Annotated in this window: 54 protein-coding genes and 1 tRNA gene (2 of these 55 running past the window's edge); 19 read left to right on the forward strand and 36 right to left on the reverse strand. The window is 36.1% G+C overall.

Annotated elements, in window-relative coordinates; genetic code table 11:
• From AWV75_RS04070 to bioB, 4 genes are all read right to left on the reverse strand, one after another.
• Positions 1–735 carry the 5' portion of a sensor histidine kinase gene (locus AWV75_RS04070; protein WP_060873158.1) on the reverse strand. 396 nt of this gene lie to the left of the window's left edge, so only the first 735 of its 1,131 coding nucleotides appear in the window; the start codon lies at positions 733–735; its stop codon lies off the left edge, out of view.
• Positions 736–910: 175 nt separating this feature from the next.
• Positions 911–1,558 (reverse strand): RDD family protein, encoded by a 648-nt coding sequence (locus tag AWV75_RS04075; RefSeq protein ID WP_060873159.1) that lies wholly within the window; start codon positions 1,556–1,558, stop codon positions 911–913.
• Between the two features lie 64 nt (positions 1,559–1,622).
• The gene (locus AWV75_RS04080) at positions 1,623–2,069 is read right to left on the reverse strand and encodes a hypothetical protein (RefSeq protein WP_060873160.1); all 447 of its coding nucleotides are present in this window, start codon (positions 2,067–2,069) and stop codon (positions 1,623–1,625) included.
• 612 nt (positions 2,070–2,681) lie between these two features.
• Positions 2,682–3,665 (reverse strand): biotin synthase BioB, encoded by a 984-nt coding sequence (gene bioB / locus AWV75_RS04085; protein WP_060873161.1) that lies wholly within the window; start codon positions 3,663–3,665, stop codon positions 2,682–2,684.
• A 1,242-nt stretch (positions 3,666–4,907) separates the two neighbouring features.
• Between bioB and AWV75_RS04090 the strand changes: the two genes are divergently transcribed.
• Entirely contained in the window at positions 4,908–5,480 is a 573-nt protein-coding gene (locus tag AWV75_RS04090) for a Crp/Fnr family transcriptional regulator (protein WP_060873162.1), read from the forward strand.
• 71 nt (positions 5,481–5,551) lie between these two features.
• On the opposite strand, the gene AWV75_RS04095 is transcribed toward AWV75_RS04090, so the two are convergent.
• The 5 genes from AWV75_RS04095 to AWV75_RS04115 all read right to left on the reverse strand — a co-directional run bounded on the left by AWV75_RS04095 (position 5,552) and on the right by AWV75_RS04115 (position 12,240).
• Entirely contained in the window at positions 5,552–7,030 is a 1,479-nt protein-coding gene (locus AWV75_RS04095; protein WP_060873163.1) for a catalase, read from the reverse strand.
• A gap of 761 nt (positions 7,031–7,791) precedes the next feature.
• Positions 7,792–9,288, reverse strand: a complete 1,497-nt coding sequence (locus AWV75_RS04100) for a malate:quinone oxidoreductase (protein WP_060873164.1) — start codon at positions 9,286–9,288, stop codon at positions 7,792–7,794.
• A gap of 87 nt (positions 9,289–9,375) precedes the next feature.
• Positions 9,376–9,792: a Holliday junction resolvase RuvX gene (gene ruvX / locus AWV75_RS04105; RefSeq protein ID WP_002991189.1), complete on the reverse strand. Its 417-nt coding sequence runs from the start codon at positions 9,790–9,792 to the stop codon at positions 9,376–9,378.
• Between the two features lies 1 nt (position 9,793).
• Positions 9,794–10,966, reverse strand: a complete 1,173-nt coding sequence (locus AWV75_RS04110) for an AIR synthase related protein (RefSeq protein WP_060873165.1) — start codon at positions 10,964–10,966, stop codon at positions 9,794–9,796.
• 149 nt (positions 10,967–11,115) lie between these two features.
• On the reverse strand, positions 11,116–12,240 hold the full coding sequence (locus tag AWV75_RS04115) for a cysteine desulfurase family protein (RefSeq protein ID WP_060873166.1): 1,125 nt from the start codon (positions 12,238–12,240) through the stop codon (positions 11,116–11,118).
• Between the two features lie 202 nt (positions 12,241–12,442).
• Between AWV75_RS04115 and AWV75_RS04120 the strand changes: the two genes are divergently transcribed.
• Together AWV75_RS04120 and AWV75_RS04125 are read left to right on the forward strand one after the other, a co-directional pair.
• Positions 12,443–12,979, forward strand: a complete 537-nt coding sequence (locus AWV75_RS04120) for a Crp/Fnr family transcriptional regulator (RefSeq protein WP_060873167.1) — start codon at positions 12,443–12,445, stop codon at positions 12,977–12,979.
• Between the two features lie 52 nt (positions 12,980–13,031).
• Positions 13,032–13,589 carry a DinB family protein gene (locus tag AWV75_RS04125; protein WP_060873168.1) on the forward strand — a complete coding sequence of 186 codons (558 nt, stop codon included), beginning with the start codon at positions 13,032–13,034 and terminating at the stop codon, positions 13,587–13,589.
• A 24-nt stretch (positions 13,590–13,613) separates the two neighbouring features.
• Here AWV75_RS04125 and AWV75_RS04130 read toward each other — a convergent pair whose 3' ends face one another.
• Positions 13,614–15,008 (reverse strand): phosphatase PAP2 family protein, encoded by a 1,395-nt coding sequence (locus tag AWV75_RS04130; protein WP_082711027.1) that lies wholly within the window; start codon positions 15,006–15,008, stop codon positions 13,614–13,616.
• Positions 15,009–15,246: 238 nt separating this feature from the next.
• On the opposite strand from AWV75_RS04130, the gene AWV75_RS04135 reads away from it, so the two are divergent.
• The gene (locus tag AWV75_RS04135; RefSeq protein WP_060873170.1) at positions 15,247–15,966 is read left to right on the forward strand and encodes an SDR family NAD(P)-dependent oxidoreductase; all 720 of its coding nucleotides are present in this window, start codon (positions 15,247–15,249) and stop codon (positions 15,964–15,966) included.
• Between the two features lie 289 nt (positions 15,967–16,255).
• Here the strand turns inward: AWV75_RS04135 and AWV75_RS04140 are convergent, their stop codons facing one another.
• The gene (locus tag AWV75_RS04140; protein ID WP_060873171.1) at positions 16,256–18,010 is read right to left on the reverse strand and encodes an MFS transporter; all 1,755 of its coding nucleotides are present in this window, start codon (positions 18,008–18,010) and stop codon (positions 16,256–16,258) included.
• Between the two features lie 132 nt (positions 18,011–18,142).
• On the opposite strand from AWV75_RS04140, the gene AWV75_RS04145 reads away from it, so the two are divergent.
• From AWV75_RS04145 to AWV75_RS04155, 3 genes are all read left to right on the forward strand, one after another.
• Positions 18,143–19,156 carry a hypothetical protein gene (locus AWV75_RS04145; RefSeq protein ID WP_060873172.1) on the forward strand — a complete coding sequence of 338 codons (1,014 nt, stop codon included), beginning with the start codon at positions 18,143–18,145 and terminating at the stop codon, positions 19,154–19,156.
• Positions 19,157–19,259: 103 nt separating this feature from the next.
• Positions 19,260–19,634, forward strand: a complete 375-nt coding sequence (locus AWV75_RS04150; RefSeq protein ID WP_060873173.1) for a hypothetical protein — start codon at positions 19,260–19,262, stop codon at positions 19,632–19,634.
• A gap of 13 nt (positions 19,635–19,647) precedes the next feature.
• Positions 19,648–20,304: a hypothetical protein gene (locus tag AWV75_RS04155; RefSeq protein ID WP_060873174.1), complete on the forward strand. Its 657-nt coding sequence runs from the start codon at positions 19,648–19,650 to the stop codon at positions 20,302–20,304.
• 34 nt (positions 20,305–20,338) lie between these two features.
• On the opposite strand, the gene AWV75_RS04160 is transcribed toward AWV75_RS04155, so the two are convergent.
• From AWV75_RS04160 to pyrR, 7 genes are all read right to left on the reverse strand, one after another.
• Positions 20,339–20,899, reverse strand: a complete 561-nt coding sequence (locus AWV75_RS04160) for a hypothetical protein (RefSeq protein ID WP_060873175.1) — start codon at positions 20,897–20,899, stop codon at positions 20,339–20,341.
• An 11-nt stretch (positions 20,900–20,910) separates the two neighbouring features.
• Positions 20,911–21,171 carry a hypothetical protein gene (locus AWV75_RS04165; protein ID WP_231737991.1) on the reverse strand — a complete coding sequence of 87 codons (261 nt, stop codon included), beginning with the start codon at positions 21,169–21,171 and terminating at the stop codon, positions 20,911–20,913.
• 15 nt (positions 21,172–21,186) lie between these two features.
• Positions 21,187–21,834 carry a pyridoxamine 5'-phosphate oxidase gene (pdxH, locus tag AWV75_RS04170; RefSeq protein ID WP_060873176.1) on the reverse strand — a complete coding sequence of 216 codons (648 nt, stop codon included), beginning with the start codon at positions 21,832–21,834 and terminating at the stop codon, positions 21,187–21,189.
• 9 nt (positions 21,835–21,843) lie between these two features.
• Positions 21,844–22,758: a ribonuclease Z gene (locus AWV75_RS04175; RefSeq protein WP_060873177.1), complete on the reverse strand. Its 915-nt coding sequence runs from the start codon at positions 22,756–22,758 to the stop codon at positions 21,844–21,846.
• A 95-nt stretch (positions 22,759–22,853) separates the two neighbouring features.
• Positions 22,854–23,195: a hypothetical protein gene (locus AWV75_RS04180; RefSeq protein WP_060873178.1), complete on the reverse strand. Its 342-nt coding sequence runs from the start codon at positions 23,193–23,195 to the stop codon at positions 22,854–22,856.
• A gap of 30 nt (positions 23,196–23,225) precedes the next feature.
• A complete protein-coding gene (locus AWV75_RS04185) occupies positions 23,226–24,152 on the reverse strand; it encodes an aspartate carbamoyltransferase catalytic subunit (protein ID WP_060873179.1) in 927 nt (308 codons plus the stop codon).
• A 21-nt stretch (positions 24,153–24,173) separates the two neighbouring features.
• Positions 24,174–24,722, reverse strand: coding sequence for a bifunctional pyr operon transcriptional regulator/uracil phosphoribosyltransferase PyrR (gene pyrR, locus AWV75_RS04190; RefSeq protein WP_002991161.1), 549 nt, complete (start codon positions 24,720–24,722; stop codon positions 24,174–24,176).
• 216 nt (positions 24,723–24,938) lie between these two features.
• Between pyrR and AWV75_RS04195 the strand changes: the two genes are divergently transcribed.
• The 3 genes from AWV75_RS04195 (at position 24,939) to AWV75_RS04205 (ending at position 26,452) form a co-directional block, all read left to right on the forward strand.
• Positions 24,939–25,736: an META domain-containing protein gene (locus AWV75_RS04195; RefSeq protein ID WP_060873180.1), complete on the forward strand. Its 798-nt coding sequence runs from the start codon at positions 24,939–24,941 to the stop codon at positions 25,734–25,736.
• Positions 25,737–25,821: 85 nt separating this feature from the next.
• Positions 25,822–26,364, forward strand: coding sequence for an NADPH-dependent FMN reductase (locus AWV75_RS04200; protein WP_060873181.1), 543 nt, complete (start codon positions 25,822–25,824; stop codon positions 26,362–26,364).
• 14 nt (positions 26,365–26,378) lie between these two features.
• A tRNA-Ala gene (locus AWV75_RS04205) sits at positions 26,379–26,452 on the forward strand.
• A 75-nt stretch (positions 26,453–26,527) separates the two neighbouring features.
• On the opposite strand, the gene AWV75_RS04210 is transcribed toward AWV75_RS04205, so the two are convergent.
• On the reverse strand, positions 26,528–27,376 hold the full coding sequence (locus tag AWV75_RS04210; RefSeq protein WP_060873182.1) for a hypothetical protein: 849 nt from the start codon (positions 27,374–27,376) through the stop codon (positions 26,528–26,530).
• A 529-nt stretch (positions 27,377–27,905) separates the two neighbouring features.
• On the opposite strand from AWV75_RS04210, the gene AWV75_RS04215 reads away from it, so the two are divergent.
• The 3 genes from AWV75_RS04215 (at position 27,906) to AWV75_RS04225 (ending at position 30,649) form a co-directional block, all read left to right on the forward strand.
• Positions 27,906–28,556: a hypothetical protein gene (locus tag AWV75_RS04215; protein ID WP_060873183.1), complete on the forward strand. Its 651-nt coding sequence runs from the start codon at positions 27,906–27,908 to the stop codon at positions 28,554–28,556.
• 6 nt (positions 28,557–28,562) lie between these two features.
• Entirely contained in the window at positions 28,563–29,168 is a 606-nt protein-coding gene (locus AWV75_RS04220) for an outer membrane beta-barrel protein (RefSeq protein WP_231737993.1), read from the forward strand.
• Between the two features lie 143 nt (positions 29,169–29,311).
• Complete coding sequence (locus AWV75_RS04225; RefSeq protein WP_060873184.1) at positions 29,312–30,649, forward strand: serine hydrolase domain-containing protein; 1,338 nt, start codon at positions 29,312–29,314, stop codon at positions 30,647–30,649.
• Positions 30,650–30,673: 24 nt separating this feature from the next.
• Here AWV75_RS04225 and AWV75_RS04230 read toward each other — a convergent pair whose 3' ends face one another.
• The gene (locus tag AWV75_RS04230) at positions 30,674–32,593 is read right to left on the reverse strand and encodes an OmpA family protein (protein ID WP_060873185.1); all 1,920 of its coding nucleotides are present in this window, start codon (positions 32,591–32,593) and stop codon (positions 30,674–30,676) included.
• 406 nt (positions 32,594–32,999) lie between these two features.
• On the opposite strand from AWV75_RS04230, the gene AWV75_RS04235 reads away from it, so the two are divergent.
• From AWV75_RS04235 to AWV75_RS04245, 3 genes are all read left to right on the forward strand, one after another.
• Entirely contained in the window at positions 33,000–33,590 is a 591-nt protein-coding gene (locus AWV75_RS04235) for a glutathione peroxidase (RefSeq protein ID WP_060873186.1), read from the forward strand.
• A gap of 57 nt (positions 33,591–33,647) precedes the next feature.
• The gene (menD, locus tag AWV75_RS04240) at positions 33,648–35,300 is read left to right on the forward strand and encodes a 2-succinyl-5-enolpyruvyl-6-hydroxy-3-cyclohexene-1-carboxylic-acid synthase (RefSeq protein WP_060873187.1); all 1,653 of its coding nucleotides are present in this window, start codon (positions 33,648–33,650) and stop codon (positions 35,298–35,300) included.
• Positions 35,301–35,361: 61 nt separating this feature from the next.
• A complete protein-coding gene (locus AWV75_RS04245; RefSeq protein ID WP_002991138.1) occupies positions 35,362–35,706 on the forward strand; it encodes a DUF2853 family protein in 345 nt (114 codons plus the stop codon).
• Positions 35,707–35,788: 82 nt separating this feature from the next.
• Here the strand turns inward: AWV75_RS04245 and AWV75_RS04250 are convergent, their stop codons facing one another.
• The 10 genes from AWV75_RS04250 to AWV75_RS04295 all read right to left on the reverse strand — a co-directional run bounded on the left by AWV75_RS04250 (position 35,789) and on the right by AWV75_RS04295 (position 48,265).
• Positions 35,789–37,126: an amidohydrolase gene (locus AWV75_RS04250; protein ID WP_060873188.1), complete on the reverse strand. Its 1,338-nt coding sequence runs from the start codon at positions 37,124–37,126 to the stop codon at positions 35,789–35,791.
• A gap of 10 nt (positions 37,127–37,136) precedes the next feature.
• Entirely contained in the window at positions 37,137–37,853 is a 717-nt protein-coding gene (locus AWV75_RS04255) for an ankyrin repeat domain-containing protein (protein WP_060873189.1), read from the reverse strand.
• Positions 37,854–37,921: 68 nt separating this feature from the next.
• The gene (locus tag AWV75_RS04260) at positions 37,922–38,794 is read right to left on the reverse strand and encodes an AraC family transcriptional regulator (RefSeq protein ID WP_060873190.1); all 873 of its coding nucleotides are present in this window, start codon (positions 38,792–38,794) and stop codon (positions 37,922–37,924) included.
• A 97-nt stretch (positions 38,795–38,891) separates the two neighbouring features.
• Entirely contained in the window at positions 38,892–40,028 is a 1,137-nt protein-coding gene (gene bshA / locus AWV75_RS04265; protein WP_060873191.1) for an N-acetyl-alpha-D-glucosaminyl L-malate synthase BshA, read from the reverse strand.
• A 108-nt stretch (positions 40,029–40,136) separates the two neighbouring features.
• On the reverse strand, positions 40,137–43,031 hold the full coding sequence (locus AWV75_RS04270) for a glycoside hydrolase family 3 N-terminal domain-containing protein (protein WP_060873192.1): 2,895 nt from the start codon (positions 43,029–43,031) through the stop codon (positions 40,137–40,139).
• Between the two features lie 377 nt (positions 43,032–43,408).
• Positions 43,409–43,894, reverse strand: coding sequence for a hypothetical protein (locus tag AWV75_RS04275; protein WP_060873193.1), 486 nt, complete (start codon positions 43,892–43,894; stop codon positions 43,409–43,411).
• A 2-nt stretch (positions 43,895–43,896) separates the two neighbouring features.
• Complete coding sequence (locus AWV75_RS04280; protein ID WP_060873194.1) at positions 43,897–44,688, reverse strand: (Fe-S)-binding protein; 792 nt, start codon at positions 44,686–44,688, stop codon at positions 43,897–43,899.
• A gap of 57 nt (positions 44,689–44,745) precedes the next feature.
• On the reverse strand, positions 44,746–46,071 hold the full coding sequence (locus AWV75_RS04285; RefSeq protein ID WP_060873195.1) for a (Fe-S)-binding protein: 1,326 nt from the start codon (positions 46,069–46,071) through the stop codon (positions 44,746–44,748).
• A gap of 64 nt (positions 46,072–46,135) precedes the next feature.
• The gene (locus AWV75_RS04290) at positions 46,136–47,065 is read right to left on the reverse strand and encodes an MlaD family protein (protein WP_060873196.1); all 930 of its coding nucleotides are present in this window, start codon (positions 47,063–47,065) and stop codon (positions 46,136–46,138) included.
• Positions 47,066–47,125: 60 nt separating this feature from the next.
• Entirely contained in the window at positions 47,126–48,265 is a 1,140-nt protein-coding gene (locus AWV75_RS04295; protein ID WP_060873197.1) for an N-acetylmuramoyl-L-alanine amidase, read from the reverse strand.
• A gap of 123 nt (positions 48,266–48,388) precedes the next feature.
• Here AWV75_RS04295 and AWV75_RS04300 point away from each other — a divergent pair, with 123 nt between their 5' ends.
• Both AWV75_RS04300 and AWV75_RS04305 read left to right on the forward strand, forming a co-directional pair.
• Positions 48,389–51,082 carry a putative LPS assembly protein LptD gene (locus tag AWV75_RS04300; protein WP_060873198.1) on the forward strand — a complete coding sequence of 898 codons (2,694 nt, stop codon included), beginning with the start codon at positions 48,389–48,391 and terminating at the stop codon, positions 51,080–51,082.
• Between the two features lie 12 nt (positions 51,083–51,094).
• Positions 51,095–51,481, forward strand: coding sequence for a Rid family detoxifying hydrolase (locus AWV75_RS04305; protein ID WP_060873199.1), 387 nt, complete (start codon positions 51,095–51,097; stop codon positions 51,479–51,481).
• Between the two features lie 73 nt (positions 51,482–51,554).
• On the opposite strand, the gene AWV75_RS04310 is transcribed toward AWV75_RS04305, so the two are convergent.
• The 4 genes from AWV75_RS04310 to pfkA are packed head-to-tail and all read right to left on the reverse strand — an operon-like array spanning position 51,555 to position 54,804.
• Complete coding sequence (locus tag AWV75_RS04310; protein ID WP_060873200.1) at positions 51,555–51,923, reverse strand: methylglyoxal synthase; 369 nt, start codon at positions 51,921–51,923, stop codon at positions 51,555–51,557.
• 7 nt (positions 51,924–51,930) lie between these two features.
• Complete coding sequence (locus AWV75_RS04315; protein WP_060873201.1) at positions 51,931–52,776, reverse strand: BadF/BadG/BcrA/BcrD ATPase family protein; 846 nt, start codon at positions 52,774–52,776, stop codon at positions 51,931–51,933.
• Between the two features lie 13 nt (positions 52,777–52,789).
• On the reverse strand, positions 52,790–53,791 hold the full coding sequence (gene gap / locus AWV75_RS04320) for a type I glyceraldehyde-3-phosphate dehydrogenase (RefSeq protein ID WP_060873202.1): 1,002 nt from the start codon (positions 53,789–53,791) through the stop codon (positions 52,790–52,792).
• 26 nt (positions 53,792–53,817) lie between these two features.
• Positions 53,818–54,804, reverse strand: coding sequence for a 6-phosphofructokinase (pfkA, locus tag AWV75_RS04325; protein ID WP_060873203.1), 987 nt, complete (start codon positions 54,802–54,804; stop codon positions 53,818–53,820).
• A gap of 423 nt (positions 54,805–55,227) precedes the next feature.
• On the opposite strand from pfkA, the gene rlmD reads away from it, so the two are divergent.
• Positions 55,228–56,640 (forward strand): 23S rRNA (uracil(1939)-C(5))-methyltransferase RlmD, encoded by a 1,413-nt coding sequence (gene rlmD, locus AWV75_RS04330; protein ID WP_060873204.1) that lies wholly within the window; start codon positions 55,228–55,230, stop codon positions 56,638–56,640.
• 73 nt (positions 56,641–56,713) lie between these two features.
• Here the strand turns inward: rlmD and AWV75_RS04335 are convergent, their stop codons facing one another.
• Both AWV75_RS04335 and uvrA read right to left on the reverse strand, forming a co-directional pair.
• Positions 56,714–57,436, reverse strand: a complete 723-nt coding sequence (locus AWV75_RS04335) for a TIGR00730 family Rossman fold protein (RefSeq protein ID WP_002991103.1) — start codon at positions 57,434–57,436, stop codon at positions 56,714–56,716.
• Positions 57,437–57,443: 7 nt separating this feature from the next.
• Positions 57,444–57,671: the final stretch of an excinuclease ABC subunit UvrA gene (gene uvrA, locus AWV75_RS04340; RefSeq protein WP_060873205.1), read on the reverse strand. 2,607 nt of this gene lie beyond the right edge of the window; 228 of the gene's 2,835 nt are visible here — the last part of the coding sequence; the start codon falls outside the window, past its right edge; its stop codon occupies positions 57,444–57,446.

Consider the following 57,671-nt stretch of genomic DNA (forward strand, 5'->3'; position numbering starts at 1 on the left):
CTCTTTTAAGCTAATGCTATTTTTTCTTACATTCGAAAGCATATAACGATAGACCAAAGCCAAATGATCAATAAACTTTACCGCTACCTGCTGATCTTCAATGACTAATTCTGACAGCGTGCTAAAATTATTAAATAGAAAATGAGGATCTAATTGCATTTTCAGCGTTTCCAATTCCGCTTGACTCGCAATGCGTTCTAACTGTTCTGCTTTAAGCTTTAATTCAGCTGCATCCATCATAGAGTTTTTCCAGTTTTTAATTAAAAAATAGCCGGTGTGAATCACACTAATAAAAATTCCAGTATTGATACTAATCAATAAAGACTGCCAGATATCAATTTTAGCTTCTAAATCTAAAATCTCTCCTGGTGCATATGGTATCCATACCAAATAAGCAATATTGAGGATACAATAAACAAGGAAAATAAAGAGAATCAACAACACGAGTTGAACAACAACACGCCAGGTTGCATACTTGGTCCAAGGTAAAACTTTATTCAAAGCATGACTCAATCGCAAACTGATTTCACTAATGAGTGTACAATAGACTAAAATCATAATGCCCGACTGCCAAAAACTATCTGTATCTATGCTTGTATACCATTCAGGATCGTACGGATTCAATAAGAAATGAGAAAATAAATACAATACAAAAACAGCAGGAATAACAACTAGCCGATAATGCTTTGTAAATAGCGATTGATCTATATTATTTTTTTCTACCTTTCTTTCCATATTTGTTAGCAAAAGTAAGTGACTTTTTACCGAATCGTTGAGATAAATAACTCAACAGGAATAATTATACGTTGAATCGTACAAATGTACTACTGTATCTTGACTTTCCTTACCAAAGTACGCAAAAGGCATAAAAAAAGCTAGCGGATTTCGCTAGCTTGTATTTTTTTCTGTTCTAGAAATTATAGTTTTTTCGTCCTATCTCCTTCACAACTACTGTTTTAGCAACGCTATCGTGCAAGGTTTGCTTTTTGTCATTTCCAAAGTACAAAAGATATCCAATACAGAACATCATACTAGAAACAATCGACATAAAGAAACGTCCTGTTGCTTGTCCGAAATCGATGGCATTACCTTCCATACTCAAGCATCGAATATTCATTACTCGTTGTCCAAGGGTTGCTTGCTCTTTACTTGAATGTAGAATCGCGTAATACAACCAAGGCCCAACAACGGGAATGATACTAGCAAATAAACAAATCAAACGATCCAATAGCAATGCAACAAATCGATCGCCAAAATTAGCATACTCCAAGTAAATTTCACCTTGAGGTGTAAAAAGCGTAACGTGCATTTTATCTGCGTGATAGACAACATTACCTATTCTTTCTTCATAAACTTGGGGCTTATTTTCTCCTTGTACGTGCATGGGTTTATATTGAAAGATATCTTGTAAATCTTCGATATAACGTGCTTCTGTCCAATTTGCTAAACCTTCATACCACAGTAACGTTTGAGCAGTAATACCAATTTCGACCAATTCGCTCTTTGTATAAGGTCCTTGTTTTTCACTGTTGCGAACGATAAAATATTTTGTATCCATAGCGTTATTTCTTTATGTAAACATACAAAAGCATTTGATATCCTCACAACACTTTTTTACAATTTTATTTGTCAAAAGAGACTAATTCAATTTCTTTTAAATCCTCGTGATTCAGCACCTCAACAATCAATTCGTTATTTTTCAATTCTTTGATTTTAAACTGAAAATTTTCACCCAAACTTGTACTAGACATTCGAATTAAATTACCTTCTAATACCCAAGAACCCTGATCCTCACCCAAGCTATACTTATCTACAGCTGTAAACTTATTGTCTTTGAGTGTAATATGCACAGATGAAAGTTGATAAGCTAACTTCTTTGCTCCTTTACATGACTCATCAAAAACAAAATGAGCGGCAATCCAATTCTTTTCTAAATTATCCTCCTTCACTAATTTAATCGACTTTGTATCGATGTCATTACTACCATCTTCTTTGCTACAACTAATTAATAGCGATCCAAGACTAGCTGCAATCATGACAGCCATTGTCCATTTTAAAACTTTTTTCATAACATAGTCTATTAAGGGGTTAAACAACAGTTATTTTTAATTTTTTGTTTTAAACTACTTTTTTACATCGTATCTAATTTACTAAAAAAAGTTTAAAAAAACATTTTTTTATTAATATTTATAATTATAATCATACTTTAACCTAATTAAGCAAGTATGTTTAAGAATAATAGTTAAAACAATAAATTAAATTTTAAAAAGACGTCTTTATTACTTATTAACTAGTCACAAAAGTATTGGATAAATGAAGGGGTAAAAATGACAAATATCATCAGTATTTACAATACTTTCCCGATATTTAGAGTGAGGCATTTACTGAAAATCTCAGCAGACTTAAAATCAAATATTTACCCCTTCCCTATCCCATAAAAAGCTAAATATTATCATTATATTAACATACTGTATCTTTTTTAGTTCTTTTATTTTTATAGCAGTCACCAGATAAATATTTCCTAATCTTAGGCTAATCTTACCTTAATTCCTTTAAATCAATCTAAATAATGTTTAGAATTTTTTACTAAAAAATACCAATTTCATGGAAAACGAAAAAGTTCCTATTTTTTTAAAAAAACAAGAACTTTTTTTATAATTGTGTACTTATACTTTTTTCTTCTACTTTTTTTCAGCCAAAACCATCGGTTTTAGTCCTAATTTTTGAAATAATTGTTGGTCGTCACTCAACGATGGATTAGGCGTAACGAGCAAGGTTTCTTCTTCTCCTGCAAAAATGGAGTTTGCTCCAGCTAAAAAACACCAACCTTGTTCTGCTTCATTCATTTCTAAACGTCCTGCACTTAAGCGAACCATTGTCGTTGGTATGACAATACGCGTTGTAGCAATCATTCGCACCATTTCCCAAATATCCGTTTTTGGCATATCCTCCATAGGAGTTCCTTTTACGCGTGCGAGTGCATTAATAGGAACAGATTCAGGATGTTTATCCATTGTTGCCAAAGTTAATAGCATAGAGATTCGATCTTGATCCGTTTCTCCAAGTCCAATAATTCCTCCAGAACATACAGTGATTCCCGCTTTACGCACTGAATTAATCGTATTTAGGCGTTGATCGAATGTTCGAGTAGATATAATATCCTTATAATGACTTTCAGACGTATCGATATTGTGATTATATGCATATAAACCCGCTTCTTGTAAGCGTTTTGCTTGGTGATCAGTCAGCATCCCCAACGTACAACAAACCTCCATATCTAATGCATTCACCCCTTTAACCATATCAATAACTTTATCAAAGTCTCGATTATCGCGAACCTCACGCCAAGCTGCAGCCATACAAAATCGAGAAGACCCATTGGCTTTAGCTTTCTTAGCATGAGCTAAAACAGTTTCTACAGGCAATAATCGCTGTACTTTAATATCCGTATGATAACGAGCCGCTTGTCCACAATACGAGCAATCTTCTGGGCATCCTCCTGTTTTTATAGAAAGTAAAGTACTGACTTGTACCTCAAGTGGATTGTGATATTGTCTGTGTACAGTTGCTGCCTGATACACTAACTTCATAATTGGTAAATCATAGATTTCTTGTATTTCTTCAGCCGTCCAATTATTTCGGATTGGTGCTTTACCGTCTTTCATCGTCTTATTTGTTTTATTAGTTAAGCGCCAAAAATAGTATGGATAAGACTGTTGAAGGGCATCCGGTTTTTAAAAAAGAACTAGACCAGTTTTTTTGTGCTTTGTGAGGTTTGCTCTTCGTGAGGCGGTAAGGTAGTGAGGTGGTGAGGCGGTGAGTTTGTGAAGGTGTTGGATTTAATCAATTATAGAGGATTGTTACAAAAAAGCTTGTTGCAAAAAGCGAAAAAAAAAGCAATACTCTAATCAGTTGCTCCGCTCTGTATGTCCCCCTGACGAAGGAAGGGTCGCATCCGTTATTCAACTGTGCTTTGTGTGGATTGTTTTTGTGAGGCGGTGAGACGGTGAGTTTGTGAAGGTGTTGGATTTAATCAATTATAGAGGATTGTTACAAAAAAGATTGTAGCAAAAAGCGAAAAAAAAGCAATACTCTAATCAGTTGCTCCGCTCTGTATGTCCCCCTGACGAAGGAAGGGTCGCATCCGTTATTCAACTGTGCTTTGTGTGGATTGTTTTTGTGACGTGGTGAGTTTGTGAAGTTTGTACTTTGTAAGGTGGTGAGACGGTGAGGCGGTGAGTTTGTGAAAATGTTGGATTTATCAATTATAGAGGATTGTTACAAAAAAGCTTGTTGCAAAAAGCGAAAAAAAGCAATATTCTAATCAGTTGCTCCGCTCCGTATGTCTCCCTGACAAAGGAAGGGTCGCATCCGTTATTCAACTGTGCTTTGTGTGGATTGTTTTTGTGAGACGGTGAGGCGGTGAGTTTGTGAAAATGTTGGATTTATCAATTATAGAGGATTGTTACGAAAAAGCTTGTAGCAAAAAGCGAAAAAAAAGCAAAAAACAAAAAAGCATCCCACAAACCTCACAAAGAGCAAAAAACAAACTTCACAAAAAACAAAAAAGAAGCCCCTGAAAAAAGGACTTCTTTTTTATAATCTAACCACACTTTTTACTTTTCAAATTAAAATTTGAAAATCAACACAAAGTTATGAGTATACCAAGGTACACATCAACACGAATATTTTATACGTTAAAAACAGAAGATTTTTTTTATCACTTACACACACTTCTTCTGTTTTTAAATAACTTGTATTTTTGCTAGCTTGTTTTGCGTTCTATATATTTAAATCTATCTTAACACAACACATCGCTAAGATTAAATTCTTTACATTTGAACAAAACAAAAGTCCATATTAATTTGAATCTATTATAGGACATTTGTCCTCCTAATGATAAAAATATGTTAAGAATAAATCTTGATTTTTTATCCTATATTGAATCGATTGCACACAAAGACATTATAGCAGATAAAATACAATTACTACAATACAGCCCGAAAGATATACTACTTACTCAAGGAGAACAGATCACTAAAATTATTGTGATTCGAGAGGGTATAACAAAGTGTTATATTACAGAAGAGAATGGAAAAGAATATATTCCGGAGTTTTTGAGTCGTGGGGAAATCATGGGGGAAATTGAATATCTAGGCAAAATGCCTTGTTTATGTTCCGTAGAAGCCATTTCGTATGTAGAGGCTTATGTTATTCCTTTATCTATTTTTGATCATTTGCTGAAAACGGATATTACCTTCAATAATGTATTACTCGCAGTGGAAGCTTTACGCGTATACCACACCAGTGAACGAGCTTCTTTTCAACAATTATATACTGTTGAACACGCTTTGGAAAAACTATTGCACCTACAAGAGAAAAATCAAGTGGCGATTTCCAAAGAGGATATGGCTTCTTATTTAGGTATTACAACAAGAACGCTGAATCGTGCATTGAAAAAAATACAAGGAGAAGAATAAACTTCATCCTGATATAATACAAAAAAAGCCTCACGTGTGAGGCTTTTTTGATTATGATGATAATTCATGCATTATTGCATAAACTTACTTACATCTACTTGTAATCCTTTGGCAATTCGCATACCTAAATCAGCATCGGCTCTAAACCAATGGCACAATTGACGGAAGATAATCTCTTCGCGTTTTGGTCCATCAATTCCGCTCATAGCTCCTACAATATTATGTACGGTATTCGTTTTTGCTTCTTCAGTCATGATGCGGTATAAGTTACCTGGTTGTGTAAAGTGATCGTCTTCTCCTACCCCATTTCGATCATAGTGATCCGCTACTACGTGTTCTCCTAAATCCAATGCAGGTTCTTTGTAACTTTGATCTACCACCATAGAATCAAAACTATTTGGGTAATAGTTTGGTTCACTTCCTCCATTTCCATCAATGCGCATTGCACCATCTCTTTGGTAGTTATTTGTAGCAAAAGGACAACGGTTTACTGGAATTTGCTCATAATTTGCACCTAAACGGTAACGTTGTGCATCTGGATAAGATAAAATACGTCCTTGTAACATACGGTCTGGAGAGAAGCCAATTCCATCTACGATATGTGTAGGTGCAAAAGCTGCTTGCTCAACATCTTGGAAGTAATTCTGAGGATTTTCATTTAACTCCAATACACCAACATCAAGTAAAGGGTAATCTTTATGTGGCCAAACTTTCGTCACATCAAATGGATTCACCTTTGCTACGCGGCTTTCTGCTTCTGTCATCACTTGAATTTTCAAATTCCATTTTGGGAAATCTCCTTTTTCAATGTGCTCAAATAAATCACGTTGGGCGTAATCCATATCTGTTGCACGCATTTTATCGGCTTCTGGTCCAGTTAAATTCTTAATTCCCTGTGCTGTTTTGAAGTGGAATTTTACATACACACGTTCATTCTCAGCATTAATCATCGAGAAAGTATGGCTTCCATATCCATTCATATGTCTATAGCCGAAAGGTGTACCACGATCCGACATCAAGATTAATACTTGGTGTAAACTTTCTGGGTTTAACGACCAGAAATCCCACATCATGGTTGCCGATTTTAAGTTGGTCTGTGGGTGGCGTTTTTGCGTGTGAATAAAGTCGCTAAACTTTTTCGCATCCTTAATAAAGAATACTGGGGTATTATTTCCTACCAAATCCCAGTTTCCATCCTCTGTATAGAATCGCAAGGCAAATCCACGTGGATCACGCTCTGAATCTGCAGATCCCTTTTCACCTCCTACTGTTGAGAAACGCAAAAACACTTTCGTTTGTTTACCAACTTCACTAAATAATTTTGCTTTGGTGTACGGAGTAATATCATTCGTTACAGTAAACGTTCCATAAGCCCCAGAACCTTTCGCATGTACTACACGCTCTGGAATTCTTTCTCTGTTGAAGTGAGCCATTTTCTCATGCAAAATATAATCTTGCAACAATACAGGTCCTCTTTCTCCTGCTGTCATCGAATTTTCATGTTCTACATAAGGTCTTCCCGAAGCGGTTGTCAGTTTTTTGTTTTCCATAGTCTTGTACTTTATTTCGTTAATTTGTATTTCAAATATACTAATTATCAAACCTTTGTAAACATGTTTACTATACCATTAGGTTATATCTAAATAAATTAAATCTATAGTGTTTTCAAAAACGATAAATAAAAATGATGGACAGAAGGTGAGTTGGTGAGGCGGTGAGGTTGGTGAGGTTGGTGAGGTTGGTGAGGTTGGTGAGGTGGTGAAATCGGAACATAGTGAAGATTCATCGAACACCAAAACAAATATAAAATAGGTGAGATAGATGGTGAGGCGGTGAGATTGGTGAGAGGGTGGGTTCCTTTCGTCTTCAGAATATGCAAATCGCACACCCTCCCACCGCCTCACCGCCTCACCTCAAAAAAAGCACAGAACTAAGTTGGTCGCCATAACAGCTGTTGAATGACGGATGCGATGCTTCCATCGTCTGCAGGACATGCAAATCGCACACCCTCCCACCGCCTCACCTCAAAAAAAGCACAGAACTAAGTGGTCTCCATAACAGCTGTTGAATGACGGATGCGATGCTTCCTCCGTCAGAAGGGCATGCAAATCGCACACCCTCCCACCGCCTCAACCTCTCACCGCCACACCCCAAAAGTGGTCTCCATAACAGCTGTTGAATGACGGATGCGATGCTTTCTTCGTCTGCAGGACATGTAAATCGCCCCCCTCCCACCGCCACACCGTCTCCAAAAAAAAAAAAAGCACCTTTACCAAGTAAAGATGCTTTTATATATCGATTTTGATGTTTTTTAGTTGTTAGGGAAAATTCTCAAAACTTTCGAGCAATTCTCTCTAATTTCAGCAACCATTTCAGGATGTTCATTCAATTTAAGACCATAAGAAGGAATCATCTCTTTGAATTTACTATTCCATTCTGGTGAATTAAATTCTGTAGGGAAACAATTAGCCAATAATTTCAACATAATTGCTGTTGCTGTTGAAGCTCCTGGAGAAGCTCCTAATAAAGCGGCAATTGAACCATCTGCTGAATTCACCACTTCTGTTCCGAATTGCAAAATTCCCTTTCCGTCTTTATCTCTCTTGATTACTTGTACACGTTGACCAGCATGTTCAACTTTCCAATCTTCATCTTGTGCATCTGGGAAATATTCTCTCAATGATTCATATCTTGATTTATCTGATTGCAACACTTGTCCAATCAAATACTTCGTCAAATCTAAGTTACGCATTCCTGCACCTAACATCGGACCGATATTATTTAATTCTAACGATTTAAATAAATCTAAATTCGATCCTCTTTTCAAGAATTTTGTTGAGAAACCTGCGTAAGGACCAAATAATAGCGAATGTCTTCCATCAATAAAGCGCGTATCTAAGTGAGGTACTGACATCGGAGGTGCTCCTACAGATGCTTTTCCATATACCTTAGCCATGTGTTTTTGAACAATCTTTGGATTGTTACACACCAACCACTCTCCTCCTACAGGGAAACCACCGTATCCTTTACTTTCAGGAATATCAGCTTTTTGTAACAACAAGATTGCTCCACCACCTGCACCAACAAAAACAAATTTCGCTTTTACTTTTCTTTGCTCTCCTGTTTTTTCATCTTTTGCAGAAACGCTCCATCTGTCGCCTTTTCGCTTAATGTCTGTTACTTGATTATTGAAGTGAACATTTACACCATCTTCTGTTGTCAAGTGATCAAAAATCTCTCTTGTTAATTCTCCAAAGTTCACATCTGTTCCGATTGGCATATACGTTGCTGCATATACATCGTCCAGCTTTCTTTCTTCCATTAACAAAGGAGCCCACGTTTTGATTTGATCCACCTCTTTTGAAAACTCCATCCCGTGAAATAACGGGTATTTTTGAAGTTCATTATATCTTTTCTCTAAAAAGCTTACGTTGTCTTTTCCCCATACGAAACTCATATGTGGTACAGAATTAATAAACTTACGAGGGTCTTTTAATACATTCTTTTTTACCAAGTATGACCAAAACTGCCTTGATACTTCAAATTGCTCAACAATGCTAATTGCTTTTGTTGCATCAACGCTACCATCAGCTTTTTCTGGTGTATAGTTTAATTCACAAAATGCAGAGTGTCCTGTACCCGCATTATTCATTGCGTCTGAACTCTCAGCTGCAGCGCGATCTAAACGTTCTAAGATTTCAATTTTTAGGTTAGGATTTAATTCTTTTAGTAAGATTCCAAGAGTAGCACTCATGATTCCGGCTCCTACCAAAACAACATCAACCTCAGATTTTTGTATACTTGACATTATATCGAATATTTATTTATGTGCAAAATTAATTTTTATCTACAGGAAAAACAGTTTTTTTCTGCTAAAATTTTAAAAAAGAATGGATTAAAACGTATTCCGTCCCATGTAATCTTGTAAAATTATGGTTGCGGCAATCTCATCAATCAATGCTTTATTTTGTCTTTGTTTTTTCTTCAATCCACTATCAATCATGGTTTGGAAGGCCATTTTAGAGGTAAAACGCTCATCTATTCGTTCCACTGGCATTGTAGGAAATGTTTTTTTAAATGTATCAATAAACGCATTTAAAATAGGAGTAACTTCCGAAGGCTCATTATTCAAACGCTTGGGTTCACCTATTACCACTTTTTCCACCTTTTCTTTTTGAAAGTAGTCTTTTAAAAAAGACATAAGCTCTTTTGTATCGACAGTTGTTAAACCCGATGCAATAATTTGCAATTCATCGGTTACTGCGATACCCGTTCTTTTCTGACCAAAATCAATAGCTAATAAACGTCCCATTCTAATAGTTAAATGTCCCGTATGTTGATTGAATCGTTAATTTCTTTTCTGCGGAAGCTTCTACTCTACCCACAATTTGTGCTCTTACGTTGAATGATGCAGCAATTGCTATAATATCTTCTGCAACAGCAGGGTTTACGTATAATTCCATACGATGTCCACAATTGAATACTTGGTACATTTCTTTCCAATCGGTCTTAGATTGTTCCTGTATCAATTGAAACAAGGGTGGTACTTCAAATAAATTATCTTTAATAATATGTAGCTGATCGACAAAGTGCAAGATTTTTGTTTGTGCTCCACCACTACAGTGAATCATACCGTGTACATCGTCTGCTTTATATTGATCTAAAATCGCTTTAATGATTGGCGCATAAGTTCTCGTTGGAGATAATACTAGTTTTCCTGCATCAATAGGAGAATTCGCTACAGCGTCTGTCAACTGTACTTTTCCAGAATACACTAATTCCTCTGGAACAGATGAATCATAGCTTTCAGGATATTTAGCTGCTAAGGAATGATCAAATACATCATGACGAGCAGATGTCAGTCCATTGCTTCCCATTCCACCATTGTATCCTTTCTCATATGTTGCTTGACCAAACGATTCCAATCCAACAATAACATCTCCAGCTTGGATATTCGCATTGTCAATAACATCGCTGCGTTTCATTCTCGCTGTAACCGTAGAATCAACAATAATCGTGCGAACTAAGTCTCCCACATCAGCTGTTTCTCCTCCAGTTGAGTGAATCGTAACACCGAATGATTTTAGCTCTTCGATTAATTCTTCCGTTCCGTTGATGATAGCAGAAATTACTTCACCTGGAACTAAATTTTTATTACGTCCAATTGTGCTTGACAACAAAATATTATCCGTTGCACCTACACACAATAAATCATCAATATTCATTATTAAGGCATCTTGAGCAATACCTTTCCAAACAGAAATATCTCCTGTTTCTTTCCAATACATATAAGCTAATGATGATTTTGTTCCTGCTCCATCGGCATGCATAATCAAACAATAGTTTTCATCCCCAGTTAAGTAATCAGGAATAATTTTACAGAATGCTTTAGGAAACAATCCTTTATCTATGTTCTTTATTGCATTGTGAACATCTTCTTTCTCAGCAGAAACTCCGCGAAGCGCGTATCTATTACTTGAACTCATAAATAGTGTGTTGTTTGTGCAAATTTAATGCGAATGTTATTGTAAAACAAAGCTTTTTACATTAACATTTTTTTACCTCTTTTTTATTTATTTTTTGAATATTTGAAAAACAAAAAAATCTACTAATTCAACTTAGTAGATTTTTTTTCTTAAATTTCTTGAAGAAGTTCAATCAATCTATCGATCTCTTCTTTTGTATTTTCATGACTAAATGACAATCTTAGGCTCGGCTTCTTCAAATCTTCCTCGTTTAAGAACTGAGCTAAAACGTGCGAAGGCTTTTGGCTTCCCGATTGACAAGCACTTCCTCTTGACACCGCGATTCCTTTCATATCCAATTGGAATAACATCATTGCTGCTTTTTCTTGTGTCATGGGCAACAACACATTGAGAATATTGTAAAACCCAGTGCTATTTCCGTTGAATTTCACTTGTGGATATACTTCTATTAAACGCTGTTGGCAGTACGATTTAATATCAGCAATGTAAGCACGCTCTTCTTCTAGCAAGTCATAAGCCATTTCTAGCGCTTTTGCCATTCCTACCACTTGGTGTACTCCTTCTGTTCCTGCGCGTAATCCCTTTTCTTGTTCTCCACCATGGATTGCAGGTTTCAATACGTTTTTCTTGCGGATAAAAGCAAATCCAATACCCTTAGGTCCGTGAAATTTATGTGCACTTGCTACGATAAAATCAATAGGCAACACACTTAAATCCAATCTTTTCTTTCCGACAGATTGTACTGTATCACAGTGAAAAAGAGCTCCATGTTCCACACATAAATGCGCTACTTTCTCTAAGTCTAATTCTGTACCAACTTCATTATTCACATGCATCAAACTCACCAATGTTTTAGTCTCTTCTTTCAAGAGATTTTCCAATTGAGCATAATCAATTTCACTGTTGGGATTAATGGTTAGAAATACAACTTCAATTCCATACACCTGAGCTAAATGCTTTACTGTATTTAAAACAGCGTGGTGTTCCAATTGGGTTGTAATAATTCGTTTCACTCCTAAATCGCGTACAGCAGAAAGCAAAATCCAGTTGTTTGCCTCTGTTCCACAAGAAGTAAAAATGATCTCTGAAGAACTGACATTAAATTGTTTGGCAATTGTTTTTCTTGCCCCTTCAATTAATGCTTTCGCATGCCGTCCGATTGAGTATGTCGATGAAGGGTTACCAAAATCATTTCTCAATACTTTCACCATCTCTTCAATTACTTCTGGGCGTACAGAAGTAGTTGCGGCATTATCCAGATATATTTGTTTCATTATTTAATTAGTTGAATGAGATTCGTCACTTCATTTACAGGAAATAACGTCTTTCTAAGTCATTTATTTTATTCGAATACAAATGTAATAAAAACAAAAAAGATAATGCTAAAAATCACTTCCATATTATTGTCTCTTCCAACATATCTTTTTATTTTTAATTCTTTTACACGTATATTTTCCTCTTGTAAACCTTTTCTCTATGGACATCATTTCCGCTTTGTATAACAGCTTAGAGCAAGCAAATTATTGGGACAAAACCATCACCTTAAAACGAAAGGACTACCTAACTCTTGCGCATACTATAGATACCGACATTTACTATATCGAAACAGGGAGTGTAAAAATTTCGATTCTCCTGCAGGATCAAGAACACATTATTCGATTTGGTTATCGACACAATTTTATTGCGGCATTGGATAGTTTTATCACCAATAAACCTACCGATTTTTATATACAAGCCTTAAAAAAGACGACAATAAAAGTCATTCGAAAAGAGCATTATCTCCAATTTATTCGCAGTAATGCAGCACATCAAATCCTCTGGGATACGCTTTTAGAAGGTTTAATTTTACAACAATTGGAACGCGAAAAAGACTTGCTTATTAAATCGCCAACGGAGCGCTATACCCGTGTTTTACAACGAAGTCCACGTTTGTTTCAAGAAATTCCAAACAAGTATATTGCATCTTACTTAGGGATGTCTCCAGAAACCCTTTCCAGATTAAAGAAATCTTGACTTGAATCAATTTTTATCTTGAAAATTAAAGGCAATTTTGTCAAAAAATAAAATGGAAACAACTAAGCTACTTTCAAACTTATTGGAATTAACGCATCAAATCAAACAAGAAGCCCTTGCCTTTCAAGAACTTCCAGATTTTCTACTTTACACGAGACCTCAACCCGCAAGTTGGAGTGTTTTAGAATGTATAGAACACCTCAATCGATATGGCTATTTTTATATTCCTGAAATCACTATCAGAATCAACACAACCCCATACACCACGCCATCTCCTGTATTCAAAAGTGGGATTTTAGGTAATTATTTTGCTAAAAGCATGTTACCCAAGGCAAAGCTTAACAAAATGAAGACCTTCAAATCCATGAATCCAAGTACAAGTACCGTCAATCGTGAGGTTTTAACCGTTTTTATTCAACAACAAAATAGTCTTATTGCACTATTAGAACAAGCCCAAACTATCAATTTAAACCAAACCAAAACCTCCATTTCCATTAGCAAATGGATCAAATTAAAACTTGGTGATACCTTGAAAATTGTCGTTTTTCACAACCTTAGACACGTGGTACAAATGCAAAATACCCTCAACAACCTAAAAGAAATGGTTTAATTTTCATTTCCCTACAGCAACGTGCTAAAAATAAGCCGTTAGTCGAATTCCCAAGGTCATATAGTTAAACGGACTACGATCTGTAAAAACTTCAGGATCTTCAGGGTCCAAAAAGTCAGGATTTATGGTATACTTGTATTTCATTTGACTGTGATTGAAATCGGCATAGAGTGTGGCTCCTAAATTCGAAGCCAAGTTATAAGTCAACGCAGTTCCTGCTGTAAATTGAATGGCATTCTTCGGTTTATAAGAAGCCATAATAAGCTCTTCCCTTTCATCTAATACCGTATCAGGACTATCGTATTTCAATTTAATGTGTCCTTGCGCTGCAATACTATACCCTACTAATCCTTTGAACATTAAATTCCAACGATCTGAAAAATGAATGGCATAATAAGGACCTACACCAAAGTTCAAATAGCCTAAAGATTCTGTTACAATATCTGCATTGCTAATATATTCAGGCGTATCAGTGTTCGTCGGAATTGAAACCCTACTTTTATTGAAAGGGAAACCTGCAACAGTAAATTGCCCTCCTACTCCCCAATTTCTAGTAAAAAAATAAGCTCCTTCTAATCCTGCTTCCCAGCCTAATCTTGCTAAGGTTTCTTCTTCTTCATCTTCAACAATACTTTCAAAAGCAGAGGTAGACCCCAACTTTAACGCTAAAAACGAGGGGTTTTCATTTCCTTCAAACTGAGAGAGAATACTCAAATTATCTCCTTTATTTCCATAGATTTTATCTACGAAAAAATAAGCCAATTGAGAAGATAAAATTCCAATTCCTGCACCAGCAAATACGTCAGATACCCAATGGCGATTGTTTAAACCACGTCCTACAGCTGTCATGGTAGCTAACCCATACCCTCCAATCGAATAAGCTGGATTAACTAATCCGTATTCTCGATCTAAAAAGGCAGCATTATTAAAAGCATTGGCACTATGTCCTGAGGGAAAAGAATTTTTAGAAGAACCATCTGGACGCTCTACTTTGGCGGTGTATTTTATACCATTCACTAAAATAGCCATAATCGCCACACTCGTTGCATAAGTAATCGCGGAACGCTTGAATTCATTACGCCCTTTTACACCTGCCGCTTTTAATCCAAAAGTTGCTGCAGCAGGCACATATTGCATATAATCATCATATTTATACTTAAAAGTAGGAATGTATCGATTTCGTACCTCTCTAATATCTTCTCGACTATTCCAAGTAACTGCAGAAGCTCCAAACAATAACGTAGGTACGAAACTAATTTTTACGGCATCTTTTTCCCAAAAACTAGGTGCTGCAGTAGTAAAATTTTTCAATACCAATGAATCATGAATTGCAAATGACGGATTAGACTGCATTTGTTGACTATAACCCATCAAAGAACACAGCATATTTATCCCTAAAACAATCATCTTTTCTTTCATTTTAATTCTTTTTTTAAGAGACCTTTTCTATTTTCAGAAAGCAAAAGTAGTATTTCGTTCAATTATTTGGCCATTTATTATCTAAAAGGTATTCATATTATATAAAAAGAGGTTCCTGTTTTTTCTACTGATTCTCCTTGAGGTTTTGATTTTATGTGTACCTTGCTTCTGCTTTGTTTTCGAAAAACAAACCAAACCCCTTATTAAATGTAGGCAACCGAAATTAAATTATACAACGATGAATTCCAGAACATTTGAAGATAAAGTCATTTTAATAACAGGTGCAGATGGTGAAATAGGAACAGCACTCATCCAAGAAATGCTACACCGAAAGGCACATAAAATCTACGCTACAGGAATAGCCTTAGAACGGTTACATCAATTAGCATCAACTTGTCCTTCCAAAATAGTTCCTGTGTTACTAGATGTCACTCAAGAAGATTCTATTCAAAAAGCAGTAGAACAATGTCAGGATGTTCAGGTTTTAATTAATAATGCAGGTGTAGAATTAAAATCTGATTTTATAGGAGAACAAGCAGGAAGAAAGGCATTGTTAGAGATGCAGATCAATTATATTGGAGTCATCCACATGATGAACCACTTTTTACCTGTATTACAAAAGCAAAAACCAAGCTATATACTCAATATACTCTCTGTGGGTAGTGCAACGGTAATTAAGCGAATAGCCACCTATTGTGCATCCAAAACCGCCGCACATTTACTTACTCAGTCCTTGCGCCCTGAATTAGCTACACAAGCAATTGAACTCATTGGAATCTATCCTGGTTATGTAGACTCTATGATGTCTGCTGATGTTCAAACTGAAAAAATTACACTTGTCGATTTATCTCGTACTATTTGTAATGAATTTGAAGCAGGAGTCTTAGATATTTTTCCAGATCCAATGTCTAAAAAACTATTTGAACAATATCCTATTATGGTGCCTCATGGGGTATGAGTTGTTTTTTTGTGAGGTTCGTGCTTTACTTTTTGTGAGGTTCGTACTTTGCTCTTTGTGAGGTTTGTGCTTTTCTTTTTGTGAGGTTTGTGCTTTACTCTTTGTGAGGTTTGTGCTTTTCTTTTTGTGAGGTTTGTGCTTTTCTTTTTGTGAGGTTTGTGCTTTTCTTTTTGTGAGGTTTGTGCTTTACTCTTTGTGAGGTTCGTGCTTTGCTCTTTGTGAGGTTTGTGCTTTGCTCTTTGTAAGGTTTGCTCACCTTCTCACCACCTCACCGTCTTACCCTTAACCCTTAATCAATATCATCAATCGCAATACCTTGTTTCTGCAATACTCTTTTCGCAAGAAAACCGAAGAGTACCAGATAACCAAAACACACTGCATTTACGATATAAGACTCATGAATACCAATGATATCCGCCAATTTACCTTGAATTGGAGGTAATATTCCACCACCTAAAATCATCATAATCAAAAACGACGAACCTTGTGCGGTGTATTTTCCCAGTCCCATAATAGCAATATTAAAAATAGCCGGCCAAAGTACGCTACATGCTAATCCACCCGCTAAGAATGCATAAATCGCTAACATTCCACTAGAGAAGAGTCCGACAATCATGGCTAATAGACCAAACAAGCTAAATAAAATCATCGTACGCGCTGATTTATTTTTACTCCAAAAGGAAAAGACAACCTGAATTGCTACACATACACTATAGTAATAGAGGTGTTCAATTTCATTTCCAGCAAAATAATTAGCAAATAATATAATGAAATACGCTACAAAAGGCACTGCAATCAGAGCAATTAGCTCGTTTCTTCTACTCAATTGAAAAACACTCACTGCTCCTGCCCAGCGTCCAATCATCAAACTTCCCCAGTACATCGAGACATAAGGAGCAATTTCAACCGCTTGTAACGATCCAAACTCTTCCAATTTTAACAGTTCTCCTAAATTACTACCAATTCCAACCTCAACCCCTACATAAGCAAAGATGGCTAACATTCCCAAAAGCAATTGAGGATATTGCATGGCTCCCCATCCTTCTTTGTTTCTTTGACTGGTAAAATAAGCGAAGGCTATACTTCCTACAATAATAAGCAAAGCTCCCCCTAAAAGGTAGATACGCTTATTTTCAATGGGGGTTAATGTTTCTTTGATTTCTTGTTTTAGATTCGTCAACGTTACTTCATCCGCGATCTTTACTTCTTCATTTTGCTCCACTTTCAGTGAATGAATTAACGTTTCTTGTTGTTTTTGCAACGCTGATACGCGTAAATATGCCTCGCTTTTATACGTATTAAACACCGGAATAAAAACGGCTACTAATAAGACGGTCATACTCACCAACAACACCATCGCCTTTTTTGCAGGTTTTATCTCTGCACTACTCTTGCTATCTGGTATTTTTTTCGAAAAGAAGAACAATAAAGCGGCCAATAGAAATAACCCGCCAACTGCTCCATACAACAAAGTCATGCTATCCAAGCTCAAATGTTGAATTTGGTCATCCGTTAGCGTTTTAGTGCTCCCATATAAGGCATAAGCCATTAACAAAGGACCTATCGTTGTCCCTAGTGAATTAATCCCTCCACCAAGGCTCACTCGACTGGTTCCTGTTTTGGGATCTCCCAGTGAAATGGCAAAAGGATTGGCTGCAATCTGCTGCAATGAAAACCCCAAGGCTACAATAAACAACCCTACCAGTAACGCTGCGTATACACTGATTTGAACAGCCCAAATCATAGCTATTGCACCTCCTGTTGAAAACAACAACCCATACACAATAGAGCGTTTATATCCCCAATTATTCACAATATCTTTCTTCTTCCAAGCACTAACTAAAAAAAGCAAGAGTGCTCCAAAATAATACGCGGTATAAAAAGAAAAATCAATTAATTGGGACTGAAACTGATCTAAATCAAAAAAGGCCTTACAAAACGGAATAAAAATACTATTTCCCGCTGCGAAAAATCCCCAGAAGAAAAAAACAGTTACTAAGGTATATAAAGCAGGATAATTAGTTTTGGTAGTCAATGAATTCATAGCGAATAGCTTATATTTTAAGTTATCTTTAACGTTATCAAAGATAATTAAATAACCTATATCTGCTCTTCATAGTATCTACTTAAGATAAAAAAAGTATTTTTGTATTCTCGATAACGATATATTTATTTTATGAAGAAGGTGTATACCCTGGTAGCTGCTATAGGCTTATTTGGATTAAGTTCTTGCAACGATGGCAAGCTTACCTATAATGATATTGACTTTTCTACTGTAACCACTGTAAATCGCTGTTCTAGCATCGGTGATGGAGCGAAAGTGTTTTACAAACTAAAAGATACAGAAGCTTTTATCTTAATTGCAGATATGGACAATATTATGCGCGATGAAAGCATTCAAACTGTAGATGTTGAAATAGACGGAACCAATACTAGCTTAGCGTATAGAAAATACAATAGCAAAGTTGAAACAGCATCCATTTGCTCTTTTCCTGCGCCTAGTACCCCTGCAGTAACGGAAGAAATTCCCGCTTCACCAGGAGCAACGCTGCGTACACAACGCATGGTTTCAATCAAGAATAACGATAGCAATGTACTAACTGAAGATCACAGTGTGAACTTAACCTATCAGTATAATTTTACCATTTTAAATGTCAATTTCATCGATGGAGATACGAATATCAAATATGACCGTATGCCTTTTGGAACGAACAATTACAATGCTAATACTTTAGGGTTTAAATTCTTGAACAACGACAACACATTGAAAACGATTAATCCTTGTCAAACGCAATGGGTGACACTTTCTGATAAAGAAGCGATGTTAGTGCAGTTAAATGCGGAAGACTTTCCTCAAGATGCAGGTGAAAAAGTAATTGCTCTATCTACTGATCGACCTTTGCAATATCGACAATATGCGCGTGCTGGGATTAACTTGACAGAAGTTTGCGAAAATGATGGAGATATTCCAGGTAACACCCCTGCAAATAACAATCGCTTGGTTGAAAACTGGACGGCTACAACAGGAGAAATTGTGATTACTACCAGATGGACCAATCCTGCAGAAGGAGCACCCGCTAAATTATTACATGAAATTACGTTGCGCAATGTGGTATTTGCTAAAGTACAATACAACAACTTGACTTTTGGAAAATCAATCCTTCCTTTTGGAAGTTTTATCCAAGAATAACCACTGCAACAACAGCTATAAAGTCCCCAATATTGGGGATTTTTTTTTGCTTTCCACTGAAAGTGTTTCCTTTTAGCTATCTTTAAAATTCTAAACGTTTACCATGTCTATTCTCATCCAACAAGATATCGCAATTCCCTATCCCAAAAAAATGGCGCTTTCGATACAGTTTCCTTATGCAATCGTAGACATCCACAATAGTTTTGATTACTTAGAGGAAGTTTGGGAAATGATTATACAGACGCTTTCAACTGCCCTAGAGAAAGCAGGAATGACCATCCTAGAAGGAAGAACGGACATTAACGACGACTATACATGTATTGCGTATCAACTCGTTCTTTTGGTTACTCCCCCAAAGGTAAATTTTGCTTTTCTCTATACAATATTGAAACAAGAAGGATTGCCGAATCAGTTTACAATAACAACAGCCAATCCTTATAACAACCAAGAAGTCGATATTTTAATACAAACCAACTAATTCCGTTTTACCTATGATACTCAGTACAACCCATCGCATGAACCTTCCTACACCTGAAGAGCTACAAAAACGCTGTAAATCAATTGCTGTCCTAGATGCTATTTTTAGTCCAACATGGGAATACCGCTATTATTCCTATAACGCACACTGGGATACTGAAGAAGAGTTTTTCCAGCTACAAGATGGTGCAGGTGATGCCATGCTTATTCTTTTTAAAGCGTCTGGAGCAGTTATCAATGGGTTTGCGCATGAATTATATGATTATGAAAGTCAATTACCCAACAAAGACGTGTTAACCCATCAATTACCTGAGGTATATAGAGGTTTTATCTATGGAGAGCCCGTAGCGTCTATTGGAACAACCTATTGCCTTTGGACAGATGATAAACATATTTGGCAAACAGGAGAAATGGAATATGAAGAAGATGGTTCTGAGGACCATTTAGAGATTTTAGATGGAAATCCTCAAACCTATATTCAATGGGCCATTGATTACCATTTTGATGAAGAGGAAGAAGCGATGACACCACTCATGCGGGAAACTATTGCAGCCCTTTATCAAGGTGCACAATTAACGAAAGCTATGGTACTAGCCCTTCAAAGTGATTTTGATGATTGGCAACAGCTCCAAGAAGATTTACACGACATCAATTACCCACATACCTTATAAAAGAAAAAGTCCATGCTAGCATGGACTTTTCTATTTATCTACTTGGATTTTGCTTGATGTAAATTTGTGTAGCTCCTACACCGTATTTCTGGTAATTTGCATCTTCTGCAACAACCTCAGTATATCGGCTGAACAAAAACTCAAGTTCTGCTTTAAGCACTCCTTCTCCAACGCCGTGTATAAAGACAATACGCGGAATTCGATTGCGAATAGCAAATTCGAGCTGCCCCCTTGCGGCATCCAGCTGTAAGGTAAGCATATCGTGTTTCTCCATGCGTCTATAGTCCTTGGTTAATTTTTCAATATGCAAATCAACCTCCAACACAAACTCATCCTTACGCGATTTCTTTTCTTTGACAAACGATCGCTTTTTAGGTTCTACCTTACTTTGTAAGGCTTCTTGAATCGAACCTTTAGAGCTGGCCGATTTAAAATCAACTTCTTGATCTTTGCCTATTTTCAATAATTCAGAAGGCTTGTAATTCAATACAAATCCATCCTTTGTCTCAATAGTCACCTGATCGCCTTGAATTTGGGTGATGATCCCTTCTTCATTTTCGTCTAATACTTGTACGTAATCTCCTTTACTTAACATCTTACTTCCAATTACTGTTTTTTATCTACTACGGTTATCGAATAGTCCTCAGTTGCTTCCTCTGTTTCAGCAGGTGCATCAGAACGAACGATTAATGATTTTTTCGGTGCATTGCTTGGTGTTTTTTGCATCAGACGAGCCATAGCTAAAAAGAATAAAGCTACTCCAATGACTTGCACCCATAATTTAGGATGTTCTGACGCTTGTTCCATCAGGGCCCAAATCATAAAACCTACCACCAAAAGCGGGAGTACTATTTTTTGTATTTTCATGTGTTTCTTTCGTATTTAAGGAGCTAAACGCTCTACTTTCCAATCCAATTGATCTGCTGTTAGGGTGTAGCGAATGCGATCGTGTAATCGATTCGGTCTTCCCTGCCAAAACTCAATACTCACTGGTTCTACACAAAATCCTCCCCAATGTTTTGGGCGATGAACTGTATCTTCTGTTGCTGTTTGTTCTAATTCTTTCAGTGCTTGCACCAAATCTTCATAGGATGCAATAACCTCGCTTTGATTGGAAACAATAGCTCCTAAACGGCTCCCCAAAGGGCGACTATCGAAATAATTATCCGATTGGTTCTCGCTTACTTTTTTTGCTATTCCTTTAATAATCACTTGACGTTCCATCGAAGGCCAAAAAAAGGATAGACATATATGCGGATTTGCTGTAATTGCTTTTCCTTTTTCTGACTGATAATTGGTAAAAAACACAAAGCCATTTTCATCATATGATTTCAACAAAACAACTCTTGCTTTGGGAAACCCATCCAAGCCAATAGACGAAACAGTCATGGCATTAACCTCTTCCACCCCACCAAAATCTTCTACTTCGCAAAACCATTGACGAAATTGCATCATGGGATTAGGATTGACTTCAGCTTCAATCAGTACTTGTTTTTCGTATGATTTTCTATAATTACTTAAATCGCTCATTGTATTGGTTTATTTAGTGAAATCAAAGATAACACCATCATCGGCATTTTCTATTATTCCATCAAAAACTTCTGCTGCTTCAGTCTTAAAAAGAGTAATATCATCGTATCGGGTAGAATAATGCCCCAATACCAATGTTTTAGCACCTGCTAATTTTGCAATCATCGCTGCTTGCTTAGCCGTACAGTGTTTGGTTCGCTCCGTATAATGGATCTCTGATTCTAAAAAAGTACTTTCATGGTATAAAACATCTACCTCTTTGATAAGGGGTACAATCGCTTCCGAATAATAGGTATCGGAACAAAATGCGTAGCTTTCCGTAGGTTCCGGATCATAGGTAATATCTTCATTACGCACCAGTGTTCCATCTTCCAAGGTTATATTTCCACCTTGTTTTATCTTTTGATAGTAGCAACGATCAATTCCTAAATCTTCAATAGCTCCGATTTTCAACTTGCGATCACCGGGTTTTGATTCAAACAAATAACCATTCGTATAGACGCGATGATCCAAAGGAATGGTGCGTACAATCACGCGATCATCCTCAAAGACAACCTCACTTTCTTTGCTTTCTAGTTCATGGAAGTACAAGTTATAACCAGTAAAAGAATTACTCAATCGCAATTGCAATAAAATAATTTCTTTGATTCCTTTTGGTCCATAGACATGAAGATCACTTTGTCTATTCAGAAGAGAATAGGTTGAAATCAAACCAATTAAACCATATAAATGATCTCCGTGTAAATGAGAAATGAAAATATGGTTAATTCGTTGAAACTTAATTTTTTTCTTTCTTAATTGGATTTGAGTACCTTCTCCAGCATCAATCAAAAACATATGACCATTTAGCTCCAAAACTTGAGAAGTTGGATTGGTCATCGTCCTTGGTGTAGCTGCATAACAACCTAATATAGTAAGTTTCAATGGGTCAAAATTTTATAATTCGTGCTTGTAAGTTACAAAAAAGCCCAGAGCATACAAAAGAAAAAGGCTTAATTACCTTAAGCCTTTCCTATTTCTTATAATTCTAAATCGCGTTGAATTTCGTCCATTTCAATCAAATCGAAAGCTTCCTGTTTGGTTGGCACGACAATTAAATCTCCGTCAAAGTCATTAAAATTAACTTCTGAGAGCACAATAACGAAAGATTTATTAGCATTTTCCATGTGTTCAATCGCTAATTCTTCCATAGCTTCCAGCGTTTCTTCTGTGATTGTTTCTTGTGAACCTGACAAATCAAGCACGAGATTAAAAGTTAGAAACAACGCCTTATATTGGTCTGTTATCTTTTGCACTAATCCCGCGATTGTATCGCTTCCAATCTGGATTACTTTGGTGTGTCCTTTCTCCGTAACTTTCATTTTTCTTTTTGTTTTATCCTACTAAAGTAGCTATTTAATTTTGGATGCCAAAAGATAAATCACTGCCATACGGATGGCTACTCCATTTTCTACTTGATCCAAGATAACAGATTGTTGAGAATCAGCAACATCAGATGTAATCTCAACTCCTCTATTGATTGGTCCTGGGTGCATCACCACAATTTCTTTATCCAAAGAATCTAATATTTCTTTTGTCAAACCAAATTGTTGAGCATATTCTCTTGTATTAGGGAAATAACTAAAATCCAAACGCTCATTTTGTACGCGTAACATATTAGCTACATCACACCATTCTAGCGCTTTTCTCAAATTGGATTCTACTTTTACTCCTAAACTCTCAATATACTTTGGAATTAATGTTTTAGGTCCACAAACACGTACTTCAGCTCCTTGCATTTGCAAGGCAAAAATATTAGACAAAGCCACACGTGAATGCAAAATATCCCCTACAATAACCACTTTTTTACCCGCTACATCCCCTAATCTTTCTCGAATAGAATAGCTGTCTAAAAGTGCTTGTGTTGGGTGTTCATGTGCTCCATCACCCGCATTTACAATGCTCGCTTTCACATTTTTAGACAAAAAATAAGCGGCTCCTGGATTGCTATGACGCATAACTACCATGTCCACTTTCATTGCTAAAATATTATTTACCGTATCGATTAGCGTTTCTCCTTTTTTAACGGAAGATTGTGCAGAGGAAAAACTGATAACATCAGCTGATAATCGCTTTTGAGCCAATTCAAAAGACAATTTTGTTCTTGTACTGTTTTCAAAAAAGATATTGGCAATTGTAATATCTCGTAGGGAAGGTACTTTTTTAATCGGTCTATTGATTACTTCTTTAAAATGATCTGCTGTTTCAAAAATCAAATCAATATCCGCTTTATTAATATATTTTATTCCTAATAGGTGATTTACACTTAATTCTTTCATTACTTCAACTAGATTTTCCGTTTAATTATTGTCAAATTCTTCCAAATAGATGCAATCGCTCGTACCATCTTCAGACCAGTGTACGCGTACAGCTTCTTGGTCAAAGGCATCTACCTGTCTTCCTCTATAATCTGGTTGAATAGGCAAATGACGACTAAATCTTCTGTCTATTAGCACCAATAATTCAATTTCCGCAGGTCGTCCAAACGATTGAATCGCAGTCAAAGCTGCGCGAATGCTACGTCCTGTATATAAAACATCATCAATAAAAACTACTTTCTTATCTTCAACAAGAAAGTCAATTTCAGTTCGATTTGCTTCAAGTGGCTTTTGATTTCTCCTAAAATCATCGCGGAAAAACGTGATATCCAAATATCCCAAAGGAACATCTGCAATATTGTATTCTGTTTCCAAAATGGCTTTGATTCGCTTTGCCAAATATTTACCACGGGGTTGAATACCAATCAGTAACGTATCAGAAAAATCCAAATGATTTTCCACCAACTGACAGGCCAAACGATGAAGAATAATATCAATCTCTTTTGAAGTAAGTAATACTTTTGGATTCATATAAAAAAGAGTTGTGTTTGGGGAGTAAAATTACAATTAATTATGCTTCTCACCCAATTTATCATCAATAAATTAAAAGATAAAATCCAAGGGTTCTCCAAGTCTTCCTTCTTGTTTGTCTTCCCCTAAAATGTTAGATTGCTGTTAAGTATTATTTTATCTTCTATTGAAACAGTTAATTCACTATCTTTAAGAACCTAAAAATAAACCGCTGCTATGTATAAAATCTACCTAACCTTCTTGGTCTTGCTCGCCTTTGTTCCACAGGCTCAAGCTCAGATTCCACAAGATTCTGTTCTGAACACCACTTGGATTTTAACAAAAGCAACGACAATGTTACCCATTCAGCGGCAGACAACCTTGCAAATCAATACTTTAAAATACGAGATTAAGGGATTCGCAGGATGTAACAATTATACCTTGCCCATCAAACAAATCAAAGAAAGAAAACACTATACCCAAATTACAACAGACGCTATCATCACCAATGATAATAGTTGTACCAAAAACGTCAATGAATTCGAAAAAGATTTTTTACAAGCCTTAAGCAATCAAAAGCTCCGAGTGGAAACGGAAAATGCAGTACTAACCATCGTAAATGAGGACAAACAAACCTTTACATTTTCTGTACAGCCACAAAATCCTTTGCTCAATTACATTGAAAAGCACGCATGGAAATTAATTCAACTTAAAGGAAACAGCAATCGCGTCTATCATCCTTATTTGACTTTTGATTTCCACAGCAACACCGTTTCGGGTTATACGGGTTGTAGCTACTTTACAGGTAAGATTGCCATCAGCAATAGCTTAAACAAAATACAGTTTTTCGATTTAGAAGTAAAAAAGAGAACCTGTATGTCTACCAATCGCAAGACCGTAGAAAAAGATTTTATTCAGCTACTTGAAGGAGAAACGTTCTCTTTTGATGTAGCCGAACAGACCCTTAATTTATATCAAGATAATACGCTACTTCTGATGTTTGGTTTTATTCCCAAACACTTGATCACGGAATAGGCAGACGCATTTTCGCACTTTAAAAAGACAAGGTGACAAATATTTATCGTAAATTGTAAGCCGTAAAAAAACATGAAATAGTTTTATGAAAGCTTTAATTTTTAATGGTTCTTTGGATGAAGAATCTTTTAGAACGTCACGACGTATTGCACAATTCTATGCTGACGAATTCATAAAGGCTAACCTAGAGGTAGAACAAGTACACTTATCTGATTATCAGATCCCTATATTCCAATCCAAACACATGGAAACCCCTCCTCAAGATGTTACCCGATTTATTGATGCCTTTCGCGCTGCGGATGTCATGATTTGGTTAACTCCTTTATATCATGGAGGTATGACGGGCGTAATGAAAAACGCCCTAGATTGGTTGGAACTAACTTCTCGCGATACACCGGCGTATTTAACCCATAAAATTATTGGTTTTACGTGTTGGTCTGCGGGTAATCAAGCCATGCAAGGGATTCAAGCCTTAGACAATGTAGCTAAAGCACTAAGAGCCTGGTCTTTACCTTATAGTATTCCAATTAGCAATATGGATTTATACATTAATAATGAAATTGCTGACGTATATCAGAAAAAAATGAGTATGTTAGCGCAACTTTTGATTGAGAGTAAAACGCAATAAAAAAGTACAAGGTCGGGGATGTAGCTCAGTTGGCTAGAGTGCTTGACTGGCAGTCAAGAGGTCGTGGGTTCGAGCCCCATCTTCTCCACTAAACAAAAACGCAATCAACTTATAACTAAGTGATTGCGTTTTTTATTTTGTATGAGTGATATTCTATCTATTTTTAAATTTCTTTCAAATACACTTCTATTACCTCCTCATCACTGCGCATCCCCATTTCATAATTTTTACCAGCATACGCAAATTGTTTCCTACTTGTATATACACTAAGCTCTGTATTTGGAATACAAATCTCTTTGGTATATATATTAAAGACCATCATTTCGCCAAAGAAACTATCGGGATATAAAGTTCGCCATTCACCTGTATTGCTATAAATAGAGCTACTACTTACGGTAGGAAAATCAGCTTTCAAATAGGTATTCTCAATACTCACTCCATTATCGAGAATTTCGGCTTGAACATAAAATATCTTACCAAAACCAGTTAATAATAGCACTTCTCCATAGGTTGCGGCAATGCCATCTGGATTTCCTTGATTAAAATCAAATCCATCTATTACAGAGGAAGAAGACTGACGAGGCACAAAATCTTGATTAGGTTGCAAAGACAAAGTCTCTTTACCTAACAGAAAAGGCTGTGAATAATTAGCGGCTAAATAATTTCCATACTTTTTGCCATTAGCGGCTAGATGTATACAATCAAACCCATCAATGGGGTCAATTAAATTATATACATATCGATACGTCGATTGATCTTCATCCCAATCCTCAAAACAAAAACTAAAATAAGGGGTAATCTTAAAGTTTAAATCAGTTTCATTTTTAAAAATATAGTAAAGTTTGTCATTGTGTGTAAAACTAGAACTTTGATCATCATAAGGAGACTTAAATCCTATAAGCGAATCAACCGTACTAACGTCCTTCTTCAAGGGAGCATCAAAAGAGGCATTATCTTCTTGTGAACAAGAAAACAAAAACAAGGCAAAGCCTAAAATAAAAATTTTTTTCATAACATTAGTTTTAAATGATTAACACGTTAAAATTAACACCATATTTCAAACAAAATGTTAAAAAAAACAATCAAAACAACATATAATTCAAAACTAATTAACATTTAAACATAAATCTAATGTATTTTTAATTTAAAGCTATTCTTTTAATTTTAATGGACTGCGATTGACTCCGAAATTGAATTTAATAAAATAAAATTACTTGCTACTAATAATCAACACAAGTCTTTCGACACAAGCTCACTAGTTAACTTCGTATTATTCTCACAAAATAACTTCTTCTCGAAAATATCTCGAACTTGACCACAATATGAAAGAAGATGACACAACAGAACGAATAGCAATCCCTACTAGAAGCTTTTCACTAACTACAACAGTACAACGGGAAAATTAGTGGGAATTGAAATTGCTGAGAATACTTTAAATTAATACAATAAAGAACCTCTTTTTTGATAACTTCACTTATTACTTTAAAATATCCAGTTGCGTATGTTAATAAAATGTTTAAGTTTGCTTAAATTTTTTAACAATGAAGAAATTATTACTCACCTTACTCCTACTCCTTTTTCCCTTATTGATTACTGCGAAATCATACAAAGGCACTGTTTATTACAAAAATGATAATCGAGCCGTTCAGCTCGAAATTGAGATGCCCTTAAAAGTAAATGCGAAGAAACTCAAAGTTCGAATCAACGGCAAAAAAGAGAGTCTAGACGCTAGTACCTTAGCTTACATGGATATTTACATCAATAATGGTCAAAAAAAGATTTCATTTAAACGTGGAAAAATCTCTCACTTTAAAAAAAATGGTGAAATCCGCAAAAGGCAAAATGTAGATGTTTGGTCTATGATAACAGATGTACGAGAAAATATTATTGTTTCTGCTGCGGGACTAATGTATGATGTCAAAAAGAAAAAAGGCGAAGAATATATCCTCATCATTTTTGATCCGATAAGTCAAGGTTTTTACTTAAGTAAGCAAAATTCTGATATTCTTGTGAATACAGATCCTTATTTTGATGAATCCTTTGAATCTAAAATTGGCGGGGCAAAAGAACTATTATTTCCTGAATGTGAAAACATCATGGATCTTTTTGCAGAAGCTCAAAAATCAGAAAAAAAATCCAATCGACTCCAGGTATTACTGGATACATATGAAACATGCTTAACAAACCAATAAATTTTAATGAAATCAAAATTACACCTTACCTTTCTTTTCTTATTCTTTTCTTGCTATACAGCAAATGCACAATTTTATGGCAATGGTTTGTATTGCTACGATTGTGATTTCGGAATTGAAGTTGGAGGAACGCTTTCCAATATTAATGGATTAGAGGCTAGTGAGAAAGCCGGACTCTTCATTGCATTATACAATTCGTATGATTTTAATGATCATTGGGCGATTCGATTTGGATTGGGTTATGCCAATCTTGGTGCTAGAATAAAAGAATACAATACCAATATCGTTTTACACACGGCACTTATTGAACCGATTAGTGTACAGTATACGTTTAAACAAAAGTTCAAAACTTTTCTTGGAGCAAATCTAGGGATGACATTTTTTGGGAAAAATCCGTATAATGAGGACGAACCAGGCATGACGCTTATGCCTGAGGGCATCAAATTTTTCGACGTCAGTCTTTTTGCTGGTGGTGGATACAAATTAACAGACAATCTTGATCTTAACCTCAGATACAACCTCGGTTTGACTAATATCAACAACATGGAAGATTCAGATGCGAAGTGGAAAAACAATTGGTTGTCACTGAGTGTTGCTTATACGTTTAGATAAATTACAGTTTACTTTATACTTTGAAGCAGCCCATAGATTGAGGCTGCTTTTTTTGTTTACCACTCCTCTATTCTTAGCATCTGACGTGTGGTGGTCTACAATTAATTCAATATATTTGAGTTCATCTGCAAGTATCTGATGCCATGAAAAACAAGTTATCGCTGACCTTTATCCTTTTGCTTGTCGCTCCTTTTATATGGGCGCAAAAATTCAATACGACCAAAGCTGATGAATACATACAGCGCATTACCACGCATCAAAGAGGCATCGGTTCGGTGGCGATCTATAAAAACAACAAGGTTATTTATACCCGAGATTTTGGTCATGCGTTAGTTGGAGAGGAGAATCAAACTCCACATCTATACCGCATTGGCTCCATTACGAAGATGTTCACCGCAGTTTTAATTTATCAACTAATTGATGAAGGAAAACTCAAACTAGAGGATCGCGTTGCTTCTTACTTTCCTGAATTAAACATTCCTAATTTATTTACACTCAAAATCAGTGATTTACTCAGTCACACGAGTGGGTTGGATGATTATACGTGTAAAGATGACGATTTCTATTGGTTGAAAGAATTGCAAACCCAAGAAGATATCATCGATAATATCATTCAACAAGGAACGCCTCATTATGGTGTGAAAAAAAAGAATTTTTTCTTTTCTAACACAGGATACTATTTACTTGCGCGTATTGTAGAACAAAAGCGCAACCTAAGCTATGATGAAGCCGTCAAGAAATATATCATTCAAAAGATTCAGTTAAGAAACACCTATACCGCCAGTGATGTATTGCCCTATCCAGTACAATCCTATCAATTGTTTGACCAATGGGAAGTGATGGAGGAAATGCAGTTTAAAAACACCAATGGAGTCAATGATTTAATAGCTTCCATTGATGATTTAGCGCGATTTAATCAAGCGTTATTTAGTCATAAATTAATTTCTAAAAATAGCTTAGCAAGTATGAAACCCGTTCCATATAAGGAAAAATATGGCAGGGGAATGATGTATTACCTCTATAAAAAGAAGAATTTCATCGGACATACTGGTGGTACTTTCGGTTCCTTCTCTTTGCTTTACTATAATGAAGCTGAAAAATTAACCGTTGTTTATGCGATTAACGGCGCCGCCTTTTCGCACTATCAGTTGTTCGACGCACTACTAGCCATACTCTATAATAAAAAATATACGTTACCTCAATTTGAGACTATTCCTGTTACAGACGAACAATTGCAACCCTATGTAGGAACTTATCGTCAACCTCAATTGGATTTGACCATTGAATTTGTCATTGAAAAGAATAAATTGTTTTTAAAACCATCGGGTTGTAATCGCTATGCCCTACTAGATGCTATTGGAGAAAACACCTTTCGATCACCAGAGGGAACGGTTACGTACAGTTTCAATCCAGCCAATAAACAAGTGATTGTACAACAATTAAAAGCAAACTTTGTGCTGAATAAAATAGAAACGGAATAGCTTGAACTATTCCGCTTCTATTTTTTATCGCTGGAGAATTACAAACTCCGAACGCCTATTTTGTTGATTTTCTTCGTCTGTACAAGTTTTACACATCACTTTGGGCTCACTACTTCCCATGCCTTTTGTTTCTATTCGTTGTGCATCGATACCTTGATCGTATAAATACTGAGCTGTTGCATCAGCTCTGGCCTGCGACAACTTTTTGTTGTATTTCGCTTTTCCTACCTGATCCGTATGAGCCACAATGAGAATACGCATCGTTTGATGTTCTCGCATAAAAGCTACCAAACGATCTAACTCGCGCGCTCCTACAGTTGTAATGGTCGCCTGATCAAACCCAAAAGGAATGTCATTTAATACAATTTTATTGTCTTGGATTTGAGGTTGTACTTGTTTTCTCAAGAGAATCGGCTGTGCATTTGTCTCCACTTTCTTGCTTTTCCCTTCCTCTTCCTTATAAAAATACCCTTCTTTTTCAACTTTTACCACATAGGCCTTATCACAAGGAACCTCAATGGTGAATCGCCCTTGAATATCCGTCTGTACTTGAGCCAAAACTTGACGTGAAACATCGACAAAAGTCAGCTGAACTCCTGCTAAAACTTCTTTCGTTTCTCCGTCTTGAACTACACCGCGTACTTGAGTTCCACAAATTGGCTTCACGCGATAAATATCTTGTCTTCCGATGCGATTCGTCGAAAGAAAACCATATTCTCGCTGACTATTGTATACCCAGTTAAAATCATCTTTAGGGGTATTGATTCCCTCTCCTAAATTCTGTGGTTTTGCTTTTGGATCATTTAAATCTAATGCATAAATATCCAATCCTCCATAACCTCCCCAACGATCTGACGTAAAATAAAGGGTGTTGTCCTCACTAATAAAAGGGTAATCCTCATCATATCCTGTATTGATGCGATCACCAAGATGCTCTGGTTCACCAAAGGTCTTGCCATCCTCCTCAACAGATACCCTCCAAAGATCTAATCCACCAATACTACCCGATTGATTAGAAGCAAAATACAGGTAATCTCCTTTGGCTGTTATAAACGGATGAGTATACGTAAATCCTGCTTGTACAAAAGGCAATACCTTGATCTTTTTCCATTTCTTTCCCTTTCGCTCTGCCCAAAATAAGCTCATCATCCCTTGGCGTTGTTTCACCGCTTTGTTTTTTCTAAACTTGCGATGGCGATAACTTTCTGAAGTGAAATAAATTAACTTATTAGAGGGGTGCATCACCGCTTGCCCATCCATAAAACGACGATTGATACGCCCGCGTAATAAACTATGTTCATATACTGGTTCGTCTTTGGACTTAATGGTTGTTTGATAAATCCCCGTATTAGGAAAAGCAGTTCCCTTTTCTCGTACCTCAAATAATCGACGAATCCACTTCTGGTTGTATTTCGTTCGATTCGACACAAATAATAGCGTATCTGTCGTAGACCAAGAGACACTGTGATCCGCATAAAAAGAATCATTTATTCCGGATTCTTCAACAAAATAGGCTGGAGGATTTGCACCAGCGATAGGATATTCCTTTGCATGTTGTAAAAAATAATGTGTACGTGCATCTTCTGGAGCGCCATTTGCAAACTTTCGCATGGCTGCTTCTGCGGCTTCGTATCGTCCATTTTGTGTCAAATTATAGGCCAATCGATAATAGTATTCTACATTCAAAGCAGGATCTTGTTCTAATGCTTTCGCATAATATTGGGCAGCCTGAACAGCAAGTCCTAGCTCATCATAACATAAAGCCAACTGCTGATAAATATAGGTAGGTGTATGGCGCCCTCTCAGCAAACGCGTATATTCATCTTTCGCTTTGACGTACGTGGTTTGTGCAAAATACTTATCTGCCTTTTTTAAACTGGGTTTTCGCTTTCCTTGAGCCGTTACAGCTAAAATAAAAAATAAAAACACGATTGCTTTTCTCATCTTAAAATCCTTTCACTTTGATTCAATACTACTAACGCCTAGGATTCTTTGAGATTGCAAGGTTTTACACAGTTTAATAGCGAATTAACACGCTAGACTTCCTTCATTTTGAATAAAGCAACAATTGTCTCTTTTTCTTATAATTCCTTTAATTTTTCATCCAAACTCAAGACAATTTTTTCCCTTGATGTTTTTCTTTTTGATTTCAATAAAGAAAAAAGCCATTTACTGTTGAAAATTAAATTTTTATAGGTTCACCAAACAACTAAAAATACCAAATAAGAAAGGAATCAAATGCTTCCTATTTTAAAACGTTAAAAACCTAGTATTTACAAAATCTATTTGTAATTTTAATACATCGTAAATCAGATTTACTATCAAGTAAATCTCTCAGCAACTAAATAGAATGAAAAAATATGTTTTGGCTTTTGCATTACTTGCAATTAGCCCATCAATTGTAAAAGCTAACGAATACCTAAAACAAACAACAACCATGAAAGAAACTGCAAAAAACCAACAAACGATTTACCAATTCAAGGTAAAAGATTTGTATGGAAATGATTTTGACTTTGCCTCATTAAAAGGAAAAAAAATAATGATTGTCAACACAGCTTCTGAATGCGGCTTAACCCCTCAGTATGAGCAATTGCAAAGCTTATATGAAGAATTTGGAGGAGATAATTTTGTCATTATTGGATTTCCAGCGAATAACTTTGGCAATCAAGAGCCTGGATCTAATGCGGAAATTGCAACTTTTTGTAAAGCGAATTTTGGTGTGACTTTTCCTATGATGGAAAAAATATCAGTAAAAGGAGAAGATATGGCCCCCATCTATCAATTCTTAACAGAGAAAAAAAAGAATGGATTTGCTGACAGTACAGTAGAATGGAATTTTCAAAAGTATTTACTAGATGAAAAAGGCCATGTGGTACAAGTAATCAATCCGAGAATCCTACCTAATGATGCTGAAATCAAGGAATGGATTAAAAAGAAATAAGCTAGAATAAGGAGGCCATAGTAATTTTATTCGTAATTTTATCTTTTTGAAATTACTATGGTTTACCCTACTATACCGCTTGCGCAAAGCATTATTGAACTTTGTAAAGCAAAAAAACTAACAAACGTTATTATATCACCAGGATCTCGTAATGCCCCTTTAACAATTGGGTTTACCAATGATCCTTTTTTTACTTGTTATAGTATTGCAGATGAACGCTGTGCCGCCTTTTTTGGTATGGGACTTGCACAACAAACGCGCATACCAACGCTGCTTGTTTGTACTTCAGGTTCTGCTTTATTAAACTATTATCCCGCAGTGGCAGAAGCCTTTTACAGTCAAATTCCCTTGATTGTTTTATCTGCAGATAGACCCCTCAACAAAATTGATATTGGAGATGGACAAACGATACGACAACAAAATGTGTATCAAAACCATATTTTATATAGCGCTAATTTAACAGAGGACGCAAATCCATCCAACGATCACCTCATCAATACAGCCATTAATACAGCGATTGCCAATCAAGGGCCTGTGCATATCAATGCTCCCTTTGAGGAACCGCTATACCAAACAACAGCGCAACTAAGCGTAAATCCAATCGTTGAAGAACTAGTATCCCTTTCTTTACCTGTTGTTGATTACGAATACTATACCCAACAATGGAACAAGGCAACTAAAAAACTGATTCTAGTAGGTAGCCTTGCGCCCCATACGCTAACGGAGCAAGTTATTGAAAAACTAACCGCTGATGGCTCTACTTTAGTTTTAGCAGAGACCATTAGCAATATTCAAGCACCTGGTGTAATTAATGCAATTGATCGTTTGGTTATTCCGATGAATGAAGAAGCCTTACAACACTTACAACCTGATATTCTATTGACGTTTGGCGGCATGGTAGTCAGCAAAAAAATTAAGCAATTCTTGCGCCAATATACTCCTAAGCAGCATTGGCATGTGGATACGCTTCGTCATTATGACACGTATGATTGCTTGACTGATCGTATCTTTACGGATGCTCCATCTTTTCTAAATCAACTAACAGCACATACTCAGCCTATTTCCTCAACTTATAGTGCCTGGGCCAATGCTATTATGATGACACGTGATACTCAGCATAAACAAATCCTGCAAAATGCTATTTTCTCGGATTTTACCGTTCTTGATTATATCGTTCGTCAATTACCTAAACAAAGTCAAATACAAGTGAGTAACAGTGCGGTTATTCGCTATATTCAGCTATTACCGGTCGATTCGAGTATTGAAGTATTTTGTAACAGAGGAACAAGTGGTATTGACGGTTGTACCTCAACAGCCATTGGAGCTTCCATTGGATCGGGAAAATCAACAGTACTGTTAACAGGAGATATTAGCTTCTTTTATGACAGCAATGCCTTATGGAATGCTTATGTTCCCAAAGACTTTAAAATTGTCCTCATCAACAATGGAGGCGGTGGAATTTTTAGAACGCTACCTGGGCATCAAGAAAATGAGGTCTTCAATACGTATTTTGAAACGATGCATCAGCATACGGCTCAACATCTAGCAGCCATGTATGATTGGGCTTATTTTCAGGCCGATACTGCTGAAGCTTTATCTACACAAACACAAGCCTTTTTTAGCTTGTCAGATAAACCCGCTATTCTCGAAGTAAACACCCCTACCTTCCTGAATGATGAAGTATTTAAAAAATATTATCGCAATATGTAATTTTTTTTACACTATCTCTTTTATTTTTAGTAACTTGTAGGGAACAAAAAAAAATAAAATTATGAGTAAAAGAGCTGAACTAATTGAAAAATACGCGGCAGATTTAAAAGACAAATGCGGTGTAAAACCTAACATGGAGTTATTAGAAAAAGTAACTATCGGTTGTGGACCTTCGATTTACAATCAAGATTCATCTACTGTAGCAAGTTCGTCTGAGAAAGAAATGGCAACTGTTCGCACTAATTTTCTAATTAAAAAACTAGGATTAAAGGACGATGCTAAATTAGATGAAGGATTGAAAAAAGTAGTAGATCAATACGGTGCATCTAATAAACACAAATATAGAGCAGTATTATATTATTTATTAACGGTTCACTTTAAAAAAGAGTCTGTGTATTTAAAATAAGAAAAAAAAGCATAAAAAAGAGCGATGGAATCCATCGCTCTTTTTGGTTGTTTGTTGTTCCTATCGAGCTAAAACGCTTGTTTTAGATTTGATGCACTATTTTTCCTTTAGTAAAAACAGCTGCTCTTTGAGGAGTACGTGCTACTGCCTCTGCCGAACAAGATGCTTCAACCAAAATAAAGCTCGCTTCATCCCCTACTGAAGGCCACACTTGCTTCCCTTCTTCATTTAAAGGTAAAAGTTGATCTTTGGTTGCAATACGCAACGCTCTTGATAGCGACAATTCATCTCGCCATCCATATAATTCTGCCGTCAACTTGGCTTTTTCTAACATATCACAAGATCCAAAAGGAGACCAATGATCAATAATACTATCCGTTCCGGTCATTAAGGGAACATGATGCTTGTAAAAAGCAGGAATAGGCATATTCAATTTGCCAATGGGAACCGTTGAAATAACTCCAATTCCAGCTTCTGCCAACTGTATACACATCGCTTCTGTTTCCTTTGCATCCAATTGTCCTAAGGCAAATCCATGACTAATAAATGTCTTTCCTTGAAGCGCCTTATTCTCCTTTACTGTAGCAATCATATACTCAATAGCGGGTAAACCCGTAGCACGGCCTTCATGTAAATGAATATCAACTCCTATGTTGTGATCCAAAGCAATTTGAAACATCACATCGAGTGATTTCTTCATATCTCCATCTACAGAAGTCGGGTCCAATCCCCCAATATAATCGACCCCCATTTGAGCTGCTTCACGAAGCAAACCTTCTGAATCCGAATATAGAATTCCATGCTGTGGAAAAGCAACAATCTCTGCTTGAATATCATCCTTTTTATTCGCCAACGCTTTTTGTAGATTTTCTAAACTCTTCAATCCGCTAGTAGGTTCAATATTCGTCTGACAACGGGCAAAATAGGTCCCTTTACTATTCATCAACTCAATCGCTTTTTCTGCTTTTTCAGTTGAATGAACCAATAATTCTGGTAAAATACGACGCTCTAAATCAATCATATCTTTTACCGTTTTACCGCGCAGTGGCTCTGCATGCCAAGGTTCACCATAAAATGTCTTGTCAATATGAATGTGCATATCTCTCAAACCAGGCAATACTAATTTTCCTGCTGCATCAAAAACAGGTATTGTATAGGTCTTTCCTTGCACTCTTTCAATAGATATAATGTTTCCGTCTTGAATATGTAGGTCGTATAATCCTGTTTGCGTGGCTTTTACTTGTCCGTGGTCATTGTAAATAAAACCTTCCTCTAAGCGTGCATTAATCAATACAAATGTTGGAGTTGCTGCTGTCATCGGTTTTACAATCTTATCTTTCTCTTCTGCCCAAGCTGTTCCGGCAAGAAATAATCCTCCAGCTCCAGCTGTCGTTAAGTGAAGAAATTCTTTTCTATTCATCTTTTTTCTATTAATGAGCTCCTGCTGCTTCTAATAATTGAACCATTGCCGTAAATTTTCTTGCTTTTGCATGATGCAACGGCGTCTTTCCATCGTGATCCGGGATATTTACATCCACTCCCCCTTCAATCAAAGCTTTGACAATATCCACATGTACTGCTCCACCATTACTCAATACAATGGCTTCCATTAGTGCCGTCCAGCCCAAGCGATTCACGTGATTAATGGGAAAATTTGGCGTATTCACTAATAACTTCACCACTTCCAGATGTCCTTTCTCTGCAGCAGGAATTAAAGCTGTTCCATTGTAGCGGTTAAATATGGTAAAATCAGCGCCATGAGCTAACGATTTTTGAACTAGTTCTAAGTTTCCTTCTGCTCCTGCATAGAGGAAAGGACTATTTAAATTAGTGTCTTGGGTATTGACATTTGCTCCTTGATCTATAAGATACAACGCTATAGGATTGTATTTTTTATAGGTAGCTACCATCAACGGTGTTTCACCTTTGCTATTTTGAGCTTCAAGGTTTACAGTATTTGCAGCTAAAATTTCTTTTACTTTCGTTAGGTTATTGGCAGCAACGGCCTGAAACAATTCTTTTTCTATTGTAGTATTCATGGTATACGTTATTTCATTTGTGTTTGAATCAGAACAGCTAGCCATCAAATTCGTTGATAATCCAGCGGTACAAATAAGCAACAAAGAACGCATTATATGCCTCGTCATAAGCTATATAGATTTAAATTAGTAACACTACAAAGATAAAGTTACCCTATAAAATAGCTGTTGTGTTTTTACAATGCTTTATTGTAAATATTATAACTCTCTCGAAATTGACCTGGCGTTTTATGTTTCCATTTTTTGAAATAATGATTGAAATAGCCTGTATCGTGGAACCCCAATTCATAAGCAATTTCCTTGATGGATAAATCCGTAGTAATCAGCAAGCGTTCTGCTTCTAGAATCACGCGTTGTTGAATACTATGACTGGCAGATATCCCCAATATCTTCTTTACACGTATATTTAGGTAGTTGGGGGTGATATGTAATTTTTCTGCATAAAAAGCCACCTGATTCTGCGTCTTAAAATACATTTCTAATAAAACCTTAAACTCTTGTACCTTATTGTCTTTTACTTGTGCCTCTAATGCGGGATAGGTATGAAGATACTGACGTTGAATCGTTTTCAACAACAAAAAAAACTGTAAAATACTAATTTCCTGACCTATGGCATCCTCCTCAGACAATACTTGATGTAACTTCTTTAATTCTTGTTGTATTGTTGCATAACCATTAGCGGTCAAGGTCAATACAGGAGGAACATCGAGTTGAAAAAAAGGGAGGGTACTGAGTCGATCCAACACATGAAGTGTATTTGTAGAAAACATCAACTGATACCCAACTGTATCTTCCGATAATTTCCAATAATGTACTTGTTGTGGGCGAAGAAAGTGAATTTGAAAGGGCTTTACTTCCAAACGCGTAAAATCAATTTCGTGAATTCCAGTTCCCTGTTCCACAAAAAAGACAAGATAAAAATCGTGCTTATGAGGTAGTACTAAATCATTACGTCCTCTTTCTGTATGTTCAAACAAGGTAATATCCCAAGTCTCTTCTCCGATTATTTTTGATCGACTCCAAGTTTCTATGGTCTTTGTTTCTTTCATTGGACTGTACTTTTAGTCTACTTTTAATTAAGTCCTAACAAGATAAGAAAAAAAAACTCGCATCGTTAACGATGCGAGTTTTATCTAAATACTTCAATTATACTTTTTCTTTTAGCGCTACTGCTTGCTCATATAATTCTTCATACATTGGAAGAATTTCACTGATTTGAAAGCGTTTTGCTGTTTGACGAGCACCTTCTTTGAAACGACATAAAGTATCTTCGTCTTTTAAGATGGCTAAAGCATTTTTAACCATATCATCAACATCCTTCACATTGCTCAAATACCCTGATACTCCGTGTTCATTCACCTCAGGTAATCCTCCTGTATTACTAGAAATTACAGGAACTCCAACCGCCATAGCCTCCAAAGCGGCCAATCCGAAACTCTCCGTTTCTGATGGCAGTAAAAACAAATCAGAATAGCCTAAAATTTGGTTGACTTCATTACTATTTCCAAAGAAAATAATCTTGTCATAAATACCCAATTCCATTGCTAAGCGTTCTGCTTTTTCTTTTTCAGGACCATCCCCTACTAACATCAACTTTGCAGGAACCACTTGTTGAATGCCATAAAAAATCTTCACCACATCACCGATGCGTTTTACCTTTCTGAAATTGCTGATATGTGTGATGATGAATTCTCCTTTTTCTGCCATAGCGCTACGCTTACAAGGCGTCTCTGAGTAATCAATCTCTTTTACTTCAATGAAGTTAGGAATCACACAAATCTCTTTTTTACTTTGAAATAGCTCATACGTAGACTGTTTCAAAGATTCTGAAACCGAAGTAACAAAGTCTGATTTATTGATACTAAACGTTACGGCGCTTTTGTAATTCGGATGATTTCCAACCAGGGTAATATCCGTTCCATGCAAAGTAGTAATCATTGGCAAGTCAATTCCCTCCTCTTTGAGCATTTGCTTCGCCATATACCCTGCATAGGCATGTGGGATAGCATAATGAACGTGTAAGACGTCGATATTGAATAGTTTTACGATATCCACTAATTTACTTGACAGGGCCAACTCGTATGGCTGATAGTGAAATAAAGGATATTCGGGTACATTCACTTCGTGATAATAAATCTTAGGATTTAATAAAGCTAAACGAACGGGTTGACTATAGGTGATAAAATGTACTTCATGATCTCTTTTTGCTAGTTCCAAACCTAGCTCTGTAGCTACAACCCCACTTCCACCGAAAGTTGGGTAGCATACGATTGCGATTTTCATATATGAATTATTTGGTGCTTAAAGATACTTCGAATTATTTATACTCAATATAAACTTTGTCCTCAGATTTAAGCTACTCCGTTAATTTAACACAAACTTTGTATTCAATTAATGCATAATAGACTCATAAATAACTTGTTGTATATTTTCTCGAACGTTCTCTTTTGACAAGCGATTGACGTTAGAATCAGGATAAGTACGATTAGAAAGGAAAACATAAACTAAGTCATTTTCAGGATCTGCCCAAGTCATTGTTCCTGTAAATCCAGTGTGTCCAAAGCTTGTTAAAGATGCACAACCACAAGTAGGACCAGGTTTTCCTTGTTGTTGGGGTTTATCAAATCCAATACCCCTTCTATTTCCTTTTGCACAATATACACAAGCATTGAAAGCTTCAAAAGTTGCTTTAGAGAAAAAGCGTTCTTCCCCATACTCACCTTCATTCAAATACAGTTGCATCATTTTTGCCACATCTAATGCTGTACCAAAAAGTCCAGCATGACCTGCTACTCCACCTTGCATTGCAGCACCCATATCGTGTACATAACCTTGTACTGTGGTATAACGATAATAGTTATCTTCTTCTGTTGGAGGAATCTCATTGATATCAAATTTTCGCAATGGTAAATAAGTAAGACGATTCGCTCCGATACGCGTATAAAACTTAGTTTGAACCAATTGATCTAAAGGTTGGTGATACGCCGATTCAATGTATTCCTTTAGTGAAATAAACCCTAAATCACTGTATTTGTACTCGATCTTCTTCGCTAACTTCGTTTGCGCAATTTCTTCTAACATCACCTGGGTATATCCTTTTCTCAGAAATAAATTCTCACTCACCTGTGTAGGGAACTCAGAAGAATACTGCAATCGATATAAACTCATATCCGGGTGTTTGGTACTGTCTAATGTACTTTTATAAAAAGGCAACCAAGCAGGTAATCCCGATTGATGGGTCAATAAATCTTTTAACGTAATATCCTTTTTATCTGTTTTCTTAAATACAGGCACCAGATCACCTAATTTCGATTGCATGTTGATTTTTTGATCATTGTACAACTTCACTACCATAGGCAACGTAGCTAAAATTTTAGTCAATGAAGCTAAATCATATAAATCTGTATTTTTAACTGGAAAATCCGTTTTATACGTATGATAGCCGAATGACTTATTGTACACCACTTTCCCGTGACGAGCCACAAGTATTTGTGCCCCGGGCATCCATTGATTAGCAATCGCATGATTAGCGATACTATCAATCTTCGTCAATACTTTAGGATCTAATCCTTCATTTTGAGGAGTAGAAAATCCAAGGCGGTGTATTGGTTTTGTTTTGATTCCAGTACCCACATCATATTTATCTGTAATGGTTACTGGTAATTCACCTTTAGCGCCAATTGATCCAAAAAGAACCTGAGCAGCTGCTTCTTCAGCGAAGGTATTATTTTGATAACCTACAACAAGTGCTTCTAAATCTTTAATTGTAGCTTCAATTCCCGATAATGCGTATGGTTTTGCAAATGAAACTAAAACCGTACGATTGTTTTTTGCAATCGTATCTAAAAGTGCTTTTTCTTCATCAGAGAAGTTGTGATTTCTCCAAGGATTATCTACTTTATGATACCCTACAACAACTAGTGAATACGCACTAAGTCGAGTAATGTCTGAGCTCTCTACCACATCCACTGCAGCAAAATTGCGCATCATATCTAAGAAAGGCGCACTGTCATCATCCCCTAAACGAACATAAGCGATTTTCTCTTGCTCTAATTTGCGAATTGGAAGTACTTTATTGTTGTTTTTTACTAGTGTAATTGCCTCCTGATATAATCGTGTATTTAAATCGTCATATTCGGTTGCATTCAAATCTTCAACTAAGTTATTTGTATTGATAAGTAAAGGTTTATTCAATCCTACGCGATATTTATATTCTAATATCTTTTTTACAGAATAAGCCAAACGGCTTTCTGTAATCGTACCAATTGCATAAGCTTCTTTCAATTTTACCGCTGCTTTGGCTACATCTTCTGAAAACAACAACAAGTCATTTCCAGCCATAAAAGCAGCTAAATCAACTTCACCTGGAGTCAAATAAGAAGAAACACCTTTCATATTTAAGGCATCTGTAAAAATAAGTCCTTCAAACCCTAATTCCTCACGCAATAATCGAGTTACAACATTATAAGAAAGAGAACTAGGAATTGCATTATCAGGTTCATAAGCAGGCAAATTCAAATGCGCGACCATCACACTAGATAAATCGTTTTTAATCAATTTTTTATACGGATATAGCTCTACACGGTGCAAGCGCTCTTTATCCAAATCAATCAAAGGCAATTTATAATGCGAGTCACTTGAGGTATCCCCGTGACCAGGAAAATGCTTTGCTGTAGCGAAAAGTCCTTCATTTTGGTACCCACGCATAAAAGCAAGCGCTCTATCTGTTACGATTTCTCTTGTTTCACCATACGCTCTTACTCCAATAATAGGATTCAGTGGATCAATATTCACATCCACCACAGGACCAAAATTAAAATGAATGCCGATGCGTTTGGATTGTTTGGCCATAGCCTTTCCTACTTGCTCAATCAAATCTAGATCCTGTACAGCTCCCAAGGTCATATTATAAGGAAATCGATAGGTAGAATCTAAGCGCATACGCAGTCCCCATTCTCCATCTATACCCACTAGCATCGGTAATTTACTTTGTCTCTGTAAACGATTAGCAATAGCGGCTTGTCGCTGTGGTCCACCTTGGAAAAAGATTAAACCACCTACATAATTTGTATTGACTAACGCTTCTAATTCCTGTATATGCTTTTCATTTTTATTGGAATAAGCAGCAACCATAAACAGTTGTCCTATTCGTTGTTCTAATGACATGGAATTGTAAACACTATCTACCCATTGGCGCTGTTGAATTTCAGTAGGTTGTGAATTAGTTTTAGATTGTCCATAAGACAAAAAGGGCAGTAACAGCAGTGTTAACAATACTTTTTTCATATATTTTCTTAGCTTTTTTAAAAACAGAGATTGCGAAGCTTAAGGAGCTAAATCTCTATACTTGCAAACTTAGCAAATCTACTTTACTTAAAAAAGAATATTTACGAACTTTATTTTAAGATTAGCTTGCAATTTTATCAATTTTATAAAAATTCATCAATTAAAAAGCCTTAAAAAAGAGAAATAGTAAAGATATCTAACAAATAATCTCATTATTTAAAAAATTCAATACAATTTATCTCCTACTGAAGGTTATTATTCTTTTCATCCGAAATTCGAAGCCGTAATTATTTTTACGTTTTGAGGCATATCCATAAAAAAAAATCGTCAAAAATTGACGATTTTTATTTTATCTAATCCGATATGGAAGGTGTTTTTTATCTGAAAAAGCGGCTATGCCAACTTTCTTCTGCAGGTACTTCCCAATACTCGCGGTATTCTCCTAAATCATTCACTAGATTATTAAATACAATTGTATTGGCAGAAACAGCTTTTGTTTTCACCATTTGCTTGAACTCCATCACGGTTTTAAACGCAATGAACTCCCCTGTTTTATACGTCACGTTCATTTTATCCAACAAATCTACGTTGTATTTTTGTTCGATATCTTGAATTACGCGTACAGATGCATCAATAGAACAACCTGATGCAGGGTGAATATATTGGTCTACAGCTAAGATGATAAAGCGATTGTACTTAATCTCATAAGAAGCAGTAAGAGGTGTAGCATGCGCTACCCATTCTTCTGTAAATTGACTAAGTATAGCATCTATATCTTGTACTTCTTCATCGGTAAACTTTCTATTTGACTGATAAATCCAAACTCTTGAATGATCAGGCATTTCTTCAAATGGCTTAAACATAATTATAAATCTTCCGCATTTGCAATTAATTCGGCAACGTCAAGTACTTTAACTTCACCTTCTTTTTCCTTGAACTTCACACCATCCGTAAGCATGGTGTTACAGAATGGACATCCTGCAGCAATAATCTCTGCATTAGTATTTAATGCTTCCTCTGTTCTTTCTACGTGCACTTCCTTGTTTCCGTGTTCTGGTTCTTTGAACAATTGTGCTCCACCAGCACCACAACAAAAACCATTCAATCTTGAACGTTTCATTTCAACAAGTTCTGCATCTAACTTCTCAATCAACTGACGAGGTGCTTCAAAAACGCTATTGGCACGCCCTAAATAACAAGGGTCGTGAAACGTAATACGCTTTCCTTTGAAGCTTCCGCCTTCAATGGTTAATTTCCCGTCATCTAAAAGTGATTTTAAGAATTGTGTATGATGCACAACCTCGTATTTTCCTCCTAAATCTGGATATTCATTTTTCAATGTATTAAAACAGTGAGGGCAAGCTGTTACGATTTTCTTTACCTCATAGCCGTCTAATACTTGAATATTCATCATGGCTTGCATTTGAAAAGCGAATTCATTTCCCGCGCGTTTAGCAGGATCACCTGTACATCCTTCTTCTGTACCTAATACAGCGAATGATACGTTGGCTTTATTCAACAGTTTTACAAATGCTTTAGTTATCTTTTTTGCTCTATCGTCAAAACTACCTGAACAACCTACCCAAAATAAAACATCCGGTTGTTCTCCTTTTGCCATCATTTCGGCCATTGTAGGCACTACTAAATTTTCTGACATAATTTATTGGTGTCTATTTAAAATCAACAGCTGTTGTCAATTTATCTTGTTAGTTAATTAGTTTTCGTCCTTCCAGTTTAAGCGATCCATTTGGTTATACTGCCATGGTGCTCCGTTGTTTTCAATATTCTGCATCATATTGTTTAATTCAATTGGCGCAGCACTTTGTTCCATTACTAAGAATCTTCTCATATCCATAATAATTGACAAAGGACTAATATCGATTGGACATTCTTCCACACATGCATTACACGTATTACATGCCCATAATTCTTCTGGCGTAATATAATCGTTTAATAGTGTTTTACCGTCATCTACAAACTTTCCGTTGTTTGCATCTAATATCTTGCTTACATCTTCGATACGATCACGTGTTGACATCATAATCTTACGAGGAGAAAGTTTCTTTCCAGTTGTATTTTGTGGACAAGAAGAAGTACATCTACCACATTCAGTACATGAATAAGCATTCATTAATTGTACCCAGTTCAAATCCATCACATCTTGAGCACCAAATTTTTCTGGCTCCCCTACTGGTTCAGCAGGTGCTGCAAAAGGATCTGCATTGGGATCCATCATTAAAGCTACTTCTTTCTTTACCGATTCTAAGTTATCAAACTCTCCTTGTGGTTCTAGGTTTGCATAGTACGTATTAGGGAAAGCTAAGAAAATGTGTAAGTGTTTAGAGTAATACAAGTAGTTCATGAAGAACATCACTCCAATAATATGTGCCCACCAGCAAAAACGCTCAATAAAAGCTACTGTTGCGAAGTCCATTCCGTTAAATACAGGTGTAATTAAACTTGAAATAGGAAAAGATCCCACAGCGGTATAATGCGAGTAATTATTTAATTGCAAATAGTGATCTGCTGCATTCATTACCAAGAAGAATACCATTAAGATGGATTCAATATAGATAATGTTATTTGCATCGCGTTTTGCCCATCCTTCTAATTCAGGTTGATTTAAACGCTTTAATTTTAGAATATTTCTTCTAATCCAGAAAACAGCAACTCCAAAAATAACAAGGAATGCCAGTACTTCAAAGCAAGCGATTAATACATCATAGACAACGCCTAAAAAGCTAAATGCACGGTGTGTACCAAATAATCCATCAACAATAATTTCTAACATTTCAATGTTGATGATTACGAATCCTACATACACAAAGATGTGTAAAATAGCAGGAATAGGGCGTTTAACCATTTTCGATTGCCCTAAAGCAACGCGAATCATGTTGCGCCATCTGTCTTTAGGTCTATCGGTACGGTCAATCTTTCGACCTAACTTAATGTTGCGAATTAATTTCTTTACATTTCGAATAAAGAAGCCAAATCCCGCGATAAGTAATACTAAAAATAATGCTTGGCCTAAATACTGCATAGTTGTAATAAATTGTTTCTGTAAAGTTGTTAGTTTTTTTGGTTAGATTGGTTCTAAATTTCTGTTATTCCTTTTTTTCTTCTTTTTCTTGGTAAGGTGTCGCCTTTTTACCAAATAAAGAGAAGTGAACATAACGTTTCGGATTTTCTTTTAAATCGCGCATTAATTGCTCTAATTCTTTTGAAGCTCCCGTCAGATTTTTATATAGTTCTTCGTCCTTTAATAGCTTACCTACCGAACCATTTCCATTTTCAATATCCGCTAAAAGCTTATCAATATTAGCAGAAGCACTCTGTAAGTTAGCAAAAGTTCCGTTAATATCCAATTCACTTAACTCTTGAGAAAGCCCTACAAAGTTTTTACTCATGACATTTAAGTTCGTCATGGTTCCTTTTAATTGAGGTTCAATTCCGTTCATTAATTTATTAGCACCAGCTAAGGTTCCTTTTAACTCGGTAACGCTAGTTTTTAAATCTGCTTGCATTTGCTCATCCAATACACCATTAATAGCTACTAACATGGAATTTGCATTTGCTAATACTTCATCAAGCTTTACTTTTAAAGGTTCTAGCTCTCCTACTAATTTCTCTGTAATATCAAATTGAACATCTCCTTTTAAGTATTGTCCAGATTCAGCATAATCTGTATCGCCAAATTTCGGATCGATGGAAATCCCTTTTCCTCCTAATAATCCAGGAGAATAAATCGTTGCCACGCTTGATTTTGCAATATCAATAGGATGTGTCATCATTAACTCAACAACCAGCTTACCTGTTTGTGCGTTGATATTAATGCGAGATACCTTTCCTACGACTAAACCGTTAATTGTTACACTAGAAGACGTTGTAAGTCCTTCAACATTATCGTATTCAACATAATATTTAGTACTATTATCGAAAAGATTTCTTCCATCTAAAAAAGAATATCCCCAAATAAATAAAGCAATTGCTCCTAATACTAAAACAGCTGTTTTAATTTCTCTAGATATTTTCAAAACTCTATATTTTTATATATAACACGCAAAATTAAACTTTTATTTTTTAAAAAGTAGTGTTTATTTCAATGCCTCCTCCACAGAAATACTCTTACCGTCTTTATAAGCAACAATAAAAGAAGAGCTATGTCCTTTTGCCTTAGCTTCTTCTAATCGCTTTTTAGCTTCGTTATAATCCGATGTTTGGCCATAAAAATACTTGTTCACCTTTCCTCCTTTTTCCATTGTCACATTACTAAGTCCATTGAAATTCTTTGCTTTCAATTCTAAAACACGTGAACTAGCTGCAATCTGTACTTTAAAAATTACTCCTTTTGCTGTTGTTTTTTCTGCTGTACTTTCTTTGCTCTTTTCTGTCTTCGTTGTTGTGGACTTTGATGATGATGTTGTGGTGGTCGTTTCTGAAGATGGACTGATGCTTACTGTAGCATCTCCTCCATAGTATGCATTTTTATACTCAATAATTCCCTTAGCGATAGATTCTGCTAATTCTTTCTGCCCTTTTTTAGACGTTAAGTAAGCCCCTTCGTCTTTATTCGATACAAAACCTAGCTCAATTAAGATACTAGGCATGAATGCTCCATGTAATACCCAGAAAGGCCCTTGTTTAACTCCTCTATTTTTTCGTTTTAAATCATACGTAAATCCATCTTGTACTCTACTTGCTAAATCAATACTTTGATGCACGTAATCCTCCTGAATTAACGTCAATCCAATAATAGACTCTGGAGCTTTAGGATCAAAACCTGCATATTTCGTTTTATAATCGTCCTCCATCATAATTACGGAGTTCTCCTTTTTGGCTACATCTAAGTTGGATTTATTCTTACTTAAACCCATCACATAAGTTTCTGTTCCATAGGCAGCGTTTCCATCCACTCCATTACAGTGAATCGATACAAAAACATTTCCTCCTTTATCATTAGCAATAACGGAACGCTGTTTTACCTCAACGAAAACATCTTTATCACGGGTGTAAATCACCTCAATATCTTTATTCTTTTCTAGAATCTTTCCTGTTTCTAAAGCAACGGCTAACACAATGTCTTTCTCGACATTACTCAAATGATTGGTCCCTGAATCTTTTCCGCCATGGCCTGGATCTAATACTACTTTAAATTTTTTATTTTGCCCTAATGTAGCAACTGTAACACATAGGAAAGAAAAAACTATCAGCAATTTAGCAACTCTATTGTTCATAAAAAAGTCGTTTAGAATTCGTTTAATATAAATTAAATTACATTTTTCAGAAAAAATATATGTAAGTTTGACACGTTAAAAACAACGGGTTTGATTTTACAAAAATAGCACATATTCATAGATTTGCGTACTAATATTTTCAATATCGTCATAGTTTTGTTCGTTTTAGGGGTATTTTCATTCCCTAGAGTTAAAGCTCAAGAGTTCAACAAAACAACTACTTCACTGAAAGTCAACAACAAAGACTCTAAACTATTACCAGGTTTAGACACGGACACTATTGTCCCAACTCAAGATTCTTTACCTTCCATTAAGAATACAACGGATAGCATTAAACCACCTGCCAAGGGGTATTTAGAAGATATTGTTTATCGAAAAGCAAAAGATTACAATAAGCTAGACCAAAAGAAAAAACAGATTACATTATACAACCAAGCAGAAATAAAATACCAAGATTTTGAATTAACTGCGGGGATTATTGTATTCAATTACGAACAGAATCAAATTTACGCAGGTCGTATCAAAGATAGTTTAGGTAATTTAAGTCAAGCTCCTGTTTTTAAACAAGGAGGACAAGTAGTTGAGCCAGACTCTATTGTGTACAACACAAAATCACAACGTGCTTTAGTATGGCAGTCTAGAACTTCTCAAGGAGAATTCAACATCAAATCTGGAATGACAAAGAAAGAAAATGACTCGGTGTATTTCATGGAGGATGTAATTTTCACTACAGCCAAAGATTTAGATGATCCTGAATATTACTTCAAAACGAAAAAAGTTAAGCTAGTTCCGAATAAGAAGGTAGTAGTTGGACCTACCAATATGGTTATTGCCGATGTACCTACTCCATTAGGATTGCCTTTTGCATTCTTCCCTATGTCGGAAAAAGCAGAATCTGGTTTTATCATCCCAAGTGTGGGAGAAACAAACCAGCAAGGATACTATTTACAAAATGGAGGATACTACTTTGCTTTAAGTGATCGAGCGGATTTAACCATGCAAGGGGATTACTATACCAATGGTAGCTGGGCTTTGCGATCGAGTAGTAACTATGCCAAGCGCTACAAATACAACGGACGTGTATTAATTCGCTATGAAAATAATATTTTCAGTGAACGAGGACTTCCTGATTACCAAAAAAGCACCATTTACAACGTTCAGTGGAACCATGCACAAGATGCTAAATCGAATCCTGGTTCGCGTTTCTCTGCTTCGGTTAACATGGGTAGTGGTCAATATTTTAGACAGTCGAATAACTCTTATAATGTTGGTGCATCGTTAAACAATACGATGAACTCTTCCATCAGTTATTCGAAAACCTTTGAAAGTACACCACAAGTTAACATGTCACTTTCTGCCACGCATTCACAATCAACCAATACTGGACGAGTAAATATGTCCTTACCTACACTTCAAGCGAGTGTAGACCGTATGTTCCCTTTTGCTCCAAAAAATGGATCGAAAAAAGGGTTAATCAAAAACTTAAACCTTTCTTATAACTTAAGAGGTGAAAACCGAGTGGATATTCATGAAGATAACTTCTTCAAACAACCGATGTTTGACAGTTTGAATTCTGGTTTTCAACACACTATTCCAATTACAACGAACTTTAAGCTTTTCAAATACTTCTCTGTTTCTGCAGGAGGTACCTACAATGAAACTTGGGTTTTCAATACCATTAAAAAACAATACAATCCAGAAACAAACCGCGTAGAAGACGTGCGTGTAAATGGATTTGATCGCTATAGCACCTATAATTTTAACTCGAATATTGGGACAACTATTTATGGTACGTTTAACTTTAGCAAGGACAGTAAAATTCAAGCTATTCGCCACGTCATGCGTCCAAGCGTAGGATATTCTTATACTCCTAGTTTTGACCAATATTACGATACCTATAGCATAGATGCCACTGGAACAACAATGCAGGAGTATACGCGTTTCCAAGGAGGTCTATTTGGAGCTCCAGGTAGAATGAATTCCAATATGTTAAATATGTCGTTGAGTAATACCTTTGAGGCCAAGATACGCGACGATGAGGAAAAAGAGGGATTTAGGAAATTAATGCTATTAAACAGCCTGAACCTTTCCTCTAGCTACAACATGTCTGCAGACTCTCTTAAATGGGCACCTGTGCGTGTTTCTACAGGAACGACTCTTTTCCAAAACAAAATGCAGATTAACGTAGGGGCAACGTTAGACCCTTATGCCTTAAATAATAACAATCAACGTATTGATGTTTTCAACATCAACAACGGAGGAAGTTTATTCCGTTTAACCAGTGCAAACGTAACGGTTAACTGGTCCTTAAATAGCAATGATCCTTTATTTGGAAACAGAGAGAAACCAAACCAGAACTCCATTGACAATGGTGGACGTGGTGATGATTTATTCGGACAAGCTGGTAATCTAGGTGACAATCGTCAAAGCATGTTTGACAACAAAAGAGAGGACCGTCCTTTTGAAGGATTTTACAATGCAAAAATTCCGTGGGACCTAACCTTTGCTTATTCCCTAACCTACAATAACTCCGCCCGTCAAAATGAGATTTCCAATAACTCAGTGATGATGTCTGGAAACATAGAACTTACTCCGCGCTGGAAGGTCGGATTTTCTTCGGGTTATGACTTTGTACAAAAAGGAGTTACCTTTACTCAATTCCGCTTTGAACGAGATTTATTGAGCTGGCGTATGGACTTCACTTGGGTTCCGATTGGAACATATACGAGTTGGGGCTTCTTCATCGGAATTAAATCATCCATGTTAAGTGATATCAAGTGGGAAAAACGAAAAGCACCAGATAAACGCTATTTTTAATTCAATATAAGCATGAAAAAAACAATCATAAATTCTGATCAAGCACCTAAACCGATTGGTCCTTATAATCATTCCGTATTAGTAGGTGATTTACTTTTCATCTCTGGTCAAATTCCATTTAACCAAGCCACTGAAACATTAGTTACAACTGGTATTGAAGATGAAGCGAAACAAGTAATGGCGAATTTAAAAGCTATTCTAACAGCAGCAGACATGACGTTTGAAAACGTAGTTAAAGCAACGATTTTCTTAACGGATATGAATGATTTTGCTAAAGTAAATGAAATCTATGGTAGCTTTTTTCAAGCAGAAACTGCACCAGCAAGAGAATGCATTCAAGTCGTAAAATTACCACGTAACGTCAATGTAGAGATTTCAATGATTGCTACAAGATTTTAAATAAAAAACAAGGGGAACCAAAAATGGTTCCCCTTGTTTTTTATTTAGTTTACAATTTCTCATAACCCATCACTCATAACCCAATAGCCTTTAACAACAACTGAGCACTAGCTTCATTCGTTGCTAAAGGAACATTGTGCACGTCACAAACGCGAAGCAACATATTGATATCCGGTTCATGTGCATGTTTCCCCAGAGGGTCTTTAAAAAACAAAACCATATTCGTTTTTCCCTCTGCAACGCGAGCTGCAATTTGAGCATCCCCACCTAAAGGTCCAGATAGCATGCGTAATACTTCAAATCCTTCTTTTTGTGCAATTCCACCTGTTGTTCCAGTGGCAATTAACTCAATGCCTTCTCTTGATAAAATGGCTCGATTTTTCTGAATAAACGCGAGCATTTCATCTTTTTTACCATCATGGGCAATTATAGCTATTTCCATATTTCTTTTATTTGTGATAATCGATTAACCCATCCAGTGGTTTTTGAATGATTTTTCCAATTGCAATATCATGCTGATGTAAAACCGCTTTAAACTCATCTTGTAAAAAATAAGCTACTGATCCTACAAAATGCACGGGTATACTACTAGATTCTGGATGGCTTTTAATGTAGTGTTCTACAAAAAACACAACTTGTTCTTCAATCATTGCTTGAAAAAAAGGATGATCCTTGTGTTCAATTAAAAAAGGAAGAAAAGAAGCTAAATACGCATTTGGATTTTCCTTCTTATAGAAGTTATACTTCACCACATCCGCATCTAAATCGTATTTTTGGGTAAATTTCTTCGCTAATTCAACAGGCATATAATTTAAAAACAAGGCTTTAATCATCAATCGCCCTAAAGCACTTCCACTGCAATCATCCATAGCCATATAGCCTAGCGATTGCACTTTTTGATGAATAACTGTTCCATCGTAATAAGAGACATTAGAGCCCGTTCCATTGATACAAACAATTCCTTTTTCACTTTTTCCTACTGTTGCATAAACGGCTGCATAAGTATCCTCATGCACGTTAATTGATTGACAGTTGATAAAATAGGAAGTAAAAAAATCGCGAACTGTTGTTTTACTTCTATTCGAGCCACAACCTGAACCATAGAAGTACAATTCCGTTACTTTATCCTTGTTTTTAGCAATATCTGGAACCGTATTTACCCGAGTATGAAACTCCTCTAACGTAATAACTTCGGGATTAAGCCCAAGGCTTGTCACCGAAGTTATCACTTTATTATCTTGATCAAAAAAGATCCAATCTGCTTTTGTAGAACCGCTATCGACGATTATTTTCATTTGCTTTGTTATATTACTTTACTGTCGTTAACAATACAGCCATATCTACCATTTTAGCAGCATAACCGTATTCATTATCATACCAAGCAACGAATTTATAAAAAGTTTCATTCAAAGCAATACCTGCTTTAGCATCTACAATACACGTATGTGGATCTGAAACGAAATCTTGAGAAACTACGTCATCTTCAACAAACGCCATAATTCCTTTTAATTCGTTCTCACTTGCCTTTTTAAATACAGCCATAACTTCCTCATAACTTGTTTGTTTAGCTAATTTTACCGTTAAATCCACTACAGATACATCAGCTGTTGGAACACGCATCGACATACCTGTAATTTTCCCTTTTAATTCAGGAATTACTTTTCCTACTGCTTTTGCTGCCCCTGTAGAAGCTGGAATAATATTTACTAAGGCAGAGCGTCCTCCTCTAAAATCTTTTTTAGAAGGTCCATCTACAGTATATTGTGTTGCTGTTGCTGCGTGAATGGTTGTCATCAACCCTTCAACAATACCAAATGAGTCATTTAATACTTTAGCTAAAGGCGCCAAACAGTTTGTTGTACAAGAAGCATTTGAAACAATTGTATCTGTTGGTTTTAATTGCTTTTCGTTCACGCCCATCACATACATGGGAGCATCTGGCGACGGAGAAGAAATTAGCACTTTTTTTGCACCTGCATCAATATGTTGTTGTGCACCTGCTAAATCTTTAAATACACCGGTACAATCTGCCACAACATCTACTTTTACCTCATCCCATTTCAGCAACAATGGATCGCGTTCTGCTGTAACGCGGATTTCTTTTCCGTTGACAATTAAATGTCCATCTACAACTTCTACTGTTCCATCAAAACGACCATGTACAGAGTCGTATTTGATTAAATAAGCTAATTGTTCAACAGCCATTAAATCATTAACTGCAACGATCTCGATGTCGTTTCTCTTTACCGCTTCTCTTAACATTAAACGTCCAATACGTCCAAAACCATTGATACCTACTCTTGTTTTCATATTTGCTTTTTTATTTAATTCTATACTTAAATTGTAATTATATCTGATACTCGTAATAGTTCAGCATCTACTGCTGTATGCCCTTTTACGATATGATCTAAAGGAGTTAATGCAACTTGATCATTGATTAATCCAACCATGAAATTCTTTCCTCCTTCTAACAAAGTTTCAACGGCCTTCACGCTTAGTCGACTCGCTAAGACACGATCAAAACACGAAGGTGCTCCGCCTCTCTGCATATGTCCTAAAACAGAAACTCGAACCTCATATTCTGGTAAATGCTCTTCCACATATTCTCCTAATTCAAAAACATTTTTTCCTAGTTTTTCACCTTCTGCTACAATAACAATACTCGATGATTTTCCTGATAATTTGCTTTTTTTCAAAGATTCTAATAAACGTTCTAAACCTAAGTTTTCTTCTGGAATGATAATTTCCTCTGCTCCTGCTCCGATTCCAGCATTCAAAGCAATATGTCCCGCATCACGTCCCATGACCTCAACAAAAAAGAGTCTCTTATGTGAACTTGCTGTATCTCTGATTTTATCTACGGCATCTACCACCGTATTCAAGGCTGTATCAAAACCAATCGTATGACTCGTACCATTAATATCATTATCAATTGTACCTGGAATTCCCATAACGGGAATATCAAATTCTTTACTTAACAACATTGCCCCAGTAAAACTACCATCACCACCGATAACAATCAGCGCATCGATTTGAGCATTTTTCAAATTTTCATAGGCTGTCTTTCTTCCTTCTTCTGTTCTAAATGCAGCACTTCGCGCTGTTTTTAAAATAGTTCCTCCTTTGTTAATGATATAGTTGACATCACGAGGACCTAGCACTTCGAAATCTCCTTCTACTAATCCTTGAAATCCTCTAAATACCCCCACACACATCACATCATGATAGGAACAAGTACGAACAATTGCTCTGATTGCTGCGTTCATTCCAGGAGCATCTCCCCCTGAAGTTAAAACCCCTATCTTTCTTATAAGGTTGCTCATAATTACTTTTCTTTTTAGTAAATTTAAGGAATACCCTAGATTAAATCAATCCATAGTTGTGATTTATTTAGGTAATTCTTATTATATTTTTGTTAAAAAACCTAATTTGTTTACAATTGATTACCTCGAGGTATACCTACACAATTGTAACTGACTCTTCTTGATAGGATAATACTCATTTTTTACTATGATTCCTACCAAAGGAACCAAAAAATAAAGAAAAGAACTAGGACATATTTCCTTTTGTAACTCCTATCTGCTGCTGTAGCTTCACCTTACTTAAATAGAATTATTATAAATTATCTCCTTCTTTTAAAAAACAAACACAACGTATTGTAAATCAATGCATTAATTAAAAACAAAACTTCTTTTAGAAAAGGATAAAAAAATGCTGTGAAAAGAAATTAAAGCTATTTTTGTGGCATGAAAAGAAAGAGAACAGAAAGAATCGTATTCGAAAACGTAGAAGTCCTTGATGCAGGTGCAAAAGGCGTTTCGGTAGCTAAAGCTCCTGACGGGAAAGTTATTTTTATTCCCAATGTTGTTCCAGGAGATGTTGTTGATGTCCAAACCGTTAAAAAACGCAAAGCGTATTATGAAGGATTGGCTATAAAAATCCACAGCTATTCTAAAAACCGTATTGAACCAGTATGTCAACATTTTGGTGCTTGTGGAGGATGCAAGTGGCAAAACATGTCTTATGAGCAACAGTTGTTTTACAAAAATCAAGAAGTTCAAAATAACCTTAAACGCATTGGTAAAATTGAGTTACCTGAATTTGAGCCTATTTTGGGTTCTGAAAAAACACTATTTTACAGAAATAAAATGGAGTTTTCTTTCTCTAATGCTCGTTGGTTAACACCTGAAGAAATTGCTAGTGGAGACGAGATTGGCAAAGAAAATGCCTTGGGCTTTCACATCCCTAAAATGTGGGATAAAATCTTAGACATTCAAAAATGTCATTTGCAACAAGATCCATCCAATGCGATTCGCAATGAGATTCGAACATTTGCCAATGCAAATAACCTATCTTTCTTTAATCCAAGAGAACAAGAAGGCTTATTGCGTACCTTAATGATTCGCACAAGCTCAATTGGAGAGATTATGGTCATGATTCAATTCTTCTATGATAATCAACAAGAAAGAGAATTGCTATTGGATCATTTAGCTGCAACCTTCCCAGAAATCACTTCTTTACAATATGTTGTAAATGGCAAAGCTAACGATACCATCTACGATCAAGACGTTGTTTTATACAAAGGACGTGATTATATCTTAGAAGAGATGGAAGGTTTGAAATTCAGTATCAATGCGAAATCATTCTATCAAACCAATTCAGATCAAGCCTATGAATTGTATAAGATTACACGTGATTATGCTGAATTAACAGGTAATGAACTAGTATTCGACTTATATACAGGAACAGGAACTATTGCACAATTCGTTTCGAAGAAGGCGAAAAAAGTTGTAGGAGTTGAGGCTGTGCCAGAAGCAATTGCTGATGCTAAAATCAATGCAGAACGCAACGAAATCACCAACTGTGATTTCTTTGTAGGAGACATGAAAAATGTATTCAACGATGAGTTCATTGCTACACATGGACATCCAGATGTAATTATTACAGATCCACCGAGAGATGGAATGCACAAAGATGTTGTGGATATGCTTTTAAAAGTAGCCCCTAAACGCATTGTGTATGTAAGTTGTAATTCAGCTACTCAAGCGAGAGATTTGGCCTTATTAGACGCCAAATACAAAGTAACGAAAGTTCGTCCTGTAGATATGTTTCCACAGACGCATCACGTAGAAAATGTAGTGCAATTGGAATTAAAGTAATTGCGAACAATCATCATAAAAAAATCCAGCACTTCGGTGCTGGATTTTTTATTTACTGCTTAGGCTAAAATCTTTAGAAATTTGGTTTTAGCGTATACTTTTTATAGAAAGCATCAATGCGCTCTACTACTTCATCTGCGGTATCAACCAATTGAATCAAATTCATATCTTCTGGAGAAATAGTTGAATACTTAGCCAAGAGTACATTTTTAACCCATTCTAACATACCACCCCAAAAATCTGTTCCTACTAAAATAATTGGAAACTTAGCGATTTTCTTCGTTTGGATTAAGGTGATTGCCTCAAATAATTCATCTAGGGTACCAAACCCTCCAGGCATTACAACAAACCCTTGAGAATACTTGACAAACATTACTTTGCGCACGAAGAAATAGTCAAACTGAATATTTTTATCACTGTCAATATACGGGTTAAAATGTTGTTCAAATGGTAATTCAATATTCAATCCGACAGAAACACCTTGTCCTAAATGTGCGCCTTTATTACCAGCTTCCATAATTCCAGGTCCTCCTCCAGTAATAACCCCATAGCCAGCTTTACTAACTTTGAATGCAATTTCTTCTGCTAATTTATAGTATGGATCTTCTTTTTTTGTTCTAGCTGAACCAAAGATAGAAATACATGGACCAATACGTCCCATTTTCTCATAGCCATTCACAAACTCAGACATGATTTTAAAAATCCCCCACGAATCGTTCGTTTTTATTTCTGTCCAAGACTTTTGCTTGAATTTCTCTTGGATTTTCTCCTCTTCATTGCCTACAATTTCTTTCATAATTCAATCATTTTTTAAGTTCGTTTTTTAAAAAGTGAGCCGTATAGCTCTTCTTTACTTTACTTATTTGTTCCGGTGTTCCCTTCGCCATTACTTCACCGCCATTCGCTCCACCTTCATATCCAATATCAATAATATAATCTGCTAACTTGATTACATCTAAATTGTGCTCAATAATCAGCACGGTATTCCCCTTTTCCACCAACGTATTGATTACTTCCATCAAGACGCGAAT

It is taken from the genome of Myroides odoratus, assembly GCF_001549985.1.
GTDB classification, from domain to species: Bacteria; Bacteroidota; Bacteroidia; order Flavobacteriales; family Flavobacteriaceae; genus Flavobacterium; species Flavobacterium odoratum_A.

What these genes read in the sequence shown, in the direction of transcription:
- AWV75_RS04270 (WP_060873192.1), bottom strand. Translation starts at nt 43,031, where the DNA reads ATGAAAAAAGTATTGTTAACACTGCTGTTACTGCCCTTTTTGTCTTAT.
- AWV75_RS04165 (WP_231737991.1), bottom strand. Translation starts at nt 21,171, where the DNA reads ATGAAAATACAAAAAATAGTACTCCCGCTTTTGGTGGTAGGTTTTATG.
- AWV75_RS04185 (WP_060873179.1), bottom strand. Translation starts at nt 24,152, where the DNA reads ATGAAAGAATTAAGTGTAAATCACCTATTAGGAATAAAATATATTAAT.
- AWV75_RS04115 (WP_060873166.1), bottom strand. Translation starts at nt 12,240, where the DNA reads ATGAAACAAATATATCTGGATAATGCCGCAACTACTTCTGTACGCCCA.
- rlmD (WP_060873204.1), top strand. Translation starts at nt 55,228, where the DNA reads ATGAAAAGAAAGAGAACAGAAAGAATCGTATTCGAAAACGTAGAAGTC.
- AWV75_RS04135 (WP_060873170.1), top strand. Translation starts at nt 15,247, where the DNA reads ATGAATTCCAGAACATTTGAAGATAAAGTCATTTTAATAACAGGTGCA.
- AWV75_RS04285 (WP_060873195.1), bottom strand. Translation starts at nt 46,071, where the DNA reads ATGCAGTATTTAGGCCAAGCATTATTTTTAGTATTACTTATCGCGGGA.
- bshA (WP_060873191.1), bottom strand. Translation starts at nt 40,028, where the DNA reads ATGAAAATCGCAATCGTATGCTACCCAACTTTCGGTGGAAGTGGGGTT.
- AWV75_RS04100 (WP_060873164.1), bottom strand. Translation starts at nt 9,288, where the DNA reads ATGTCAAGTATACAAAAATCTGAGGTTGATGTTGTTTTGGTAGGAGCC.
- AWV75_RS04260 (WP_060873190.1), bottom strand. Translation starts at nt 38,794, where the DNA reads ATGAAAGAAACAAAGACCATAGAAACTTGGAGTCGATCAAAAATAATC.
- AWV75_RS04275 (WP_060873193.1), bottom strand. Translation starts at nt 43,894, where the DNA reads ATGTTTAAGCCATTTGAAGAAATGCCTGATCATTCAAGAGTTTGGATT.
- AWV75_RS04210 (WP_060873182.1), bottom strand. Translation starts at nt 27,376, where the DNA reads ATGAAAAAAATTTTTATTTTAGGCTTTGCCTTGTTTTTGTTTTCTTGT.
- ruvX (WP_002991189.1), bottom strand. Translation starts at nt 9,792, where the DNA reads ATGGGACGTTTATTAGCTATTGATTTTGGTCAGAAAAGAACGGGTATC.
- AWV75_RS04075 (WP_060873159.1), bottom strand. Translation starts at nt 1,558, where the DNA reads ATGGATACAAAATATTTTATCGTTCGCAACAGTGAAAAACAAGGACCT.
- AWV75_RS04295 (WP_060873197.1), bottom strand. Translation starts at nt 48,265, where the DNA reads ATGAACAATAGAGTTGCTAAATTGCTGATAGTTTTTTCTTTCCTATGT.
- AWV75_RS04310 (WP_060873200.1), bottom strand. Translation starts at nt 51,923, where the DNA reads ATGGAAATAGCTATAATTGCCCATGATGGTAAAAAAGATGAAATGCTC.
- AWV75_RS04110 (WP_060873165.1), bottom strand. Translation starts at nt 10,966, where the DNA reads ATGAGTTCAAGTAATAGATACGCGCTTCGCGGAGTTTCTGCTGAGAAA.
- AWV75_RS04130 (WP_082711027.1), bottom strand. Translation starts at nt 15,008, where the DNA reads ATGAAAGAAAAGATGATTGTTTTAGGGATAAATATGCTGTGTTCTTTG.
- AWV75_RS04180 (WP_060873178.1), bottom strand. Translation starts at nt 23,195, where the DNA reads ATGAAAGTTACGGAGAAAGGACACACCAAAGTAATCCAGATTGGAAGC.
- AWV75_RS04080 (WP_060873160.1), bottom strand. Translation starts at nt 2,069, where the DNA reads ATGAAAAAAGTTTTAAAATGGACAATGGCTGTCATGATTGCAGCTAGT.
- AWV75_RS04220 (WP_231737993.1), top strand. Translation starts at nt 28,563, where the DNA reads ATGAAATCAAAATTACACCTTACCTTTCTTTTCTTATTCTTTTCTTGC.
- AWV75_RS04315 (WP_060873201.1), bottom strand. Translation starts at nt 52,776, where the DNA reads ATGAAAATAATCGTCGATAGCGGTTCTACAAAAGCAGATTGGATCTTT.
- pyrR (WP_002991161.1), bottom strand. Translation starts at nt 24,722, where the DNA reads ATGAATCCAAAAGTATTACTTACTTCAAAAGAGATTGATATTATTCTT.
- AWV75_RS04250 (WP_060873188.1), bottom strand. Translation starts at nt 37,126, where the DNA reads ATGAATAGAAAAGAATTTCTTCACTTAACGACAGCTGGAGCTGGAGGA.
- AWV75_RS04200 (WP_060873181.1), top strand. Translation starts at nt 25,822, where the DNA reads ATGAAAGCTTTAATTTTTAATGGTTCTTTGGATGAAGAATCTTTTAGA.
- AWV75_RS04150 (WP_060873173.1), top strand. Translation starts at nt 19,260, where the DNA reads ATGTCTATTCTCATCCAACAAGATATCGCAATTCCCTATCCCAAAAAA.
- pfkA (WP_060873203.1), bottom strand. Translation starts at nt 54,804, where the DNA reads ATGAGCAACCTTATAAGAAAGATAGGGGTTTTAACTTCAGGGGGAGAT.
- AWV75_RS04095 (WP_060873163.1), bottom strand. Translation starts at nt 7,030, where the DNA reads ATGGAAAACAAAAAACTGACAACCGCTTCGGGAAGACCTTATGTAGAA.
- AWV75_RS04230 (WP_060873185.1), bottom strand. Translation starts at nt 32,593, where the DNA reads ATGAGAAAAGCAATCGTGTTTTTATTTTTTATTTTAGCTGTAACGGCT.
- AWV75_RS04120 (WP_060873167.1), top strand. Translation starts at nt 12,443, where the DNA reads ATGGACATCATTTCCGCTTTGTATAACAGCTTAGAGCAAGCAAATTAT.
- AWV75_RS04125 (WP_060873168.1), top strand. Translation starts at nt 13,032, where the DNA reads ATGGAAACAACTAAGCTACTTTCAAACTTATTGGAATTAACGCATCAA.
- AWV75_RS04155 (WP_060873174.1), top strand. Translation starts at nt 19,648, where the DNA reads ATGATACTCAGTACAACCCATCGCATGAACCTTCCTACACCTGAAGAG.
- AWV75_RS04305 (WP_060873199.1), top strand. Translation starts at nt 51,095, where the DNA reads ATGAAAAAAACAATCATAAATTCTGATCAAGCACCTAAACCGATTGGT.
- gap (WP_060873202.1), bottom strand. Translation starts at nt 53,791, where the DNA reads ATGAAAACAAGAGTAGGTATCAATGGTTTTGGACGTATTGGACGTTTA.
- bioB (WP_060873161.1), bottom strand. Translation starts at nt 3,665, where the DNA reads ATGAAAGACGGTAAAGCACCAATCCGAAATAATTGGACGGCTGAAGAA.
- AWV75_RS04215 (WP_060873183.1), top strand. Translation starts at nt 27,906, where the DNA reads ATGAAGAAATTATTACTCACCTTACTCCTACTCCTTTTTCCCTTATTG.
- AWV75_RS04195 (WP_060873180.1), top strand. Translation starts at nt 24,939, where the DNA reads ATGTATAAAATCTACCTAACCTTCTTGGTCTTGCTCGCCTTTGTTCCA.
- AWV75_RS04090 (WP_060873162.1), top strand. Translation starts at nt 4,908, where the DNA reads ATGTTAAGAATAAATCTTGATTTTTTATCCTATATTGAATCGATTGCA.
- AWV75_RS04245 (WP_002991138.1), top strand. Translation starts at nt 35,362, where the DNA reads ATGAGTAAAAGAGCTGAACTAATTGAAAAATACGCGGCAGATTTAAAA.
- AWV75_RS04235 (WP_060873186.1), top strand. Translation starts at nt 33,000, where the DNA reads ATGAAAAAATATGTTTTGGCTTTTGCATTACTTGCAATTAGCCCATCA.
- AWV75_RS04145 (WP_060873172.1), top strand. Translation starts at nt 18,143, where the DNA reads ATGAAGAAGGTGTATACCCTGGTAGCTGCTATAGGCTTATTTGGATTA.
- AWV75_RS04280 (WP_060873194.1), bottom strand. Translation starts at nt 44,688, where the DNA reads ATGTCAGAAAATTTAGTAGTGCCTACAATGGCCGAAATGATGGCAAAA.
- menD (WP_060873187.1), top strand. Translation starts at nt 33,648, where the DNA reads ATGGTTTACCCTACTATACCGCTTGCGCAAAGCATTATTGAACTTTGT.
- AWV75_RS04335 (WP_002991103.1), bottom strand. Translation starts at nt 57,436, where the DNA reads ATGAAAGAAATTGTAGGCAATGAAGAGGAGAAAATCCAAGAGAAATTC.
- pdxH (WP_060873176.1), bottom strand. Translation starts at nt 21,834, where the DNA reads ATGAGCGATTTAAGTAATTATAGAAAATCATACGAAAAACAAGTACTG.
- AWV75_RS04255 (WP_060873189.1), bottom strand. Translation starts at nt 37,853, where the DNA reads ATGACGAGGCATATAATGCGTTCTTTGTTGCTTATTTGTACCGCTGGA.
- AWV75_RS04225 (WP_060873184.1), top strand. Translation starts at nt 29,312, where the DNA reads ATGAAAAACAAGTTATCGCTGACCTTTATCCTTTTGCTTGTCGCTCCT.
- AWV75_RS04140 (WP_060873171.1), bottom strand. Translation starts at nt 18,010, where the DNA reads ATGAATTCATTGACTACCAAAACTAATTATCCTGCTTTATATACCTTA.
- AWV75_RS04160 (WP_060873175.1), bottom strand. Translation starts at nt 20,899, where the DNA reads ATGTTAAGTAAAGGAGATTACGTACAAGTATTAGACGAAAATGAAGAA.